The organism is Endozoicomonas sp. Mp262, from assembly GCF_025643335.1.
In the GTDB taxonomy this organism is placed as follows: domain Bacteria; phylum Pseudomonadota; class Gammaproteobacteria; order Pseudomonadales; family Endozoicomonadaceae; genus Endonucleibacter.
The window spans coordinates 2,357,843-2,415,513 of the sequence record NZ_CP092489.1; the positions used below are offsets into that span (position 1 = coordinate 2,357,843).

Below are 57,671 nucleotides of genomic sequence, written 5' to 3' on the forward strand. Positions count from 1 at the left end.
ACAGCGCCTCCTGCTGGTGACCAGGCTTCCAGTGCCCTGCAAACATTGCCTATTTATGGTCATTTCTTTGAAACTATTGGTCTGATTGCAGTGGGTATCGCCTTGGTGATGCTCATCACGGCACCCTGGTTGAATCGAATGATTGAGGCAAAAGATGAAATAGAAATAGGTGGTGAGCTGGCAAAGGCTTAAGACTACTTTTTATTCAAATGGCAGCTTTTAAAGCTGCCATTATTTATTTCTCAGCAATAATACAAGCCAAGTGAGATATGTATAAATGGTGGCGGAAATTCTAAATCAGTAAACGGATACTATTCTAAATGAAGGATTCCTGCTATATGATCAATGGGGAAAAAATAATAATTAGCAGGATAATGCCGTGAAAGAAGTGGTCATCAGTGGTACCGGACTCTATACCCCTCCAAATGCAATCAGCAATGATCAGTTGGTTGACTCATTTAACACCTGGGTTCAGTTAGAAAACCAGCGACGTGTGATTGAGGCTGCTGAAAGTAATTCTGAGCCAGTACTGTTACAGGAAAGCAGTAGTGCATTTATTGAAAAAGCATCGGGTATTAGAAGCCGTTACGTGGTGGATACAGACGGTATTCTTGACCCTTTGAATATGTGTCCTCGACTCTCTGAACGACCTGATGACAAACCTTCTATCCAGTGTGAAATGGCGCTGCAAGCGGCAAAGGGGGCATTATCACAGGCAAAGCTTGAACCCGAACAGCTTGATGGGGTCATTGTTGCCTGCTCCAACTTTCAGCGGCCCTATCCTGCCATTGCGGTAGAAGTACAGCATTATCTTGGGGCTGGCGGTTTTGCCTATGATATGAATGTGGCCTGCTCATCAGCCACTTTTGGTATTCAGGCTGCCTGTGATGCCATTCGCAGTGGCAGTGCCCGTCGAATACTAATGGTTAACCCTGAAATTTGCTCCGGACACCTGAATTTCAGGGACAGGGACAGCCATTTTATTTTTGGTGATGCCTGTACTGCCGTGATTATCGAAGCCGGAAAGCTGGCGGCAGCCCGGGTAAATAATAAAAATAGTTTCAGAGTTCTGGGGAGTAAGCTCTGGACGGGATTTTCCAATAATATACGGAATAACTTTGGCTTTATGAACCGTACTGAGCCTGATGGAGAAGGTAAGCCGGATAAATTATTTGTACAGAATGGCCGCAAAGTGTTTAAAGATGTATGCCCGAAGGTGGCAGAACATATTACTGAACATCTGTCTTCTCTGGACTTATCCACATCAGACCTTAAACGTTTATGGCTGCATCAGGCAAATCTGAATATGAACCTGCTGGTTGCCCGAAAGGTACTTGGGCATGAGCCTTCTTTGGCAGAGGCTCCGGTTATTCTTGATGAATATGCCAATACCAGTTCGGCAGGCTCTATTATTGCGTTTCATAAGCACTCAATGGATTTTAATACCGGTGATAAAGGTGTGATTTGCTCTTTTGGAGCCGGTTATTCGGTGGGAAGTGTAGTGGTGGAAAAAACTTAATCAACTGGAGGTCACTGATGTTCCATTGCATAGCTCAGTATTTTTGCAAGTAGCTATGGTGCTATTTTAGTGCTTTTAGACATCAGTAGACCTCTAATTTAAAATGCTGTAGGGAGGGAATAGTACCTGCTCAAATAGGAGTACATATGGGCAGGTGCTTATGACTAAAACCTGAATCCGTGATTTCTTGATTTGCCCGGCAGTTTTGAAAATGTGCTGATTAATTTTTTCCTTTGAAAATAACTCGGGTTATTGATTGAAGTGTTTTTATGTCGTTTTTAAGCATAAATGCTGATCAAAATATCATCAAACTTGAAGACAGGTTGAAAGAAGCCCTACCGTTATCAATACAGTACTTTCTCATTTATGGCATTTTTTTCTATCTCGCTATTCAATCAACAAAGTGCATGCTGGCTTATTAATTGATGGAAAGACCTGAAACCAGGACAGTAACGACCAAAGCGTAGCCGGTATTGATGTCCTTTTTTCAGAAGACGGGCAGCCAGGTAGATGAGTTCCTGTATCACGGTTTTTAACCGGCGTCGTTTGGCTTTATGACGTACCGGCGCATCTGGCCCGAGCAAGCAACTCTGCCCCATGTAGCGCAGAATGTTATAGACCAGTGCACCCAAACACATCACCAGGTCGTTGGTGTCAAACTTGCCTGAAGGCAGGCGCTCTAAATCCATATCAGTCTTCAACTCACTGTGAAACTGCTCGCTGGTCGCATGATCCTCATAAAGATTAATGATCTGATCATCGCTGTAGTCAGCTTCGCTGAGTGTTGTCCACCATCCTTCCAGCTCATAATCGGGTGTCAGAAATCTCTGCCCTACAGTATCAGTGGTACGCTTGATAATGCGAATAATCAGACGCTGGTTACCATAGTTGGTTTCATAGACGGTTGAGAGTGTCGCATAACTCTTTCCTGGACGCGACTCCTCCCATTTGACTTGCTTTTCTTCAAAAATGGGGAGCCAGTGTTCCTTGGTGTGATACTTTCTTGGGTTGAGCTTGATAATGTGATTCACACCTTTGAACCCGGCGATTTCCCGGCGCGATTCCTCAGCATCGTGGCCACTATCAAGGCGAACCAGAATAGGCGCTCGGGTCAAACGTCGGCTGCGGTGCAGCACTGCTTGTAAAAAGCCAATAAAATCATTCTGGGAGTGCTGAGAGCCTGGGCGTAATTCACATCCCAGGCACCAGCCTTCGCAGCCAAAGTAAGCGGCAATAGGGGCATAACCAAAGAATTTTTTATACGTGTACTCGACCCCCTCCTTTTTGGTATTGCTGTTATCCATAGGGAATACGTCGATATCCAGTGGTATGTGCTGCTTCTTATCGAGTTTTTTCGGAAGGGGTGTGACGGGCACCTGAAGATTAACCAGGACATCGGTAAGGCTGTCCTCGATGAAAGGAATCAGTTGGGCGGCATCTTCATTGAAACGCTGTCTTAAGCGGCTGGCTGAAGGCATTTGTTTAATGCCCATTGCCAACCGGAACCAGTCGTTATCCCGGTTATTATCAACATTATCAAAATCACTTTTACCCTGAGCCAGTTGGCCGCAGTAAGCTCTGATCAGGTCGATATGAGTGATACGGTGCCTTTTTTTTATTTTGCGCAGGGATTTGCTTAACGCTGTCTTTTTGTTGAGTGCATGACCAACGAAATAAAGCCCTGCGACCGGTGTATAAAATTCCGTCTGTGATTGTTCAATTTTCAGTTTCACAAAAATGCACCCAGGTGGTGAAAATTAGAGTGGGTGCATTTTAACTTGGAACTTACGTTTTGTGGTTGATCCAGAGGAGTTGGGCTACAGTGAACTCACGGATTCAGGTAAAACTGCGTGAAAGTGGTGAGGGTGTATACTTGTCTATTGGAAGGATGGGGAATACTTATTCTTGTAAGGCGTTTTCTATCAAGTTAATTTTTCCATATGAAAAGTTGTTGGTGTGTTCGTGTGAAAGCTGTACTTTTTTTGTTTTTTACTTCATTTATTATGAAATCATACTCTTTTATTTGGGAGGATTTTTCTGAAAAAGCTATTGAGATAGAGGCTAAGAAGCTTATTTCAAAAATTGACGAAAACTATGCTATTAACACTGTGCAAATCGTTTCAATGAGTGCTTATGGAGTTGTTTTAAGAGTTTGGGAAATTGACCAGTCTGTTTTCCATATAATTAAAGTACATTACACTGAAAGGCGTAGCTACTATTGTAAAAAATATGGGGGGGGGGATTTTTATTTTGTAGAGCCATATGAAATTCTTGCAATAAAAAAAATAAAAAGAAGAGGTTTGATATGTGAGAATTTACCTGCTTGGTTTAGATGGGGGCGTATTGATGATGTTTGGGTTCATATTATGCCGGAATATCCCTCTTCCCTAAGGGAACTTATAAATCTTGCTAGAGAAAGAAAGATTTTATTTAATGAAGGATTTATTAAATATATTGTTAGGCAGATTCTTGTTGCTTTAGATTATATGCATAAGTCAGAATTTATACACAGGGATTTAAAACCAGAAAATATTATGCTTTCTGAGTCTGCTGAAAATATTCTTAAAAATATGAAGAATCCTTTCAAGGTCATTGTTATTGACTTCGGGTTAGCAAAAGGGTGTGTTGCAGGAAAAAGCGGTTGTTGTGCTATGGCATCAAGGACTGTAAATAGCTATTTTAATGCAGAAGTTGGATGTTGTGATAAAGAGAACAATGTAACTCGTCCAGAAACGCCAGATATGGTCACGTCAACTTATCGCGCACGGGAAGCGTGTTTAGATCCAAAACGTCAGTTTTATTCCTATGCAACGGATATATGGTCTCTAGGGGTTATTTTTCAGGAGTTATACGTTGGTCAAAACTATTTTTATAATAGCTGGAAGTATCGTTATGATAAAACACTTGACGAAAGAAGGAACTTGCTGATCTTTATTGATCAGCTACTTAGCCAGGCTGACGATTGGCGTTGTAGCTACAAGCTATATTGGCAGAGTCTTTTTGGTCGATTAGCTGAAGAAGTCTTTTCTGGTTTATATAAATATATATATGATGATGATTATAAATTTTTAATTCAACAGAATTTCCCACCGGGGTATTTGTCTTCAGAAGGGTTTATGATGTTGTGTAGCATGCTGCATCCAGACCCTTATCAAAGACCTTGTCCATCCTGCTTATTACAGAAATCATATTGGCTAAATCAGCCGGAACAGGAACTTTGTCATCAATGGAGTGTTTCGATAGATCATAAATTACATGATAAGGTTCCACTGTCAATTGATATTTTGCCTGGGTATATCTATTCATTTTTGGTGCAGCTAAATGAAGGCTCTAATGGTGGAAGATTCCAGTTCGAGTGGCGTTGAACTGGATGGAGCGTGGATAGCCATTTAATGAAGCTATCGCCAAAGATAAACCGCTTTATCCCAGGGGCAATGGTAAACCCGTACCCAGGTTTCCCGCTCGTTTTCAATGCTGATTTGGTAGCGCAGAAAATTGTTCTTGGGTGAACTGGTGACGAAAATAGTGGCGGGTACTTTAATCAATATAGGAGTTCCATCTATTACTTCGCTGCTATTCATCACCATATCGACGACGGATGTGATTATTTTGGATTGCAGGTTGAAGGAAAAATGATCTTTAAAAGAAAGCCGGTAAGTTTGTTTGTCCTCGGGAAGACTGCCAATGGAGGCTGCCGTTGAGCAACGGTTGAGGTCGATATAGCCAGAGGGGGGCTGGTTTTCTTTCAGGGCTTCCTGCAGCTGATCATGGTGGGTGATTTTTTCAGAATTAGCCCCTGCGGTAAAAGCGGTGAATCCCAGCAGGACAATTCCCAACAGTGTGAATGGTTTTTTCATAGAGATAATTCATTGTTAATAACCATAAACAATGCTATCGGCAGTTCCGGTGGTTTCTTGGAGGTTGTTATCCCGCTTGTCACAAAGGGGCGGGCTGTATATGCTTTGGTGTTTTTTACTGCCCTGTTATTCAGGAAGCAGTATCGAAGTATTCGATTTTAAAGGCAGTGTGGTTACAGCGTACTGCCAGTGACAGGAGCATAGATTCATGCGAGTGATTCTGTTGGGAGCGCCAGGCGCCGGTAAAGGTACTCAGGCCCAGTTTATTATGGAAGAGTTTGGTATTCCCCAGATTTCTACCGGAGACATGTTGCGTGCGGCTATCAAGGCCGGCACTGAGTTGGGGCAGAAGGTCAAAGCTGTGATGGAGTCTGGCTCCCTGGTTTCTGATGAGATTATCATCGCTCTGGTAAAAGAACGGATTCAGCAGGATGACTGCGCCAAGGGGTTCCTGTTTGATGGTTTTCCGAGAACTATCCCTCAGGCTGAAGCCCTGCGTGATGCCGGTGTTGAGATTGATCATGTTGTGGAAATCGCGGTAGAAGACGAAGAAATTGTTAAGCGTATGGGTGGTCGTCGTGTCCATATGGACAGTGGTCGCACCTATCACGTGGTTTACAACCCGCCTAAAGAAGAAGGTAAGGATGACGTAACCGGTGAACCCCTGGTTCAGCGTGATGATGATCAGGAAGAAACTGTACGTAAGCGCCTGGCTGTATACCATGAGCAGACTGCGCCCCTGGTTGATTTTTACCGCGCTGATGATGTGAAAGCCTGCTACTCAAGAATTGAAGGTATCGGCAGTGTCGACGAAATTCGTGGCAAAGTGCTTGAAGCCTTAAAATAATCCTTTATAGCCATGCCTATGGGACGCTTTGCGTCCCTTCTTTTTTTCAGGATTTTTTTATGAAGCTTCTTGCTATTGATACAGCCACTGAAGCCTGCTCTGTAGCCTTGAATATTAATGGTGAAGTAACAGAGCATTTTGAGTTGTTGCCCCGTCGCCATAGCCGGGAACTACTGCCAATGATAGAGCAGATACTTGGTGATGCGGGGCTGGCAATCGGCCAGATTGATGCCCTGGTATTTGGTCGGGGGCCTGGTGCATTTACTGGTTTAAGGGTGGCCACAGCCATGGCTCAGGGGCTGGCTTTTGCTGCGGATATCCCGGTTATTCCGGTGTCTACCCTGGCTGCCTTGGCTCAGCAAGGTTATCGGTTATACGGTGCCAGTCAGGTACTTTCTGCCATTGATGCCAGAATGGATGAGGTCTACTGGGGGGCTTTCTCGGAAAAAGCGGGATTGATGGCGCTTCTGGATGATGAACAAGTGCTGGCTCCGGAGGCGGTTACCTTGCCAAATGGATTGAATGATCAGTGGTTGGGTATGGGAACAGGCTGGCTTTATCAGGACCGGTTAGCGGTAACAGTGACTGACAGCCATAAAGAGGCACTGCCTCATGCTCTTGATATGGCACTGCTGGCTGCGGCTGATTTCCGGGAAGGAAGGATGTTGCCGGCAGAGGAGGCGATGCCAGTCTATCTCAGGGATAAAGTGGCTTTGACAAAACGCGAGCGCCAGGGACAATGAAGGCGCCGTTATTTATTGATGCCAGAGACTGGCCTTTGGGCAAAGATCGGTTGCACTCATTGGTTGAGGCCACAGGAGCGGAGCCAGTACCATCAGGTAAACCAGCCTTTCCTGAAGGGGCGATGATTCTGGGCTATACATCAGTAGGGCTGGGATTATGGCGGTCAGGTACCAGGGAATCACCAGTCATAGTGGATTTTGTGGGTGGCAAGGCAGGTCATCGCCGTCGGTTTGGTGGTGGCAAAGGCCAGGACATTGCCAAGGCGGTGGGGCTTAATAAAGGCGTAAAACCTTCTGTTCTGGATGCAACCGGAGGTCTTGGCCGTGATGCATTTGTTCTGGCCAGTCTTGGTTGTCAGGTTACGTTGATAGAGCGCTCTCCGGTGATTGCTGCCCTGTTGGATGATGGCCTACAGAGAGCTGCGCTGAATGCTGAGGTGGGAGAAATTGCTGATCGAATCCATTTGCAGCATGCAGATTCTGTTGAAACCATGGAATCTATGAAAAACCGGCGGCAAACGGTGGATGTAGTCTATCTTGATCCGATGTTCCCCCATCGGGATAAGTCAGCCCTGGTGAAAAAAGAGATGAGGCTGTTTCAGGATTTGGTGGGAGCTGATATGGACTCGGATGGTCTGCTCCAGCCGGCCCTGGATCTTGCTGAGTATAGGGTTGTGGTCAAGCGTCCGCGCAAGGCTCCTGACCTTGGTGATCAAGAACCCACCTATCGTCTGGAAGGTAAATCCTGCCGGTATGACATTCATGCGCTGAAGGGTTTTGCCTGAAATTCAGGATGTAGGGAATGGTGAATGGGGACCAGGGAATGGTTATTCGCTAAAAGCCCATCTCATTTCTGCTAACTGAACCATTCCCCATTCCCAATCACTAATTAAACCAATGTCGTGTTCTATTGGCAAAAGCCACCAGGGAGAGCATTACAGGAACTTCCACCAGTACGCCAACCACTGTTGCCAGAGCTGCTCCTGAGTGTAATCCAAATAAAGAAATTGCCACGGCTACGGCTAGCTCAAAGAAGTTTGACGTGCCAATCATTGAAGCAGGTGCGGCCACATTATGGGGAAGTTTCATAAACTTTGCAGCACTGTAGGTCAGGGCAAATATACCATAGGTTTGAATCAGTAATGGTATTGCTATCAGGGCGATGGTTTGGGGTTGCTCCAGGATTACTTCAGCCTGTAATCCAAACAGGATAACCACCGTTGCCAGCAGGCCCAGGATTGACCAGGGTTTTAGACGGTGGAGAAGTTGCTGAAGCTTCTCTTTATTGCCACTTTTTTCCATATGCCTTCGGGTCAGGGCTCCGGCAATAAGAGGGAGTAACACATAAAGCACGACAGATGTCAGTAGTGTTTCCCAGGGAACCTGAATGTCACTCACTCCCAGCAGAAAGGCTGTGATAGGTGCAAAGGCAAAAATCATGATGATGTCATTAACAGATACCTGAACCAGCGTGTAATTGGCATCCCCCTTGGTTAACTGGCTCCAGACAAATACCATGGCTGTACAGGGCGCAACACCCAGCAAGATCATACCGGCAATATATTCAGCGGCAGACTCGGCTGATACCCAGTGGGCGAAGAAAACACGGAAGAACAGCCATCCCAGAAAAGCCATGGAAAAAGGCTTGATCAGCCAATTGATAACCAGTGTAAGAACCAGGCCTTTTGGCTTCTTGCCAATATCTTTAATGGCTGAGAAATCAATCTGTACCATCATTGGATAGATCATAATCCAGATCAGCAGAGCCACCACCAGATTAACATGGGCCCACTCCAGGCTGGCAATAAAGTAGAAGAGGCCCGGGAAAATATTTCCTGCAATGACGCCTGCAATTATGCAGAGAGCAACCCATATACTTAAGTAGCGTTCAAAAATCCCCATCATGATAACTCCAGAAAGAATTGTGATTTGAGTATTAGATGTTTTGTAAAGCTTGAAGCTCTGCTTTTAAGGCATCTATCGATTTTGTCGTATCAAGAGACAGCAAGGCTTTGACTCGTGCTTCAATGGTTGAAATAACAAGATCAAATGCTGCATCCACAGTCAGTTCCGGGTTATCAAGATGGGTTGGGTCAGGCAAGCCCCAGTGCAATTTCAAAAGAGGACCAAGCCAGATTGGACAGCTTTCTCCAGCTGCCTGATCACAGACAGTAATGACAATATCAGGGTGATAATCTTTGAGATCATCCCAGCTCTTGCTGGTTAAGGACTGGGTGTTGTAGCCTCGTGTTTCGAGCTGTTCCAGGGTTAAAGGATGAACCTTGCCTGTCGGTGCGCTGCCAGCGCTAGCAACAGTCAGTTGTCCCTCAGCAAGTCTGTAAGTGATAGCTTCTGCAAGAATACTCCGGCAAGCATTGTGGGTGCAGAGAAATAGCAGCTTCATGGAATAGTCTCTGTTTTGGTTCACATTAATATATGGAAAAACATATATATTGGGGTAAAATTTTTAGCAACACACCAGCATTCGGGTAGGTCTGTCACCCATTTGATTCAAGTTTTTCAGATTGTCTCGAATAAAAACCGGGTTGTTTTGGGTTGTAGCGCCTAAGACTTGCCTGCTCCATTCAGGCAGCGATGGGTTAATGCGGTAAAAAACCCACTGTCCTTGCCGTCTATCAATCAGCAGATCGCATTTTCTTAGCTGAGCAAGGTGCCTTGATATCTTGGGCTGGATCTCTTCAAGGGCTGCTGTGAGCTCACAAACACAGAGCTCTTTTTCCTGCTCGATAAGCATCAGGCACTTCAGGCGAGTCTCATCGGCAAGGCACTTATAAAAGGTTACTGGGTTCATACACTGATACTGAACAGTCAGTTTATCGATGCGGGTAGTATATATGGAAAAACGTATATAACAACAGGGAATGGGAAATAGTGAATGGGGAATGGTATAACGAAGCCCTTTCCTATTCCCTATTCCCTATTCCCTAAGGAGTAATAGCTGCCGTACTATAGGTTGTCTGATGGATACTATGGCGGATTTCTGTACTCAGAACTTTAAATGCCTGTTCTGCAACCTGTGCAATTTCATCCCCAAAGGTGAGTTTGTTGGTCTGGGCTATGGTAATGACGTTGTTTTTCCGAAGCTGCTCGATAAATCCCCGGAACAGGGATTTGTCAAAAAACTCCGGCGCATTCAGTCCATGGATAATGCTGAGTCGCTGGGCCAGGTCTTTGGCCTGGTTTTCCAGGGCTTGCTGTTCAATGGCATCACTACCATTACTGATCAGCAGGCTAATGGTCATATAGAATCTTTCCAGGGTTTGGACAATGGCTCTGGACAGCACTGTCAGCATAATAAAGTGGGTTGATGCTGTATCCGGACGATAGTAAGTGGCCTCCTGATCCTTTTCAATGAGGCCCTCATCCACCATTGCTTGTAGCCACTGGCTGACAACCTTCAAGAACTCCCTGGGACTCCATTCAATAAAGAGCTCTGCCTTCAGATAAGGGTAGAGTATTGAGCAGATGCGCATGACCTCTTTACGTGAGATGGCACTGTTGTTAACAAACAGACAGCTGATCAATGAAGGGATAGCAAAAATATGCAGGATATTATTACGGTAATAGGTCATTTGAACCGCAGTGCTGTCTTCCAGCCTGAAAATATCGCCGAGGGAGTCTGTTTGACGTGTTACCAGCTTAAGGTCTTCTACATAGTTGATCATACTGCGGCCATCAAGCTCGGTCATCACCGTCTTTTGGCTATAGGGCATTCTGGCTAGTAGTTTTGCATAGGTGTCCAGCTGTAATAATAGCTCCTGTTCTCCCAGGGCATGGCGTGGTGTTGACAGGAGTGCCATGGCAACCAGGTTCACTGGATTGATGGTTGCTGCCGAGTTGATTCGACCTGCAATTTTTTGAGCCAGGCTATTGGTTGCTCCCTTTAGCCAGTCAGGTTTAAGGTCGGGACCATTGAGAGTGGATTTCCAGTGAGGCACTTCATTGTTCAGAAACTCCCCAAGATGGATGGGCTCACCGAAGTTAATCCAGGCTTTACCAAAGTGGTTTTTCAGGGCAGCAACGGTTTTGAATATATCCAGTGGAGATTCTTTCTTTTTGCTCTTGCCTCTTAGCTCTCCCAGGTAGGTGCCCACTTCAAGCAGTTTTTCATAGCCGATATACACCGGGACAAAGCTCACAGGCTTTCTGTGATCCCTTAGATAACTACGCAGTGAGATGGAGAGCATTCCGGTTTTGGGCGACAGGGTTCGTCCGGTTCTTGAGCGACCACCTTCAATGAAATACTCCATGGGAAACCCACGGCTGGCAAGGGTATACATGTATTCATGGAAGACACTGCTATAAAGAGGGTTGCCCCTGAATGTCCTGCGCATAAAAAATGCACCGGATTTACGGAGAATCGTTCCCACAAAAGGCATATTCAGGTTAATGCCGGCAGCAATGTGTGGTGGGGTTAATCCTTCGTAATAGAGAACATAAGACAGTAGCAGATAGTCTATATGGCTCCGGTGACAGGGGACATAAACGATGGTGTTTGTTTTGGACAGGTCTTTTAACGGTTCAATGTTATTTATTTTGACGCCGTTATAAAGCTTGTTCCAAAACCAGGTAAGAACAATATCCAGGAACCGGATAGCAGAGAATGAAAAGTCCGAAGCGATTTCATTGGCATATTTACTGGCTTTATGCTCAGCCTCTTCCAGGCTAATGGCTCGAGCGGCGGCTTCTGCCTCAATGGCCTTTTTTATTTGAGGACTGTGGATCAGACCATGAACAAGCATCCGGCGGTGGGAAAGGTCTGGACCAATGACAGAAGTTCTCTGCTGCCGGAAGTGAACCCGCAGAATTCGTCCGATTTTACGCAGGGTGTGGGCATGGGTTTGCTCTTTATTGGTCATTGCCCGCAGGGACATGGCCGGGTTTAAATGCACCAGGGTATTTCTGCCATGAAGCAGGGTGGCAAAGAATTTTCTGAATCGCCCCCCAAGATTGAAGTTCCAGTCAAACAGAAGTTTCAGGGCAGACTGTTCTTTATCCGGCGTACGTCCCCAGAATATGGAAACAGGAACGATCTGGATGTCCCGCTCCGGGTCTGCTTCCACATATTGAAGCAGATGCTCAAGGGTGGTGGATGTTTCGGGTCGTTCCCGCTGGAAGATAAGCCCTTCCTGCTGGCTCAGGTAGAAGAAGGCGTAGTCGCCATTGGGGTCGCTGGTGGTAATAGACTGGGAAGGGCGGGGCAAGCCCGCGTTTATACACTCATTTTCCAGTACCAGAAGATCGGATAGCGACCGGTTGCGAAATACATAGCAAACGGGTTTGTCAGGATCGATCCCCAGGCTTTCTACGCTGTTGTTTTGTACTATTGTACGTACCCAACTGGTCAGTATCTTTCGAAGGGTATGAAAAATGACGCGGTTCATGGTGATTGACTTTTGCATGAAACTGGCTTCTAGCCTACATCCTTTCTTATGGTGACGATTGTAAACCGGCTAATTCTAGCCTGATAGCAATAATCAGCGCAAAAGGCTTTTTTGAACCACGAAGGACACGAAGAGTACGAAGAATTTTAAGAAAAGCCCCAGTGTCCTGCGTGGTTCTAAAAAAACAGGGCGTTGTGCTGGGGCTTTTGCGATACTCTCGGGGCGCTGGGAGCGAGAGTAACGAGAGGGTCTATTATAGGCTCCTGTTTATCAATGGTTATTTCTTACTGGTTTGGCCACTCAATCAGGCTTTCTTTGCCCTGTTCGTCCAGTTGGCACCATTCATCCATATTTTCTCCCTGCTGCCAGGGGCTGGCATTAAAGCGAACCCGGCACTGGCAATATTGATTGATATCTTGGGCGCAGGCCTTATCGCTGGACCATGATTCAGGCTTGATTTTAAACCAGATACTTGCCCAGGCTTTGCCAAAGGCCTTTTCTGTCACCATGACCGGGATTTTGCATCCATTACTGTAGACCTCAAGGTCATGTACCACTTTGCCCTGGTTAATAATATCGACTTGTTCAAATCGGTCTGAGAGCCACTTGAGCATATCGTTAAAATTCAGGTTTTTGGTATAAATTTCTATATCTTCAATGGTGTTCATGGGGGTGTTCATTTAAGTAGGGTTATCAGACAGTTTTCGTAAATGGTACTCAGGGTATCCAGGTCAGCGGCGCGAACACATTCATTGACTTTGTGAATCGTGGCATTGACCGGTCCAAGCTCGATCACCTCTGCCCCGGTAGGTGCGATAAACCGGCCATCTGACGTTCCACCTGATGTTGAGAGTTTAGGTTTTTTACCAGTGATTCGTTGGATCCCTTGAATCGCTGCATTCACCAGAGTTCCGGGACGGGTTAAAAACGGCAGTCCGCTAAGTTGCCAGTCCAGCTGATAATCCAATTCCCATTTGTTCAAGATCTCTGGAACCCACTGTTTTAGTTGGGAGACGGTGACCTCCGGAGAAAAACGGAAGTTGAAATTAACCTGGCATTCTCCTGGAATTACATTATTGGCGCCACTGCCTGCCATAATCTGCCAGATTTGAAGGCTGGTGGGCTGAAAAAAGTCATTACCTTTGCACCACTGGCGGGAGGTGAGTTCAGCAAGGGCAGGAGCCAGTAGATGAATTGGGTTGGCGGCGCGTTGGGGATAGGCCACATGACCCTGAATACCATGAATGGTCAGATGACCATGCAGGGAACCTCTTCGGCCATTTTTAATGGTATCAGCCAGGGTCTCTGTGCTGGAAGGCTCTCCAACAATACACCAGTCTATTTTTTCCCTTCGGGCTTCCAGGTGCTCAATGACTTTTCGAGTACCATCCCTGCATGCACCTTCTTCATCACTGGTAATTAAAAAAGCAATGGAGCCTTTGTGGTCAGCATGGCTATGAAGAAAATTCTGACAGGCTATGACCATGGCCGCCAGGCTGCCTTTCATATCCGCAGCGCCCCGGCCATAAAGCAGGCCGTTTTCTTCTATCACGGGCTCGAAGGGTGGTGTTTTCCAGAGGCTTTCTTTGCCGGGAGGAACCACGTCAGTATGGCCGGCAAAAGCGAGAACGGGGGATTCGGTGCCTTTTCGGAGCCAAAGGTTATCCACGTCACCAAATCTAAGTTTTTCGATATGAAAACCCAGGGGTTCAAGCAGTTCAACCAGAATATCCTGACAACCCGCATCATTGGGCGTTATTGATGGACGCTGGATTAGTTTCATGGCCAGCTCAAGGGTTGGGGAATATGTATCTGACATAAGAATGGGCTTGGTTTAAGGGGGAACAAATTCTAGCATATCTGTTCATGGAGAATGGCTTCCAATGACGCTTGTCATTGAGGTGAGCACGCAAGCCTCTCTATAATGCCAGCCCCCGGGTTTTATTGGCATAAAAACCGAGTTTCGTAAGCTTATGTCAATAGTACCTGGCCCACAATCCAGGTAGTTTTGGTGATTGTAATGTCTAAAAGTGTGATTTGTGATATTGATGGCGTAATTCTTCACGACAATGCGCTGATTCCCGGAGCTGATAAGTTTATCCATGGCTTATTGGAACAGGGAACACCTTTGGTTATGTTGACTAATTTCCCATCCCAGACCCCAAAGGATTTGCAAAACCGGTTTGCGTCCGCAGGGATTGAGATTCCAGAAGAGTGCTTTTTTACCTCAGCCATGGCAACAGCGGAGTTTTTAAAGAGGCAGGAAGGCCAGAAGGCGTTTGTTATTGGTGAAGGTGCTTTGGTGCACGAACTCTATAATGCAGGCTTTACCATTACCGATATCAACCCGGATTTTGTAGTGGTGGGAGAAACCCGTCACTACAACTGGAATATGATTCATACGGCTGCCCGCTTTGTGTCAGAGGGTGCCCGGTTTATTGCCACCAACCCGGATACCCATGGCCCGAATATGTCACCAGCCTGTGGCGCTTTGTGTGCCCCTATCGAACGTATCACGGGTAAACAGCCATTTTATGTGGGTAAGCCCAGTGCCTGGATTATCCGGGCAGCGCTAAACAGAATGGGCTGTCATTCAGATAACACTGTTATTGTGGGTGATAACCTCCGCACCGATATCCTGGCGGGCTTCCAGGCAGGGCTGGAGACAGTACTGGTGCTTTCCGGCGTCAGTCAGAAGTCAGATATTGAACGGGTGCCTTTTAAGCCAAACCATATTTTTAACTCTGTGGCAGATATCGATATTATATAAAACGCGCATAGCGCGTTTTAATAAGGGCTCCTAAGAAAGCTTGTCCTTATATTCACAGAGATCTTCAATGATACAGCTGCCACACTGGGGTTTTCTGGCTTTGCAGACATAGCGGCCATGAAGGATCAGCCAGTGGTGGGCATCCATCAGAAACTCTTTTGGTATTAACCGTACTAGTTTTTTTTCCACCTCCAGTACGTTTTTGCCCGGGGCAATACCTGTGCGGTTGGATACCCTGAAGATATGGGTGTCCACAGCCATGGTCGGTTGGCCGAATGCCGTATTCAATACGACATTGGCTGTTTTTCGACCGACGCCGGGAAGGGCTTCCAGCTCTTCTCGGGTTTGGGGGACTTCTCCGGCATGTTTTTCGATGAGTAGTTTGCATGTCTTAATAATATTGTCGGCCTTGCCGTTAAATAGGCCGATGGTCTTGATATAACCCTTTAATCCTTCAGCACCAAGATCCAGAATGCCCTGTGGTGTATTGGCTATGGGATAGAGTTTATCTGTTGCCTTGTTAACGCCCACATCCGTTGCCTGGGCAGATAAAATCACCGCCACTAATAATTCAAAGGCACTGGAGTAATTCAGTTCTGTGGTGGGATGAGGGTTCTGGCTCTGTAAACGCTGGAAGATTTGAGTGCGTTTGTCCTTGTTCATTATATCGGTAGTCTGGCTAAATAAGTATAAGATGGCAAAATCTTAGCACTAATTATCATGTCGGGCGCATTAGCAGAAATAATTAGTGCTCCGAGGCTATATGGCTCATACAGAGGGTACGTAGATAGCTTAATCCTTTATTCTGAATAGCCAAATACAGATTCTTTGCGGAGCTGAGTCCAAATAATCGTTTGACGCTGTCATTTAGAGATTGACAGAGTTTATCAATATCTTTCCCCGGAGCAGTGAGTAAAGTGAGCAAGATTTTTGCCTTGGTTTTATCTTCGCTTTTCCCCAGAAACTTGTCAGGAACCACCAGTTTTTCAAAGCCCTCAGGTGTGAAGTTTTCCAGTTTCTCGGCAGAGTCTTCCAGCATGAGCGCGGTCATGGTTTCAGGAGGCACAGGAATCCCCAAGGCTACCATTAATTTGGCAAAACGTTTTGGTTTTTTTAGAAAATAGAGAAAGGCGCTATCAACTTCGTTTTTCAGCCAGCAAGTGGGCTCCCGGATATAGGCACAGTGGCTACGCATCATCATTCCCACAGGGTTGTAATGGGCATTCAGATAAGCCAGTGATTGAATGCTATAGTCTGACAGACCCCGAATAGCTGATCCTGCCTTTATTGCAGTGTCCACAAGCATAGGCTTACATGCTGTGATGATGCCTACGGTTTGATTCCGACACATTGCCGGGATGCCTCTTACTGTTGAAGCAGCATCCGGTGTTGCTACAACATTGTGGGTAACCTGTTTTAGTGTGTGGGGCGAGTACATCATCCTTGACTCCTCATCCATGTCCATTTGATTTATTTCCGATTTTAGGGGGATAAGGACTGGAAATGCATAACAAGCCTGTTAGCTGTTCTGATAAGTAATAGAGACTTAAGTCGTAGACCTATGCCGATCAAACACTTCCTGTAACCCGAACACGTTTGCTGCCAGTGGTTGATGCAGGATTCTTGGCCAGTTTTTTCTGTTCTGCTTTCTGGTCAATAATGTTTTTCAGGGCAATAAGAAAGCCCATAAAGACAAAAGCACCGGGAGGCAGTATGGCAAACAGAAACTGCTTGTAATCAGGGATAATGATGAGAGTCCAATCTTGAGCAACAGGGCCCAACAGAAGATCCATATTGGCAAAAAGGGTTCCCTGCCCGATAAACTCGCGCATGCCACCAAGAACAACGAGTACCGCGGCAAAACCCGCTCCCATCATAAAGCCATCAAGGGCAGAAAGAAAAACAGGGTTTTTGGAGGCAAAGGCATCGGCACGGCCAAGAATGATACAGTTGGTGACAATCAGGGGAATAAAGATACCCAGTATCCGGTATAGCTCGTAAGTATAGGCTTGCATGAGTAGCTCTATACAGGTGGTGAAGGAGGCAATGATCATCACGAAAACCGGTAGCCGGATAGCATCACTCACCTGGTGCCTGATCAGGGAAACGGCAATATTGGAACCCATTACAACCAGCATGGTGGCAATGCCCAGACCAAGGGCATTTACCACACTGTTTGAGACCCCCAGTAGAGGACAGAGGCCGAGCAGTTGCACTAAAGCCGGGTTGTTTTTCCAAAGGCCCTGTAAGGCGATCTGCGACGCCTTTACCGTAGGTTGGGTTGTATCAGTCATAGTGACGATCCTTCCAAATTATCAGGACTCAGTAAGAAATCTTTGTTGGCTTTAAAATACTTAAGGGTTCTATAGACCGCAGCCACAACCGCTCTTGGCGTAATGGTGGCTCCAGTGAACTGGTCAAACTGGCCTCCATCTTTTTTGACGGCCCAGCCAGAACTGCCCGGACTAGTGAGGGACTTGCCGGTAAAGCCAAGAATCCAGTGGGTTATTTTGGTATCAATCTTGTCACCCAGGCCCGGTGTCTCTTTATGGGTCACCACCCGGACACCTGCCAGAGTACCATCCCTGTTGACGCCAACCAGTAACTCAATGCGTCCATTATAGCCGTCGGGAGCTACAGCTGGCAGAATCACGGCAGTGGGGACTCCCCGGTTCAGGGCAATGTAAGCTTTTTTCTCCCGTTGTGTGGCCAGTAGCTTAGAAGGCTTCAATAAAATGGCTGTATCAAGCAGCACATTGTCGTGGGTCTCAGCTGGCAGTATTTCGATTAAGGCCTTTGCCTCGTAGTTACGTACCTGCTCTTCTATCTTGTCTCCGGTCAGCACATAGGTCAGTGAAATAAGGCCCACTGTCAGGATGGAGAACAGACCCAGGCCCAGACTGTTTCGAACCATGCTCTGAAACAGTGTAGCCATAGTGCCGGGTTGATTTTCGCTAGTATTCTCGCTCATGGTTTATCGTTTACCTGGCTGGTCATTCTTTTTTTGGTAACCCTTTGTTGGGCCTCTTATGGCCATAGGTTCTTGGCTGGGTGTAGTAGTCAATGGTGGGGGCTGCCATATTCATCAGTACGATTGCAAAGGCGACACCGTCCGGGTATCCGCCCCAGGCTCTGATAACGTAAACCAGAATACCAACACCGATACCAAATAACAGACGGCCCCGGTTGCTTGTGGCGCCGCTGACAGGGTCTGTGACAATAAAGAACGCACCCAGCATGGTAGCGCCACTTAGCAGATGAAACAGGGGCGAGCCATGGCTTTCCGGACCACTGCCTCCCCAGAATAGGGTAGCCATAATGGTTAGTGCTGCCAGCATGCCCACAGGGGCGTGCCAGATAAATACTCTTTTATAGAGCAGGAACAGGCCGCCAGCCAGGTAGCCAAGGTTAACCCAGAACCAGCCTAGTCCTCCGAGTCCATCAAGAACCGGCTTTTGTTCCCAGAGCTGTGGCATGGTCAGGCTACTGTTTTCCCGCACAACATCCAGGGGGGTTGCCATACTGACGGCATCAATAACCGGTGTTGACTGACCCAAAGAGAAAATGGCGGAGAAGGCTGAGAAAAGGCTATCTCCCGGGGATAGACTGGCAAGGCTTCCCTCTATTCCCAGGGGGGCAAGCCAGCGGGTCATTTCCTGGGGGAAGGATATCAGTAACAGCACATAGCCCAGCATGGCCGGGTTAAATGGATTTTGGCCAAGACCACCATACAACTGTTTACCAATAATAATGGCAAAGGCGGTGCCCACCAGAGTCAGCCACCAGGGCGCCAGTGGTGGAATAGCTACTGCCAGCAGCAAGGCGGTGACCACTGCACTGCCATCTTTAAGATAAAAGTCGATGGGGCGACGTCTTAATTTCAGTACAAAGGCCTCGCAGCCTAAAGCCACCAATGAGGCCCAGATAATATTGATGGCTGTGCCCCAGCCAAAGAAAAAGGTTTGGGCGGCCAGTCCGGGCAGGGCAGCCAGTAATACCAGTGTCATGATGCGCTGGGTACTGTTGCTACCTAACGCATGTGGGGATGTCTGTCTAACCAGGGTCATAATTTCTTGGCCTCGTCACTGAGAGAGGGCTTGCTTGCCTGAGGGCGAGGGGATGTGGAAGCTGAAGGTAACTGCTTTTCCAGTTTTTCAAGTTTGTTGCGGCACTCATCCGCTTTATCCTTTAGAGCATCCCTGTCAGCACTGTTTTTTTCCAGAGCTTCAGCATAGGCTCGTTCTGCTTTCCTTAATTCTGCCTTGGCCAGGGCGTGCTCAATTTTCAATTTTTTGTTGTCAGCAGGGGGCGGTGGTGTTTTTGCCGTACCTGAGGGCAGATGATCAAAATCTTTCTGTAGTTTATCCACCTGATTTTGCAGCATGCCGAGATTAGCATGAAGTTTTTCAATATGTGCGTTACCGGAAGCCTCTGCCTGCGCCAAAGCCCTTTGGGTTTTTTTCAGTTGGGCCCGAGCCATGGATAACTGAATTTTCAATTCTTTTTGCTCAGGAGACAATGCGGGTTTGGTGGTGCCAGCATTACCAGCGGCTGCCGCTTTACGGGCCTTGGCTCTTTCGATGGCCGCCTTGACCGGATCATCCTCTGTCTTACCATTGGTCTGGGCTGCGTTTGCTTTGGCGGCTTTTAGCTTGGCTGCCCGCTCGGCATTGGCTTTTCGCTTAGCCTCTTTTTCCGCCTTTTCCTGTTCCTGGCGTTCCTGTCTGAACTCAAAACGTTGTTTTGACCGTTCAGACTTGGCATGTTTCGCCTCAAGAATACGAATGGTGTCTTTTGATGCCCGGTAGTACTGCACCAGAGGGATGTTGCTGGGGCAAACATAAGAGCAGGCACCGCACTCAATACAGTCAAACAGATTGTGATGGATTAATTGCTCATTATTTTGAGCCTGGGCGTGCCAAAGCAGTTGTTGAGGCAAGAGCGAGCAAGGGCAGGCTTCGGCACAAATGCCACAGCGTATACAGGCCTGTGCCGGTGGTGCTGGGGGGAACTCCTGTGATGTGGCCGCAATCAGGCAGTTGGTGGTTTTTATAATGGGAGCGTCTGTGCTATCCAGGCTGAACCCCATCATGGGGCCACCTAATACCAGATTATGGAGTTTTTTCCGGTTAATACCGGCAACAGTCAGCAGGTTATTAATGGGTGTGCCAATTAATGCCTCGACATTTTGAGGTTGTGACAGCGCTTGCCCTGTTAACGTGGTAATTCGGGATATCAGGGGTTTGCCTTCTATCACGGCATCGTGGATAGCTGCCAGCGTACCTACGTTATAGCAGAGCATACCAATATCCACAGATCGGGCATCGTTGGGCACTTCCTTGCCAGTCAACATATAGATGAGTCGCTGGGCATCTCCTGAAGGGTATTTGGTGGGCACAGTGATTACATCATAACAGCGGTCAGCACAGGCGGCTTTCATGGCTGCAATGGCTTCTGGCTTATTATCCTCGATACCAATCAGCACCTGTTTAAGGTTTAGCAAGTGCTTGAGGATATCAATACCGCCTATGATCTGATTCGCCCGTTCCCGCATGAGCATGTCGTCAGCCGTAATGTAGGGTTCACACTCAGCGCCATTGACGATGAGGGTATGAATTTTACCATCCTTACGGGATGCCATTTTCACGGCAGCGGGAAAACCGGCCCCTCCCAGTCCTACAACACCTGCGTCGTATATTTGATCGACCAGCTGTTGCGCTTCTATTTGCTGGTAGTCCGGGGTTGGTGAGAGCTCACACCACTGATCCATACCATCACTTTGCAGAATGATGCAATCCTCGCTGAGACCGGAGGGATGAGGTACAGTGTGGGCACTGATTGACAGGATTGTCCCGGATGTGGGGGCATGAACCGGAGCGCTGACAAAACTGGCGGCTCTTGCCAGTATCTGTCCTTTCAGCACTTTATCCCCGGGCTTTACCCGTGGTTTACCCGGGGTTCCTGAATGCTGGTTAAGGGGCAGTATGTACTGGTTAAACAGGGGTACTGATGCTATGGCTGTGGTTGTGGACTGGGTTTTGTTTTCCGGTGGGTGCACGCCCCCGGGAAAGGTTTTTATACTAATATCATTCACGCAGCTTGCCCTCCGGATTCATTGTGAGGGCGGCGATCTGTGGCAATAACCTGCTCAGGGGCAACCGGCAGGCTCCAGCTCCAGCTTTTAGTAGTAACTTCCAGGGGCACCATATCTATACAATCTACAGGACAAGGCTCAACACAGAGATCACATCCTGTGCACTCATCAGAAATAACAGTATGCATTTGTTTGGCCGCCCCAAGAATGGCATCCACTGGACAGGCCTGAATACACTTGGTGCAGCCAATACACTCCTGTTCACGAATAAAGGCAACCATCGGGACTTTTTCAGCACCGTGCTCTGCGTCCAGAGGCTCTGGCTCCATATCAAGCAGGTCGGCAAGGGCGTTAATTGTTGCCTGTCCTCCCGGAGGACATTTATTGATGGCCTCACCACTGGCAATGGCCTCGGCATAGGGCCTGCAACCGGGGTGTCCACACTGCCCGCATTGGGTCTGGGGTAGCAGGTCATTGATCTGGTCGACAATGGGATTACCCTGCACCCGGAATTTAACGCTGGCGAATCCCAGCAGGGCACCAAAAATAAGGGATAGGGCAAGTAGCGCGGCAATGGCGTAAAAAATAAGTTCCATACCACCCCTACAGCTTTATCAGGCCAGTGAAGCCCATAAATGCCAGTGACATCAAACCGGCACTGATCATACCTATGGCGGCACCCCTGAACGGTGCTGGAACATCAGCAACGGCAATACGTTCCCTCATGGCTGAAAACAGCACCAGAACCAGCGAGAAGCCTGCGGCAGCACCAAAACCGTAGGTGGCAGAGTCCACCAGTGAGCTATCGAGCCGGTTACTATTCAGCAAGGCAACGCCAAGCACTGCGCAATTACTGGTGATGAGTGGCAAGAAGACACCCAGCACCCGATGGAGCAGAGGGCTGACCTTGCGAACCACCATTTCGGTGAACTGAACCACAACTGCAATCACCAGGATAAAGGAAAGGGTTTTCAGAAACTCCAGTCCCAGGGGGAGAAGAATATATTGATAGGTTAAGTAACTACAGATCGAGGCCAGAGTTAACACGAAGGTGGTTGCCAGCGACATGCCCATGGCCGATTCCAGCTTGTTGGAGACACCCATAAACGGGCATAACCCCAGGAATTGAACCAGGACAAAGTTATTGACCAATATGGCACTGACCATGATCAGCACCAGTTCATTTATCTGTTCCATTGTTAACTTAAGGGCTCGGTAATTGGCGTAATTTGCATCAAGTAGCCTGAAGAAACGGTACCTTATACTTGATAAGGGCAGTCAAGTATATATCCCCGTGCAGCCAGTTAATACGCTTTTAAAGATATAAATGAAATATCCATAAAACAGGTTTCAAGGCATGGCTTATTAGGGGCTGTTGAGGTTTTATCATGTGCTCAGCCAAAGCCAGCGGTTTCGTGGCTAGGCGCAGCAGCGCAGGAATAACCTAAAGGTCACACGTACTGATGTCTTTCAAGCTGCTGTAACGACGGCACGGAAGCGCTGGCTTTGGCCCTTCGGGTGATTCGTAAAGCGGCCTTCCGGCTGTGTTGAACTGGCTTGACGTAGAATAACTACGCGCTGCACCAGTTCGCCTTGCGTAAGGCCGCTTTACGAACCACTGAGCTCATGATAAAACCTCAACAGCCCCTAGGGGTTATCCAAAACGGCGAGATTATAGCCTGACTGGTTTGGCAATGCATTGTGGAAATCCATAGTCCAGCTTGTAGCTATTGAGCTAGTGCCGCTAAGCGTTAATATCCATACAAGATAAGCATCTCGTTCCCAGTGTCCCCGCTGGGAATGCATACGGGTGTTCAACTTATTCAATAGATGTATGGATATTCACGCTTTCCTGCACTAGTGAACCTTCTTTAAAGGCACTTAATAACCGGTTCAGTACTGGACTGGGGACAGTTGCACTGGGCCAGGCCAACCCCACCTGGCGATAATCAGACATACCCTGAAATGGGCGCATTACCAGTTCCGGCCACTCGGCAACCATTCCTTCAGGAAGAAAGGAGACACCGGTTTCCGCCATAATCAGCATGGCCACCTGATGTTTGGTTTCCACTCTGGCAACAATATTTACCGCCATTCCCTGTTGTCCCAGTAAACCAAGGGTTCGCTGATGAGCCTCGCAGGGAGGGCAGATAATAAAGGGTTGATTGTTAAGGTGGGATAGAGTGATCAGCTCATGTGAAGACAGGGGGTGATTTTTATGGACACAGAATACATAGTTTTCATGCCACAAAGGTAAAAATAACTCATCCTGTTCTTTCATATTCTCCAGCAGGATTCTGGCATGGGCATCGGTAGATTGCGTGGTCAGATCCAGCTCAATCTCTGGCAGGATTTGATGAATTTTTTTGAAAACCCGGGCCAGATAACGTTGAGGGAGTTCTGGCATAACGGTTAGCCTTAATGCTTCTGTACTTTGCCTGCCCTGAAACAGGTTGGGAATACTATTCAGCTCACTAATCATATGCAGGGCCATGGGGTAGAGTTGCTCTGCCTGGGCTGTGGGTATAACGCCCTGCTTACTTCGGTTAAATAGCAGACAACCCAGTTCTTCTTCAAGCTGTCGCAGGCTGTTTGACAATGCGGGCTGGGAAATAAAACTTCGAACTGCCGCACCGGAAATGCTTCGCTCTTCATACACTGCTACAAACTGTTTCAGTAGTCTGATATCCACTCGGAAACTCCTATCCATAACCTGAGATTATGGATCTTCTAACTAAAAGGTATTTTATCCAGGGAGGCTGGAGGCTGTACATTTCATCGCCTGATCACTTTATTGGAATTGGAGGATGATTGTAATGGCTAAATCATTGGTGGTTGTAACAGGAGCAAGCTCAGGCATTGGTGAATCTATTGCCAGGCATTTTAGTGAACAGGGTCATGCACTTTTGCTGCTGGCCCGCAGGGTAGAAAAGCTGGAAGCACTGGGATTACCTGATACCTTATGCCGAAAGGTTGATGTAACAGACCGGCAGGCGCTGATTGATGCCATTGATGAAGCTGAACGTCAATATGGTCCTGTAGATTGTATGGTGAATAATGCCGGGGTGATGTTGTTAGGGCAAGCCCATGAACAGGCGCCGGATGAGTGGCAGAAAATGCTGGATGTGAACGTCATGGGAATGCTGAATGGCATTTATGGTGTCCTGGCAAAAATGAAAAGCCGCAAGCAGGGAACCATCATTAATATCAGCTCTATTGCAGGCATTAAAGGCTTCGCAAATCATATGGCCTATTGTGGTACCAAGTTTGCTGTTCACGGCTTAACAGAAACCCTGAGGGAAGAAGTGGCCATGGATGATGTTCGGGTAATCACCATCGCTCCCGGTGCTGTGGAGACAGAGCTGCTAAGTCATACCACCTCCGATGAAATCAAGGCGGGCTATGATAACTGGAAGGAAAGCATGGGCGGTGTGATCCGGGCAGAGGATATTGCCGGTTGTGTATTATTTGCCTATAACCAGCCACAGAATGTTTGTGTTCGGGAGATTGTGGTAGCAGCTACCAGGCAGCAGCCTTAATTTCTGTCTTTCTGGTAGATCAAACCCACTGGAATGATGTGTACCGGATTGAATCCTCCCCGCTATAGCTGTTGTTTAGTGGCTTGGTGGGGTGATTTTCTGCCCCCTTCCCTCTCCTGATACATTATCAGCACCTCACAGCCAAAATACACCAATTAAAATCAATATTGTGTTAGTCTCGCCTGTTGATCGTCATAAAGCGTTTATTATGTGATTTTATGAAGGAAGACATAGCAGTTTTAAAAGCCAAACTTAATATGGAAACCTCAGTAATTGCCTGGAAGGAGTTACAGCGCTTTTTTGCTTCGGGTATGGTTTTGAGGGTGGATGGGCAGCTCGATCTGGTTGAAGTGGGTTGCCAGATATCGCTTGATAATAAACAACAGGTTGAACAGTGGCTGATGGAAGGCAGTCTCAGGCAGGTACAAGACCAGGAGGCTCGCAAGTGGTTTGAGGAGGATACCGCACTTTGGGCTTTAGTGGTAAGACCATGGGTGCTGGTGCAGGATCGCACATGATAAAAATATCCAACAATGTAGAGATTGCTGACTCCGAAGTTGAAATTTCATTTATCAGGGCACAAGGGGCTGGCGGACAGAATGTAAACAAAGTATCCAGCGCCGTTCATTTGCGCTTTGATATCAACACCTCCTCACTGCCTGATTTTTACAAAGAGCGCCTATTAAAGCTAAGTGATCAGCGCATTACCTCTGATGGCGTTATCGTGATTAAGGCGCAGCGCTTTCGTACCCAGGATAAAAACCGTGAAGATGCCCTGGAGCGGCTGGTGGCTTTAATCCGCAGTGTATCTTTTGTGCCTAAAAAAAGGCGACCAACGAAACCCAGCCGTGCTGCTAAAAAGAAACGACTGGATCAAAAAAAGCAACGTGGGCAAATCAAGTCTATGAGGGGAAGGGTGAGTGAATAACATGATAGCCCGGAGACCGTTGTGATACCGGTAATAAATATAGTCAAAAAGCACAGGGGGATTGAAAGCCCTGTGCTTTTTTTCTGATTAGAGGGTTAGTTTTCGGAACAGGATGAAAAGTGCTCCGGGTTCACTTCCAGCAGCCTGGGTCTGCTGGAAGTACAGCTGTCTCCTACGAAAGGACACCGCGTTCTGAATACACAGCCACTGGGTGGCTTGATAGGAGAGGGCAGATCCCCTTCCAGCAATTGAATCTCCTTGTTCTTTTCCAGATCCGGGTCAGGGATGGGGACAGCGGAAAGCAACGCCTTGGTGTACGGATGGCGAGGGTTGTCGTACAATGGCTCGGCTTTGGCCATTTCCATTTCATTGCCAAGGTACATCACCAGCACTCTGTCGCTGATATGTTTGACCACACTGAGATCATGGGCAATAAAAACCAGGGACAGGCCCATTTCTTTTTGCAGTGTCTTCAGCAGGTTCACCACCTGAGCCTGGATAGAAACATCCAGGGCACTGACCGGTTCATCGCAGATTACCAGTTTGGGTTTCAGGATCAGCGCTCGGGCAATCCCGATTCGCTGACACTGGCCGCCGGAGAATTCGTGAGGATAGCGGTTGATCACATTGGATAGCAGACCCACTTTTGCCATCATCGCTCGCACTTGATTCAGCACTTCTTTCTTCGACAGTTCTGGCCGGTAGTTGCGCAATGGTTCGGCAATAATATCCCCGACTGTCATCCGGGGGTTCAACGAGGCCAGTGGGTCCTGAAAGATCATCTGGATATCCTGGCGAATGGCTCGCAGGTCATTGCTGGTGGCACCGGCAATATTATGGCCCCGCCAGAGGATTTCACCTTCTTTGACGGGTGCCAGGCCAATAATGGCCCGTGCCAGGGTAGACTTGCCACAGCCGGACTCACCCACAACCCCAAGGGTTTCCCTTTCATAGAGATCAAAGCTGACTCCATCCACCGCTTTTAAGGTGGGTATGGGTTCCCAGGGCCAGTTGCGGGCCTTGGGAATGGCAAAGTGAACCTTCAGGCTTTTAACAGACAGTATGGGTTGTTTACTCATGCAGCGCCCTCCCTGATAATATGGCCGATGGGTGGCTGGTTGAGGAAGCAAGCCTTTTTCCGGCCGTTATCGAAGGTTTCCAGCGGTGGCGTTTGCTGACGGCAGTGTGTCATCACATAGTCACAGCGATCCTGGAACGGGCAGCCCGTGGGCAGACTCAGTGGGTTGGGTGGATCGCCGGGAATAGTGGCCAATATTTCCCCTTCGGTATCCAGTCTTGGGATTGCTTTGAGCAGCCCTGCTGAGTAAGGGTGGCACGGGTCATAAAAGACGTCATTGGTGGTACCGTACTCCATGGTCCGGCCGGCATACATCACCAGCACCTTGTCACAGATACCTGCCACCACGCCGAGATCATGGGTGATCATAATAATGGCAGTATTAAATGGGTGAAAGTCTCATATTGACCACAACTAAACACTGCCACCTTTCTCAGGGAATGGTATGACATTGCTTGTAGCAGCCTTGGTGACTTTCTCGCAATAAGTTGCAGCAAATAACTTCCAGCCATTTTCAAACCAGTGGCTCTGAACTAATGACCGAAGCGTCAATATGCCCTGACCACCCGGATTTCTCCAGCGCATACCTGAGCACTTCATCCGCTGGGTAACCAAGGTTTTACAGGCTGCCTCTACCACACCAGAGCCGATCGGAAGGTTATTCGACAAGTGTTCAGCATAGCGCATACGCTGGCGATTTTTTCTGAAATACTCCAGCTCGGTCTTTAATTTTGAGCGGCGCGGATGCTTTTTATGCTGATAAGCCAGGGCTTTAATAATGCGCTCAACCCCATCAAGTTCCTCTTTGAGGACGTGTCGGTAAGTGACAAACTTTTCTTTGGACTTGATGCTGTTTTCTCCATAAGCCTGGTCAAATGCTTTCTTCAGGTGATCGGCTGCGTGGTAGTAATCAATAACCTCAACACCCGCTGGTAGTTCCCGGGAAAGGTATGACCAGTTGTCCTTGGCGCCATCAGCGACTTTGACCAGTGACAGCTGTGGCTTTTGTCGCAACGCTTCTTGCAATAGTGCTGACAAAGACTGCTTGAGTGTGAGTTTTTTAGTTTCTGGCATTCGTCCTATGCGGACTGTTGATAAACGCTCCCCCTGTTGATCGTAAAACGACAAAGTTCCGCAACTGGCCTCCTTGCAACCTGTTGGCCCTTGAGTCCGTTTGCCTTCAGAAGCGCTCCTGGCTCGCTTTTCTACTCGTTTGCCATCTTTCATGGGCAGCATAACGCCATCCAGGGAGGCGGCTACTGTGACCGCATTGGTGGGCACGTTAAGTTTCTCAATAAGCATCTCTTCAAAAGGCTCACGGTGCTGTTCCCACTGAGTATTAAATTGCCTGGGGAAACGAGCAAGACTGCTTTCTGAGGGAGACATACCTCCCATGAGATCAAGGAGGCTTTTTGCTTCACCGGGAGACATTTGAGCAACAACCCAGGCAGCTTGCTTTGCAGCCCGAGGCGTCCAGAAGCCTTCCACGATCCCGGCTTTCAACTCCATGGGCACGATACACGGCTCTTTGCCGTTACGGTAAAGTGTTCGCATAACCCGGACTGAACCAACCGCTGTCTGGTAGGTTTTATAACTGCGCAACACCTGCTTATAAGTGATCCCGCTGACCTCAATAGCTGGGGTATCAATATCAAGCTCAGCCAGCGCCTCTGCTAAAAAATCTTGCTGAGCTTGATTAAAGAGAGCATTAACGGTCTGCTCAAACTCTTCAAAGTGCCTGATAGGATTGCCAGACTCTCGCAGAGCCTGCAATTGGTGGCCTAACCGTTGAATCGCATCACAAGAAATGGTGGCGGCTTCAGTCCGTAGCTGACATACTTCCATGGGGCGGCCTCTCACTGGCAAGGTGTTGTGTGCTATCAACATCATACCTGTGATTGGCTGCCTTCTGTTTAAGCATTGAAAAAATAGCTGCCTACTACTTTCCCCGGTTGGCAAGCTGAAGAAGCTCGGTCAATTTGAGACTTTCACCCTATTAAATTCGCTCTTTAGTTCGTTCAGCAGTTCCATAATCTGGGCTTGAACGGTCACATCAAGGGCGGTGGTGGGTTCGTCGGCAATCAATAGTTTGGGATTGCAGAGTAATGCCATGGCGATCATCACACGCTGGCGCATGCCCCCGGAAAACTCATGGGGATACATGGCCATACGTTTGCGGGCTTCCGGCATTTTTACCGCATCGAGCATGCGTACCGACTCTTCAAAAGCAGCCTGTTTACCCATACCCTTATGGAGTTGCAGTACTTCCATAAGTTGAGAACCCACCTTCATATAAGGATTCAGGGAGGTCATGGGGTCCTGAAAGATCATGGCGATTTTTTCCGCACGGATGCAGTTCAGCTCCGCTTCCGGCAGGTTCAGAATCTCCTGCCCTTCAAACTTTGCGGAGCCTTCTATACGACCATTTTTGGCTAGTAGCCCTATCAGGGCAAAGGCGGTCTGGCTTTTGCCGGAACCGGATTCGCCCACAAGCCCCATTGTTTCCCCGGCAGCCAGGGAGAAGCTCAGGTTATTAACGGCAGTGACTTCACCATCAGGGGTACTGAATTTAATCTGCAGATTTTGAATATCCAGTAAATTCATAGGTTAGCGATCCTTGGGGTCCAGGGCATCCCGCAGCCCGTCACCGATAAAGTTAAAGCAGAACAGGGTGATTACGAGAAAGGAGGTGGGAAACACCAGTTGCCAGAGAGCCACTTCCATGGACATGGCACCTTCATTCACCAGGGCGCCCCAGCTGGTCATGGGTTCCTGTACTCCCAGACCCAGAAAGCTCAGGAAGGACTCAAACAGAATCATGCCGGGTACCAGCAGGGAAGCGTAAACCACCACAATACCCAGCAGGTTAGGGATCAAATGGCGCAGGATAATCTGCCGGGAGCTGGCACCGCAGATAATAGCAGCTTCCACAAATTCCTTGCTCTTCAGGCTCAGGGTCTGGCCCCGGACAATCCTTGCCATATCCAACCAGGACACCGCCCCAATGGCCACAAAGATCAGCAGGATAGAACGGCCAAAGAAGGTGATCATCAGAATCACCAGAAACATAAAGGGAAAGGATTGCAGGATTTCCAGGGTACGCATCATGATATTATCAGTTCGACCACCGAGAAATCCGGCCATGGCTCCATAAAGCGTACCGATAATGACGGCAACCAGCGCTCCCATGGCTCCCACCATAAAGGAGATACGGCCCCCTTCCAGGGTACGGACAAACAGGTCCCGCCCCAGGTGATCCGTACCGAAGAAATGGCCGGTTTCAAAAGACGGCGGTGCTGCCATATTGGCCCAGTCAATTTCATCGTAGGTAAACTGGCTTAGCCAGGAACCAAATACAATCAGCAGCAGGACTGCAAGCAGAACCCACAGGCTGACGACGGCTGCCTTATTGCTAAAAAAGCGGCGACGGGCATCAGCCCAGAGGCTGCGGCCTTCCACATCCAGTTCGTTGGAAAAGGCCTCCAGTGCATCTGCTTTCTCCTGACTGACCATGGAAGGGTTGATAGCAGAACTGTGTTTCATAATGGCTGTCATGAGCCCCCCAGACGAATTTTTGGATCAATCAGGCCATAGAGAATATCAACGATGGCCGTAAACAGAATGGTTAGTGCTCCGATAATGATGGTCAGCCCCAGTACCAGGGAATAGTCGCGGTTCAGTGCCCCATTAACAAAATGCTGGCCAATACCAGGCAGGCCAAACACAGCAATTCCCGCAGACTTGATTAAAGCCCTTAATAACAAGGGCTGTAGCTTGGTAGCCTCTTGCTAAAATCGCAGACTATCCGGTAGAATTTCACCACAATAATAATAACGATGCTCATGTTGTGCCGCTAACGAAACCAAGAACCATTGCTGAAAAACTGCTCAAAATAGTCTCTGATGAAGCGGGTCAAATTCCAGACTTTCGCAAGAAAAGCCAACATGACAAAATTGTCCTTCATGATGCGGTCATGAGTGGCCTGGCAGTCATGCACCTGAAATACCCTTCATTACTGGCTTTTGATCAGGATTGTGTCAATAACCCAGATAGGCTCAAGAACTTAAAGTCGATGTACAATGTCAGCTGTGTCCCCAGTGATACCTATCTGAGGGATCTGATTGACCCTATCGAAACACGCTATTTAAGGAAGTTCTTTACCCGCCTGTTTGCCTTTGTGCAACGATCTGGGCGGCTTAAGCAGTTCACTTATTTTGAGGAAGGGTATCTTGCGCCTATCGATGGTACGGGGCACTTTTGCTCAGGGAAGATTAGTTGTCCTGAGTGTTGTGTAAAAAAGCCAGGCAGCAAAAATCCGCAATACTACCATCAGTTACTGGCCTGCTGTCTGGTAAAGCCGGGCAAGAAAGAAGTATTACCTTTAATGCCTGAACCCATCATCAAACAAGTTGATGCGTCAAAGAATGATTGTGAGAAGGTAGCGCTCAAGCGGCTATTGGCGAATTTATCCAGAGAGCATCCGCACCTGCCACTGGTTCTGACTTTTGATGACCTGTACTCAGATGGACCGACCATCAAGTTGGTAAAGTCCTTTGGCTATAGCTTCATTATGGTGGCAAAGGATTCAACCCATGAGTCGTTATACCAGGCCGTCGATGAGCTGGATTGTGCAGACAAAGTGGTGCGCTATGAATATACCGATGATAAAGGGTTTACGCACTGGTTCCGGTTTGTGAATGGTGCCCCCATTAACAAGTCACACCCGGATGTGCTGGTTAACTTTCTCGAATATATAGAAATTGATCCAGAGGGCAACAAGAAGTACGTCAACACCTGGGTCACGGACATTGAGCTTTCAGCCGAGAACGTGAATAAATTCATGCGAGGAGCACGCGCTAAATGGAAAATTGAAAACGAAACGTTCAATACACTGAAAACACAGGGCTACCATCTCGAACACAATTACGGGCACGGAAAGCAGCATCTGGCCAGCAATCTGGCATGCCTGACTTTTACGGCCTTCCTCATCAACCAGATAGAACAACTGTCTTGCAAGCTCTTCCAGGAAGCGCTCAAGATAAAAAAGTCTAAAAAGGCATTCTGGCATGCCATACGAGGGCTGTTTGACTGGTTCTGCATTGATAACTGGACAGACGTATTTACAGCTATCATTGAAGGGCGAAGTGTGAGCTTGAAGTTGCTGACTGTCGATACGACATAGAGCGTTGATGTTAGCCCTGTGACCTGTGTTACCTGTCATTAAAACCGACTGCCGATATAGCAGCAGTCTGGCTCTGTTCATCCGCGATAAAATCATTTTTAATTAACTGAAAATGTGCCAGCCGGAATCTGGTTTGCGGGAATTGCTGGGCCAAACACTGTCTCAATCACCACCGAGCCGGTAATAATACCCACAAAGGCAGGCCCGAGATAAGAAACAATAGGCAGCATGGAGGGCTTCAGGGCATGTTTCAGGATAATGTAATGAGTGGGCAAGCCCTTGGCTTTAGCGGTTCGGATAAAGTTACTGTTCAGGGTTTCGATCATACTGGAGCGCATAATCCGGGCAATGGCTGCCATATACAGAATTGCCATGGCTGATACAGGCAGTACCATATTTTGCCAGCTGCCATCATTCCAGCCTCCGGCCGGTAACCAGTGCAAAGAAACCGAAAATGCCAGAACCAGCAGTGGAGCAATAACAAAAGAAGGCAGTACCACGCCAACCATAGAAAAAATCATGATGATGTAATCAAGCCAGGAGTTCTGTTTCAGTGCGGCAATGGTTCCGAGGGTGACACCACTGATAACTGTGACAATAAAGGCAGCGATACCAATGGTCATTGAAACTGGAAAGCTTTGTGCCACCAGTTCATTAACCGTGTAGTCCTTGTATTTGAAGGAAGGACCCAGATCACCGTGAACCAGATCCCACAGGTAGAAGGCGTATTGCTTCCACAGGGGTTCATTCAGGTGATACTTGGCTTCCAGGTTGGCCAGGATCTCCGGTGGCATATTAAAGTCCCCGGTAAAGGGACTGCCTGGCGCGGCCTGCATCAGGAAAAACGACAGAGTAACCTGAATCAACAATGTGGGAATGGCTATGGCCAGTCTTTTAACAACAAATTTGAGCATATATTGTTCTCTATTATGTTGACAGCCGGACTGTTGGAATTCTTAAGAGAGGCGTGACAGTCCGCTGGCATAATATCATTTTGACCTACAGCTTGATGTTGTCTGTAGCTATATCAGGCGGCAGGCGTGATTTTGCGCCCAATTTTTCATGATATATAGATCCCCTGTAAAGACATTTAAAATTATTTGTGAATATCTATATGGTTCTCGACTTTAGAGTTACCAAAGAACAATAGTACGATTTTCATCTGAAATCGGTTAATAGCAACCATCTCCAAACAAAATACAAAGATGGTTGCTATGCTCACTTCAGATCATAAAGAGATCCTCCGGGAGCTTGCCTTATATACAACGTTTCTTGCTTCAGCGCTATCCCCAACAGCAGTACCTACGTTCTGCGAACTTCTTTTTGGCTGCATGCTATCCGGGCAAGGCTTTGTCACTCAGGCGCTGTTATCTATTAATAACTTTCAATGCGTATGGAGCAGTTACCACCATTGGCTCTCTCAAGGCAAGTGGCGGTGGAGGAGCCTCGCATGCCGGCTCATTCAGCTGGTATGCTCAAAAGTACCACGGGGTGAACTTATCAACATTGGTCTTGATGATTGGGTGGTGGAGCGTTTTTCTGACAAGGCTCCCGCTTGCCGAACCCATCACCAGCACAGTAAAAAAAGGAACCGGCCAACGTATATCTGGGGACAATGCTGGGTATCCCTGGCTGTTGTATTTGAGCGGGCTAAAGATGAAGTATTTACTGCCATCCCTGTGCTTTCCTTTCCATCTCCTGCTTCAGGCAATGCCAGTAAGCTAAAAATCGCTGTTGCCATGCTAAAAGTAGTGAGGCAAGAGGTGAAGGTGCAAGGACTGCGCTTGCTGACAGACTGTTGGTATATGAACTGGACGCTAATGCAACCCGTTCTGGAAATGGGCTATGAAGTAGTAGGGCAAATCCCGTTAAACCGGGCATTGTATGCCTTACCGTTGGAGTCCACTGCAAAAAAACGTGGGCGACCCAAAAAGTATGGCATCAAAATGACGCCCCCGGAAGTGGAGAAGCTACCGGAATATCAAACAACCGTAAGAATATACGGCAGATTTCGAAAGATACGTTATCGCACCCGGGTATGTCGGGCTCGCTTCCTGAAAGGCCGCAAGGTTCGGGTTGTCTGGGGTCGGTTTGAAAATGATAAAGGACTGACAGAAAGCCGTATATTCATTGCAACCAATACTGGACTTGAAGGTATAGACATCCTTCGTATTTATGCGAAAAGATGGCCGGTTGAACCCATGTTTCAGCAAATTAAACATTCATTTGGTTGCCGCCAGTTATGGCAGCAAAAGCTGAGAACTCTGTTGCGGTGGATGCATCTGAAGATGGCTGGATACGCATTATTGCAACTGTTGACCGTCTGTAAAAATCAAGCAAGCGTGGGCATTTCAAGGATTCCTTGGCGGGATCAGGATACAACCACCGCTGGCATGCTAAGATTTGCACTCGCAGGAATTATCCCCAGATTACCTATTCGTGAGGGCTGGAACCGATATAGCCAAAAATATGAGTTCAATTTTAATAGTTTGACTGACGGAATAGTCAAAGAAAAGAAAAAAGCGGCATAAATAGCGGCAACAACGCAATAATCAAGAATAATACCGAATCTGAAAAAACGTTTGGATGTATTTTTGCACACAATTTTTAAAATATAACCAAACGTTCATGTCATACTAACTCTAAAGTTAAGCTTTTATCTTTACTGGCAAGATAAACATTGGAAACAACTTTAAACGAAACTCTACCATTATCCCCATCACAAACACATACCATCCCCTCTCTTAAAAAGCGTTGATTTAAAGCAGAGGAGCCATTAGCCATACTTAGCAGATCCTTAATCGTGTCCGGAATTGTAATACTTTCATAAAGTACTGGACAAGTCTTAAGCTCTAATTCCATCGCTCTGGCCATCATATCGCTCTTACTTATATACCGCTGAAGATCAATATCAAATATATTATAAATGTATAATTCATGCTCCATTAACTTATAAATATTACCCTCTATATTAGGGCCAACAATTTCTCCCTGAATAGCAATATTCTTCCCGCTTTCTTTAAGTTTATCCTCAAGTGAGTATTTTTCAGCGATCTTCCAATACCAGTTATGGTGATCTTGTGCAGGTCTTTCTAATTTCTTTGTTCTTGAACAAATACCAAACTCTCCATCCTTTATAAAATAGGTAACGCTTGTACCATTCAATTTTTCAGAAACAAAAAACATTAACCCTTTATAAGTATCAAAGCATTCTCCCAGATTCTGTACTCGCTCTTCACTTGCTGCACGAATAAAACCAGGAACTTTTGTTCCTTGACAATCCCCATCCAATGGTGTCTCGTATTTAGTCACCTTTAATATATCAGTGACATCATCTCCATGCTTGTAATCACAAACCTTTTCACCAAGCACAGCAATAGATAATATTGCTCCTTGCGTAAGGATTCCATTAATATTTTTAGTAGACACCCAATAACCATACCTCCCATCATCCAGGGTTTTTTCCTTATGTATGTTCGATTTTTTCAAAGATTCACCCAGATATGAAATTATATCTTTCGGTAAAAAAGAGTCTATTTCACAAAAAACAACAAGGTCACCCTTATTAAATTCACCTTCCTCCACAAGAGTTGTCCAGCCACCTATTCTTGCCAAACACTTTCCATTTAAAGGATAACCAGGAATATCTTTTTTCTTTAAAGTTTCATCAATAGAGGAAATTTCCTCAACCCGTCTAACAGAAGCAAGCTTTCTTTTTACCTGAATCCGTGAGTTCACTGTAGCCCAACTCCTCTGGATCAACCACAAAACGTAAGTTCCAAGTTAAAATGCACCCACTCTAATTTTCACCACCTGGGTGCATTTTTGTGAAACTGAAAATTGAACAATCACAGACGGAATTTTATACACCGGTCGCAGGGCTTTATTTCGTTGGTCATGCACTCAACAAAAAGACAGCGTTAAGCAAATCCCTGCGCAAAATAAAAAAAAGGCACCGTATCACTCATATCGACCTGATCAGAGCTTACTGCGGCCAACTGGCTCAGGGTAAAAGTGATTTTGATAATGTTGATAATAACCGGGATAACGACTGGTTCCGGTTGGCAATGGGCATTAAACAAATGCCTTCAGCCAGCCGCTTAAGACAGCGTTTCAATGAAGATGCCGCCCAACTGATTCCTTTCATCGAGGACAGCCTTACCGATGTCCTGGTTAATCTTCAGGTGCCCGTCACACCCCTTCCGAAAAAACTCGATAAGAAGCAGCACATACCACTGGATATCGACGTATTCCCTATGGATAACAGCAATACCAAAAAGGAGGGGGTCGAGTACACGTATAAAAAATTCTTTGGTTATGCCCCTATTGCCGCTTACTTTGGCTGCGAAGGCTGGTGCCTGGGATGTGAATTACGCCCAGGCTCTCAGCACTCCCAGAATGATTTTATTGGCTTTTTACAAGCAGTGCTGCACCGCAGCCGACGTTTGACCCGAGCGCCTATTCTGGTTCGCCTTGATAGTGGCCACGATGCTGAGGAATCGCGCCGGGAAATCGCCGGGTTCAAAGGTGTGAATCACATTATCAAGCTCAACCCAAGAAAGTATCACACCAAGGAACACTGGCTCCCCATTTTTGAAGAAAAGCAAGTCAAATGGGAGGAGTCGCGTCCAGGAAAGAGTTATGCGACACTCTCAACCGTCTATGAAACCAACTATGGTAACCAGCGTCTGATTATTCGCATTATCAAGCGTACCACTGATACTGTAGGGCAGAGATTTCTGACACCCGATTATGAGCTGGAAGGATGGTGGACAACACTCAGCGAAGCTGACTACAGCGATGATCAGATCATTAATCTTTATGAGGATCATGCGACCAGCGAGCAGTTTCACAGTGAGTTGAAGACTGATATGGATTTAGAGCGCCTGCCTTCAGGCAAGTTTGACACCAACGACCTGGTGATGTGTTTGGGTGCACTGGTCTATAACATTCTGCGCTACATGGGGCAGAGTTGCTTGCTCGGGCCAGATGCGCCGGTACGTCATAAAGCCAAACGACGCCGGTTAAAAACCGTGATACAGGAACTCATCTACCTGGCTGCCCGTCTTCTGAAAAAAGGACATCAATACCGGCTACGCTTTGGTCGTTACTGTCCTGGTTTCAGGTCTTTCCATCAATTAATAAGCCAGCATGCACTTTGTTGATTGAATAGCGAGATAGAAAAAAATGCCATAAATGAGAAAGTACTGTATTGATAACGGTAGGGCTTCTTTCAACCTGTCTTCAAGTTTGATGATATTTTGATCAGCATTTATGCTTAAAAACGACATAAAAACACTTCAATCAATAACCCGAGTTATTTTCAAAGGAAAAAATTAATCAGCACATTTTCAAAACTGCCGGGCAAATCAAGAAATCACGGATTCAGGTTTTTAGCAACCCAGTATCGACTGCTTTTCCAGCTCCACATTCAATCTCTGACCCATCACTTTCAAACATTGCATTGCCATGTATGGAAAAAGCCAGTATAACAATAATAAAATAACAATAAAAAGCTGATCGTTTCATAGTGGTAACCTATGGTTGTTTATCAATACCTATTCCTTCATTATGCAGCCCTCACTCCAGCCACAGCTTTTTTACTGGCTATTAACCCCTTCTCGACTTTAGAGTTACCAAAGAACAATAGTACGATTTTCATCTGAAATCGGTTAATAGCAACCATCTCCAAACAAAATACAAAGATGGTTGCTATGCTCACTTCAGATCATAAAGAGATCCTCCGGGAGCTTGCCTTATATACAACGTTTCTTGCTTCAGCGCTATCCCCAACAGCAGTACCTACGTTCTGCGAACTTCTTTTTGGCTGCATGCTATCCGGGCAAGGCTTTGTCACTCAGGCGCTGTTATCTATTAATAACTTTCAATGCGTATGGAGCAGTTACCACCATTGGCTCTCTCAAGGCAAGTGGCGGTGGAGGAGCCTCGCATGCCGGCTCATTCAGCTGGTATGCTCAAAAGTACCACGGGGTGAACTTATCAACATTGGTCTTGATGATTGGGTGGTGGAGCGTTTTTCTGACAAGGCTCCCGCTTGCCGAACCCATCACCAGCACAGTAAAAAAAGGAACCGGCCAACGTATATCTGGGGACAATGCTGGGTATCCCTGGCTGTTGTATTTGAGCGGGCTAAAGATGAAGTATTTACTGCCATCCCTGTGCTTTCCTTTCCATCTCCTGCTTCAGGCAATGCCAGTAAGCTAAAAATCGCTGTTGCCATGCTAAAAGTAGTGAGGCAAGAGGTGAAGGTGCAAGGACTGCGCTTGCTGACAGACTGTTGGTATATGAACTGGACGCTAATGCAACCCGTTCTGGAAATGGGCTATGAAGTAGTAGGGCAAATCCCGTTAAACCGGGCATTGTATGCCTTACCGTTGGAGTCCACTGCAAAAAAACGTGGGCGACCCAAAAAGTATGGCATCAAAATGACGCCCCCGGAAGTGGAGAAGCTACCGGAATATCAAACAACCGTAAGAATATACGGCAGATTTCGAAAGATACGTTATCGCACCCGGGTATGTCGGGCTCGCTTCCTGAAAGGCCGCAAGGTTCGGGTTGTCTGGGGTCGGTTTGAAAATGATAAAGGACTGACAGAAAGCCGTATATTCATTGCAACCAATACTGGACTTGAAGGTATAGACATCCTTCGTATTTATGCGAAAAGATGGCCGGTTGAACCCATGTTTCAGCAAATTAAACATTCATTTGGTTGCCGCCAGTTATGGCAGCAAAAGCTGAGAACTCTGTTGCGGTGGATGCATCTGAAGATGGCTGGATACGCATTATTGCAACTGTTGACCGTCTGTAAAAATCAAGCAAGCGTGGGCATTTCAAGGATTCCTTGGCGGGATCAGGATACAACCACCGCTGGCATGCTAAGATTTGCACTCGCAGGAATTATCCCCAGATTACCTATTCGTGAGGGCTGGAACCGATATAGCCAAAAATATGAGTTCAATTTTAATAGTTTGACTGACGGAATAGTCAAAGAAAAGAAAAAAGCGGCATAAATAGCGGCAACAACGCAATAATCAAGAATAATACCGAATCTGAAAAAACGTTTGGATGTATTTTTGCACACAATTTTTAAAATATAACCAAACGTTCATGTCATACTAACTCTAAAGTTAAGGATAAAAGAATCCCTCCAGATATGAGTCAGTAAAACCGGTCATACCCGGGTGGAATGACGAATAATAGCTTCTTGCTACGGTGTACCCACTGGGCATTGTGGAGAGTGTGTATCAGACAAGGCACAAGCTGATTTTTTCGATATCAAGTCCTGCGACTATATTGTGGACAGCTAATAAGGTGGTCATTCACTAGCCCCATGGCCTGCATATAGGCATAGCAGATGGTACTGCCAACAAAAGTAAATCCTTCCTTTTTTAATGCCTTGCTTAACTGGTCTGATTCTTTTGTTGTTGCCGGGACTTCCGAAACAGTGTGCCATGAGTTCTGAATAGGTTGCCCGTCAACAAACTGCCAGAGAAACTGGTGAAAACTTCCGAACTTGCCCTGAACCTTGATAAATGCCCTGGCGTTTTTGATGGCGCTCTGAATTTTCAGACGGTTGCGAATAATACCAGGATTCGCCATCAGTGATTCAATATCGGCCTGGTGGAAGGCTGCCACTTTATAGGGATCAAACTGGCAAAAGGCGTTTCGGTAGCCTTCCCGTTTTTTTAATACAGTAAGCCAGTTAAGGCCAGCCTGTGCACTTTCCAGTATAAGAAACTCAAATAGCTTGTGATCATCATGACAGGGTTTTCCCCACTCTTCGTCGTGATAGCGGATATAAAGGGGATCGCTTAAACACCAGGGACAGCGCGTGTCAGTCATGATTAAAAGTGTTCTCCATTATTTGTAGTAGCCTGTTTGCTTATAATATCAATTACTGCTCCCAATTGCGGATAATCCTGGCATAAATAGCTGGCGGTGCTGCGGCTGGCAGATTACTATGGCTGTTTACTAACCCGAGGCTTTATGCTGATGAAAATTGCTGATAAAAAAGTGGTTCTTATCCATTACACTCTGAAAAATAAGTCAGGTGAACTATTGGATAGCTCTGAAGGTCATGAGCCACTGGCTTATCTCCACGGTATGGGTAACATTGTGGAGGGGCTGGAGAATGCCCTGACCGGTAAGCAGGCGGGTGATAAGCTGGAAGTGAATGTTGAAGCCGCTGAAGCCTATGGTGAATATGATGAAAGCCTGGTGCAGCCCGTGCCTCGTAAAGAGTTTGGCGATCACCCGGTGGAGGTAGGCAGCCAGTTCCATGCGGATACGGCGATTGGTCCACGCATTGTCACTGTTACCGCAATTGAGGGTGATGATGTCGTCATTGATGCGAACCATGCCCTGGCGGGTGAAGACCTTAATTTTAATGTAGAAATTGTCGAAGTTCGCGATGCTTCTGAAGAAGAGCTGGATCATGGTCATGTTCATGGACCTGGTGGCCACGAGCATTGATTAACCAGGCTGGGTTTCCAGCCTTTTTTAAATCATGGTCCTCCCGATGCGCAGTGCTCCCTCTTGCGCCCTGATTCTATACTATCCCCGTCAAACATCGTCCTGAATTTAGGTGCTTTCCCTGTTTTTACTATGATACAACCTATGTTTTCCTCTTTATCACTGAATGATCGCCTGCTCCGGGTGCTTGATGAGCTTGGTTTTAAGACACCGACACCGGTGCAGGATCAGGCTATTCCTCCTGCCTTGAAGGGACTGGATTTACAGGTGGAGGCAGAGACTGGCAGTGGTAAGACTGCCGCTTTTATGTTACCGATTTTGCAGCGACTGTATGAGCAGCCAGCGCCGCAATCGGGTATCCGGGCTTTGGTATTGGTGCCTACCCGTGAGTTGGCCCAGCAGGTACTTAAGCATACGGAAGCCCTGGCGCGTTACACCTTTATCAAGGCTACCGTGATTACCGGAGGTGATAGTTTTAAATTCCAGGCGGCCTGTTTGCGCAAAAATCCAGAGATTACTGTGGCTACACCTGGTCGTTTACTGGAACATCTTGAGCGAGGTACCGCAGATTTAAGGGATCTGGAAGTCCTGGTTCTGGATGAAGCGGATCGCATGCTGGATATGGGCTTTAGCGAAGATGTTCTTAATATTGCAGGTTATTGCCGTCCGGAAAGGCAGACCTTGCTATTCTCGGCCACGATGGGGCAGCGCGGGTTGAAAACGGTTATTGATCAAGTACTCAATAATCCGCAAGTGATCACCCTGAATCCTGCCCGAAAACCCCATGATAATATCAAGCAGCAAATTGTTCTGGCTGATGACCTGGCCCATAAGGAGAAATTGCTGACCGCGCTGTTAACAACAGAAACCTATAATAAGGCAGTGGTCTTTACCAATACCCGTGTACAGGCTGATAAGCTGGGGGGGCTGTTGCGTTATCGCAAGCTGAAGGCCGGTGTGCTCCATGGTGATATGACCCAGGAAGAACGCAATCAGGTGGTGTCCTATTTCAGGGCAGGCCGGGTTAGTGTGCTGGTTGCCACCGATGTGGCTGCCAGAGGCCTGGATGTTAAAGGTATCGAGTTGGTTGTGAATCTGGATATGGCTCGTAGCGGCGATGATTATGTACACCGCATTGGCAGAACGGGCCGAGCCGGTGAACAGGGGCTGGCGATCACCTTTATCAGTGCACCGGAATGGAACCTGATGGCCAGTATTGAGCGTTATCTGAAAATCAGGTTTGAGCGGCGTAAGGTTAAAGGGCTGGAAGGAAGCTATAAAGGACCCAAGAAACTCAAGGCATCCGGCAAGGCAGCAAGTCGTAAAAAGAAACCGGCTGGTAAGAAGAAGGTAGCTGAGATTCAGGGTAAACAACGGCACCGGGATCGCAAGAACCTGGGTAAACGACGCGCTCCGGCTAAAAAGAATGGGCCGGTTCAAAGTATTGAAACCGGGTTTGAACCATTGCGGAAAAAGAAACCGGTAACTGAAGGTTAAAGCAGGATTGCCTGGCTTTTTAAAAGGCTTTGCTCTAAGGTGAGCAAGGCCTCTTTGTTATTCAGCAACAGTTAGTGAGTTTTCCCATTCTGTTAAGTCAGTTATTGTTTGTGAATTTATTAGTGGATGGTATTTCTCCTGGTTTTTGGAGAGTGTGGTTAAAATAAATTGAATAAAGTCTCTATAGGGCTTGTTAATCTCTGATCCATTTGGGAAAACTTGAGTAAATGAATGTATCGCATCCAAGAGGTCTGGTCCATTTATTCCTACCATCCAGTAAATCTCAGCTAATTTTTTCTGGGCTTCCATTTTTAGTGTTGATGACCAATCAGGTAAACAGGATTCATCAAGAAGTGGATTTTGTTCTGATGAGTTTATTACAGATCTGAAGGCACACTTTGCTGCTCTTAGATTTTCGTAAGTAGTGTATAGATTGCTTTCGAATAATTTAACCATCCAGTCGGACAGTATTAGAAAATGAGATCATATACTCCTCTCCAAATGAAAAAAGCACCCGTTCAACTTCTTTTTCAAATTCCGCAAAGCTCTTGATTGACAAGAGGTTGAGCCATTCATACTTTATTTTCCTCCACAGGATTTCAATCAGGTTGAGCTCAGGTGAATATGTTGGCAGAAAGCAGACCAGCAATTTCTTTTCAATCATCCAGTCATCAATTCTGGCACAAAACTTTTTGCTGGTGTGAATGCTGGCATTATCCACCATAACTACCGTGTAACGATCATTTGAGCTGTATTTTTCATCTGCCATTTTCTCTGCAAAGTCATCAAAGGCCGCAATCACCGTATCGCTATTCACTGAACCCACAACAGGATAATGAAATAGCTCACAGCTTCGGTTCATAAACCCCAGTACGTTGATGCGTTTACTTTTGACTGATGGTATTCTGAGCTGCTTTCCTTTTTCCTGCCAACCGTATGGCACACAAGGTTCCTGGGTAAAGCCGGACTCATCAAAATAAAATAAATTGATTAACCCTTTGCTCTCGGCTTCCTGGGCATCTTTCAGAGCAGTTTTACAGTCATGGAATTGCTCTTCGTCCCGTTTATGTTTGCATGATTTACGGAGTCTTTTGTAAACCAGCCCTGCTTTTTTACAATGTTTGCCAGAGTAATTTTTGATGAAGATTTACCGGTTTCATCCTCGATCTTGGATTTGACATACGATAAGCGACGAGGCTCTTCAGCCACTAATTCTTTTATGCGTTGCACTTCGGATTCGTCATATATGCACGGCCTACCGCCACCATGCCCCTTGTACAAGGCACGAATACCATATTCTTCCCAATCATCAATCCACTGAGAAGCAGTTTGATATCTAATTTCAAGTATTTCGGCAATTTGCTCAAGGGTAAAGCCACGATTGCTCAATAAAAGGCTATGGGCTCTTTCCCTTATACATCTCAGAGGTCCGTAGTGTTTGGCGAATTTCAAAGTTAATAAAACAGCTTCATCAGTGATTGTAGTGACGTACTTCATAGGGAGAGGGATTTAAAGACCAGTACTCTCTTTATAATAGAGTAAATGTATCATTCAATAGCTATCTGATCGTTAGATCAAGAAGTAGATTTCTCGTACTGGCCGAACATCCAGTTTATTTGAAACCAAACTATGACCTACTTAATAGCATTTCGGAGTGCCTCTACATTGTTCGGCTACTTTTAATAGGGACCATCCTGAGAAAAATGTAAAGCGCAGTGATTTTAATGATTCAGCAGGTATGCTTTTCTGACAGAATGTGAATAGTTTCTGCCAGTCACTTTGACTATTACTACTGTTGGCAGTTTGAAATAGGGTTTGTAGCCTGGATGTAAGGCTTTCTAGATCCTCTTGGATTAAATAGTTTGAATTTTGGTGTGTAGATACTAATGGTTCCTGACAGTGAGAGGGTATTTCAACTTTTACAGGATAGCTGGGATATATAAAAGGAAAGGCTGGGGGTCTATGAGGGTTATTTACTTGAGGAGGGTGAAGATATGGGCGATAAGGTTGTCTTATTTGATGTAAGTTTGGGAATTGAATATTTTCATGACATTTTGCACAATAAGTCTGACCATAACTTTCATTTTTGTTGCAAAGGCTGCATAAAGTGGCATAACTATTTTGATGGGTTAGCACCATAATAAGAAGGGTGGTTTTAGTGAACAGTTTTAATGTGTGCATAAAACAAGATACTTTTAGCTGGTCTAGTGGTAATAGTTTAATAGGATAGTATTTTGTGATCAGGGTATGTATTGTTTTTTCGAGATTATTTTTTGTCGGTTGTATTTTAAATCAATTTTAAGTTAGTAGAACTTGACACTAATGTAAGAGTAGCTGTCTTAAAAGAACTATTTGCAATACAGGGTGTCTACTGATTCGAAATTATTTTTCAATTGATATTACATTTAAAAATAGACATAAGAGGTAAAAAAATGGAAGGCAATAACCGTAGATCTAACACTCCCCCTCCACCCATGTCATTTCCAGTAACCACTACTAATACTGCCAGTACTAGCACAGTAAGCACAAGTTCAGGATCGGTGGTGACAGGTCTGAATCGCTCAGTTAGTACTGAATCAGATGTCCGGGTGCGTGTGGGTGAAAAGCGGCCTGGGGAAACTCAGCCAGCTGATCAGCCAATAGCTAAAAAACAAGTAACAGTAAAGGACCTTCAGACGGCGTTGGATGAGGTGATGCCTATGTGGCGTTTGCCTAAAGAGACTGAATTTTCGCAACAGTTAAATGGTTGTGAGAGGTATGAGGCGATACCTGCGTTTACAATGTATGCTGATAATCAAGGTAGTAAAGGTCAGGTGGTTAAGGATCTATTGGCAAGACAGCCTATGCATTTTGATGCTGAGGCAAATGAAAATAATCCTTTGTGTCAAATCATAAACGAATCAAGGGGGAATTTAAGAGCCAGTGGTTGGAAATACCTTGAAAAAGGCCAAGAACAATGTTTTATCGACCGCTCATCTCTAAAAGCAGTCTCTTTTATTACTAAGGATTGTAGCGAAGCAGGTCAGCAATCAGGGGTGGCTGCTCAAACAGTAGAATTAATTAATCGTTCAGCTAGAGAATTGTTGGATTCCCCGGAATATAGAGATCAACAAGGAGCAGAGCCGTTACTTTCTGCTCAACTGGTGGGAAGTAGTCGTGATAATGTAAAAGAACAAAGGACAATGGTTTTATATCCAACCAGGGATAAAGTGTATGCTACCTTTTCGGCATTGGATAATGAGGCAAGAGAAAAGTTAAGAATGGGTATTCAAGGTTTTTTAGAGCTTTTGAATAAACCGTTGATTGGTCCTGTCACGTTGGGAGGTGCGCTGCAACTTTCGGATACTAGCTCATTATCGAGCTTTATTGAGAAAGTAAATGGGGTGAGCAGTCTTATAAATATGTTGCCGGAGGATGATAGACAGGATTTGGGTCTAGGTCAGTTAATGCAAGTTAAGGAAGCTTTAGGGTTAATCTTCAATGAGCAAGAATTATCCTCGGTAACCATTGCCGGGCTTCCTGATGCAATCAATAAGAAGGCAGACTATCCTCTTCTTGAAATCCCCATGCAAGAACTTGAGAGCCGACTTGGTGAGATTTTCGGTGTGGCTGGTTTGGAATTTAGGAAAGTGGAAGGGCATCCTGATATTAATCAGATTAATGTGACAGGTTATATTTATCAGCGGGCTAATAACCAAAGTTAATCTGGCAGGGGTAAATAATCTTTTCCCGGATTCAGTTAACCCATAGACTAGTAAGGCCATCTATGATTATGGATGGCTTTACTAGTTAGTGCTTATATGGAAGAGTTACATCACCCGCATCCCTGGCTCTGCCCCTTCATGGGGCTCCAGAATCCAGAGGTCTTTACCACCGGGACCGGCAGCCAGAACCATGCCTTCACTCATGCCAAATTTCATTTTGCGAGGTTTCAGGTTGGCGACCATGACGGTGTGCTTGCCAATCAGGGCTTCCGGGCTGTAAGCAGACTTGATGCCGGCAAAAACATTACGGGTTTCGCCACCCAGATCCAGAGTCAGTCGTAATAGTTTGGCAGCGCCTTCAACCAGTTCGGCATTGGCTATCCTGGCAATCCGCAGATCGACTTTGGCAAAATCACCGAACTCGATTTCATCGGCAACAGGTTCTTGTGCCAGCCAGCTGTTTTCGGTCTGATTTTCTGGTTTTGCTGTACTCATTTGTGCCAATACCTCCTTGCTTGCTTCGATCATGGCGTTGACTTTATCGACTTCAACACGGGTCATCAATGGCTTGAATTTATTGATTTCATGATCCAGCAGCAGAGTTTGGCTATCCTGCCAGTTGAGAGGGGCGATATTCAGGAAAGCCTCTGCTTTTTCAGCCATAGCTGGCAGAACAGGCTTCAGATAAACCATCAGCAATCGGAAAAGGTTGATGCCGGCACTGCAAATATCATGCAGCTCCTGATCCTTGCCTTCTTCCTTAGCCACAACCCAGGGCTTGACTTCATCAATCCAGGCATTGGCCTGGTCGGCCAGCGCCATAATTTCCCGCATGGCCTTGCTGAATTCCCGTTCTTCGTAGAGATCGGCAATTTTTTCACCGGCCTTCTGAAAAGCAGTAGTGAGGTCTTCGGCTATGTTATGGGAGGATAATTGACCGTTGAAACGCTTTTTAATAAAGCCGGCACAACGGCTGGCAATATTAACCACCTTGCCCACGAGGTCAGAATTAACCCGCTGGATAAAGTCTTCTGTATTCAGGTCCAGGTCATCAATGCGGCTGGAGAGTTTCGCTGCATAGTAGTAACGCAGGTATTCAGGGTGCAGGTGATCCAGGTAGGTGCGGGCCGTAATAAAGGTGCCACGGGACTTGGACATCTTTTCGCCATTAACGGTGAGATAGCCATGAACGCTGACCTTGGTTGGGGTGCGGTAGTTGGCACCAGATAGCATGGCAGGCCAGAACAGGCAGTGGAAGTTAACGATATCCTTACCGATAAAGTGATGGACTTCACAGTCACTGCCTTTTTTCCAGTACTCGTCAAAATCCAGGTCATCCCGGCGCTGGCACAGGTTTTCAAAACTGGCCATATAGCCAATGGGGGCATCCAGCCAGACATAGAAGTATTTACCGGGTTCGCCTGGGATTTCAAAGCCGAAGTAAGGTGCATCCCGTGAGATGTCCCAGTCTTGCAGGCCCGCATCCAGCCACTCGGCCAGTTTGTTAGCAATTTCGTCTTGAATGGTGCCGGAACGGGTCCATTCTTTCAGGAAGTTATCAAAGTCGGACAGTTTGAAGAAAAAGTGTTCGCTGTCTTTTTCCACCGGAGTGGCACCGGAAATGGCAGAGCGGGCATTTTTCAGGTCAGCAGGAGAGTAAGTAGCACCACACTTTTCGCAGTTATCGCCGTATTGGTCATCGGCACCACACTTTGGACAGGTGCCTTTTATATAACGGTCAGCCAGGAACATCTGCTTTTCGGGGTCGTAAGCCTGGACAATAGTTCGGCTGGCAATATGACCCTTTTCTTTCAGGGCCAGATAGATAGCCTGGGACAGTTTACGGTTCTCATCCGAGTGGGTGGAGTGATAGTTATCAAACTCAACGTGGAAGTCGCCAAAGTCGCGAACGCGTTCTTTATTAATAAGGGCTACGGATTCCTCCGGGCTGATACCCTGCTTTTCTGCATGCAGGCTAATGGCGGTGCCGTGGGCATCGTCAGCGCAAACATAGGTGCATTTGTTGCCGAACAGTTTCTGAAAGCGCACCCAAATGTCTGTTTGGATGTATTCAACCAGATGACCCATATGGAGTGGCCCGTTGGCATAGGGCAGGGCACTGGTAACAAGGATCTTGCGTTGGCTCATTTGACGTCGTGTCTACCGGTAGAGTGAAAAAAAGCCTTATTATACTGAAAATGGAGTATGGACGTATGGCGAATAACCGCGTTGACGAATCATTTAGTCCGGAAATTTCATGAGCGACCCCGGACACAGCCATAAAATATCCGGTTTATTACGTTTGCTCATTTGGCTTTTCAAGTAGCTCATTCAAGAATGTTATAGACTGTGCTATAGCTTGCCAGTATTAGCTGATAGAATAACCCTTCGATTTTACCCCGGACCGGCATGGCATTGTTGAGACTCTTTGGATATTAATTATAATGCGGTGCCGGTTCTTTGGGGGGCTGGTCCCGATCGGGCTGTCAGCTCAGTGGAAGCTATAAAGGTCTGTCGGGACAGGGTATAGAGCTCCAGCCAGCGTCTGTGTCATACGGTTTTCACAACTCGGGTGAATGTCACGAAGGGGCCGATAATTGGGCATGGTGTAAAGGAGCCGTGCAGGATTACAATGGACCGCTATGTAAGCGTGTCCTTTACTCATTGTATTAGGCCCGGCTGGGCTGCAAACTCTCTCGCCCAGAATTATTGCAGGTTTGCTTCAGCAGGCAGGAGCTGGTTTCCTGTCTTAATTTAGTATGCAGTATGTAGACCGGAACCGGGAAGGCAGGTATTGTTGAGTTTATGACAGACGAGGATCAGAAGCGTTATATCCGTCGGCGTAATGCAGGTGCATTGCCCTGGGAGATTGAGCCGACGGAGCAACCGGGAGCGGAGCATCCCATTTTTAGTCAGGAGGAGCAGACCGTCAGTCATAGTAGTAATGGTGCCAGAGTGCAACCTTTGCCTGAAGACTTTGCTCCGGACCCAGTGTATGTAGAGTTTCTTGAACAGCATCATGGCATTCCTGGCGAGTTCACCCTGGGGCAACTGCCTGAATTCAAGCTTTACTGGCTTGAGACAGGTGAGGCCCGAAAGGCATGGCAAAACAAGTTTAAAAACCATGTAATTTACCAATGGAAGCGCAAGCAAAGTGAAGCAGGGCAAAGATCTAATCGCACAACGGCTGAAAAACTTACAGACACCAGCTGGGCAGATGACGACTGGTTCGAGCAGCTTGACGAGTGACCGCCAGCATTCCTCCGGAGGAACCAAGCCTCCGGCAGGGCGTGAGCTTGAGCAGGCCATTAACTCCCTGTTTACACTTTTGGAAGATGCCTATCCCCTGAAATTCAAGCGTGCCTACCCCACGGATGAGGATCAAATCCGAGCCAAGCGGGTGTGGAGAAGTGCGCTTAAGGAATTTAACCCCCGCCGTATATGGATGGCGGGGAAAAAGGCATTGGATACCTCCAAGTTTTTTCCTGACCTCAGTGAAATCCGGGAGCTTTGTAAGCTACGCTACGATGAGCTGGGTCTAAAGGAACCGCTTCAGGCTTACTATGAGGCTTGTCATGCGCCCAGCCAAACCCGTGATTATGGCTGGTCTCATCTGGCCGTGTATCTGGCGGCCAGAGAGACGGGCTGGTTGATGCTGCATAGTGAAGAGCAGCGAGTTGCCTTCCCTCTGTTTGAGCGAAACTATGAGATTATTTGCAACAGGGTGTTGGATGGAGAAGACCTGGAAGCAACCATTATGAAAGGTCTGGAAGACAGCCGGACAAAAGAGCTCACCAGGAGGGCAGAAGAGGCTGCCGATCAGGCACAGCGAAAGTTAATGATGGATCAGGGCATTGATCCTGATTGTGGAAAAGAAGCGCGCAAACGGCTGAAAGCCACATTGAAGACTTGAACCCTATAATAACTTCATTATCCTTACACTTTCCCTATTTTTCCCTATCCTTTCTGTTCTGGAGAAAGTCTGTATGAGCAACCCCAGCCGTGCTGATGTGGAAGCTGCCATCTGTTCTTATCAAGACCCTTACCTGCAAAAAGATTTACTGGTTGCCCAATGTGTGGACTCCCTGTCCATCGAAGGGGGACAAGTTCGGCTATCAGTCACATTGGGTTATCCTGCTGAAGGACTCTGTAGTGGCGTTGCCCAGCTATTAAAAAGCAAAATTGAGGATGTTGCCGGGGTTGAACAGGTTGATGTTAACGTGGGTTGGCAGGTAGCGGCGGGGCCGGTGCAGGGACAGCTGGAAGCCATGGCGGGCGTTAAAAATATTATTGCCGTGGCATCTGGCAAAGGGGGCGTTGGTAAATCCACAACCGCCGCCAATTTAGCGCTGGCCCTGGCGGCAGAAGGTGCCCGTGTAGGGATACTGGATGCTGATATTTATGGTCCCAGTATGGGACAAATGTTTGGTATCGCTGATGGTCAGCGTCCGGATGTAAAAAATGAGCAGTTTTTTGTACCCATTGAAGCCCACGGCATTCAGCTGATGTCCATGGCCTTCCTGGTAACGGAGGATACGCCGGTTGTCTGGCGGGGGCCGATGGTCAGTGGCGCCTTGCAGCAACTGTTGACCCAGACTATCTGGAATAAACTGGATTACCTGGTGATTGACATGCCTCCCGGGACTGGTGATATCCAATTAACCCTGGCTCAAAAAGTGCCGGTGACTGGCAGTGTTGTTGTCACAACACCCCAGGATTTGGCCTTGATTGATGCTAAAAAGGGAATTGAAATGTTCCGTAAGGTGGATATTCCAGTTCTGGGTATTATTGAAAATATGGCAGTGCATATTTGTTCCAGCTGTGGTCACACGGAGCACTTGTTTGGTGAGGGGGGAGGAAGTCGTATTGCTGAGCAATATGGTGCAGATTTGCTGGGTTCCCTGCCCCTATCCATGATGATTCGGGAACAGTCTGATGGAGGCAAGCCCACCGTGGTTGCCGAGCCTGAATCACAGATCGCCATGATCTACCGGGATATGGCCCGTCACCTGGCGGCTGAATTGTCTCTTGGAAATAGCCAACAGTCAGCGGCACCGGCCATTGCCATTAGTGATGATTAGTGCAGCTAAGCGTTAATATCTATACAAGACAAGTACCTCGTTCCCAGCGTCCCGAGGGGGTTGCGAAATCCAATTCTGTAGATAAAAAATTGGGTTTTTACTCTTTTTTTCACCACAAAGGCACAGAGAACACAGAGCTTTCATGCTCTTAAAAAATAACTCTCTGTGCCCTCTGTGGTGAATAAGGTGCCTTTTGCGACGGACTTTTCAGAAGGCAGCCATTTTTTTTCTGATCTTTTCCAGGAATCCGGTTAATTTTGGTGGGCTGATTTTATCCATGCTGTAAAGAGCCAGCCACTGAATATCTGATGCTTTAGTGCATGCCTTTAGTGCCAGCTTAAGCATGCGCTTTGGGGGATTACCTATTAGAAACATCCTTACCCAGGATGATCCCTGGGTTGTTATAACCATAATCTTACGGATATTGGTTAAACCGGGTTTAACCCCTTCAGGCCCAAACTCTGCTACAACACCGGGTAACCAAATCCGGTCAAACCAGCCCTTGAGAATGGCGGGCGGTCCCATCCACCAGGTGGGGTAAACGAGTACCAGTGCTTCTGCCCACTTTAACTGTTCCACATAGTGCTCAATTCCCCGGATATTCTCTGATGTCATATAGGCTTTGCGTTCCTGTATCGACATGCAGGCCTCAAAGTGCTCGTGATAGAGATCCAGGTTTTGTATTCTGTGACCTCCTTTTGCCAGTTCCGAGCAAACCAGCTGGTTGATACCCGACGAAAAGCTGGAAGGATCCGGATGAGCGTAAACAACCAGTACGTTCATTAAAGCACCAACCTGTGTTAATAACATTAGGTTCGTTTCATGGCGAGGCTTAGTGGCTTATGAAGCCTTCAGCCACGCGCAGGGTTTGTGGAAATCAGTGTTATTCTACACTGATCAGGCCATAACCGTAATTAATAACTGAAGATGGGGTAGGCGATGAGACTATGTGATCGCGATATTGAAAGCTGTCTGGAATCCGGAAAAATTGTGATTCATCCGAAGCCGGATAGTCACCGAATCAGTGGCATCAGTGTTGACCTTACGCTTGGCAACAGCTTTCGGGTTTTTAATGATCATGCTGCACCCTATGTTGACCTTAGTGGCTCCCGGGAAAGCATCAATACTGTTCTTGACTCCATCATGAGTAAGGAGATTGTGCTTGGCAAGGAGGATGCCTTTTTTTTACATCCTGGCGAGCTGGCCCTGGCGGTAACGCGGGAAAGCATTACCCTGCCAGATGATCTGGTGGGCTGGCTTGATGGTCGTTCTTCACTGGCCCGGCTGGGATTAATGGTTCATGTGACGGCTCACCGGATTGATCCCGGCTGGAGTGGACAAATAGTGCTTGAGTTTTTTAATGGCGGTAAGTTACCTGTGGCACTGCGTCCTGGCATGTGTATTGGTGCAATTAACTTTGAAACCATGAGTGGCCCTGCAATTCGCCCCTATAATAAAAGGTTAAATGCTAAGTACCGGGACCAGAGCAGTGCTGTGGCCAGTCGAATTGCTGAAGAGCATTGATTAGTCTAGGGGCTGTTGACGTTTGATCTGGGTCAGTATAAGTGTTTGCCGCAGTGGGTCATACTGTGACCATGAAACATTAATAACCACACGGAAGACTGGTGGAGGCTATAGCGATGAAAAATGGCAATTCTCTGTTGTCTATTACTGCTGAAGAGATTATGACACGGCAGGTTGTCACCGTTCCTTATGACTGGTCTGTGGACCGGCTCGCTCGCTTTCTTACGGATAAATCCATTTCTGGTGCGCCGGTAGTGGATGAGGCCGGGCAGGTTGTAGGGGTGGTTACACTGTCAGATATTGTCCGGCAAGCAGGCAGTGGTATGGTTGACCTCTCCCGGCGAGATGATGATTTTTACCAGACTTTACATGATGCCTGCCTGTCTGGAGAGGAACAGCGGGCATTTCATGAAAGCGTAGATCAGTCGGTACTGGTGAATGACATTATGACCCCCATTGTGTTTGAGGTTGCCAGGGACACGCCTTTATCCAAGGTTGCAGATGCCATGGTCACGGGTAGAATTCATCGGGTACTGGTCACGGAAAACCGACAGATGCAAGGAATTATTACAGCCCTGGATCTCCTGAAGGTATTCATTCGTTAAGTTCAGTGATATAAAAAAGCCGCTTTTCAGCGGCTTTCAACAGTCCCCAGGTTGATCAGTGCATCAGCCTGATCTCGACCCTGCGATTTTTCATACGATTTTCGTCAGAGCTATTTGGGTAAAGGGGTTCGGATTCACCCTTGCCCACTGTTTCAATTTTGCTGCCGCTGATGTTTTTTTGCATCAGGTAGTGCTTCACTGAGTTTGCTCTGCGTACAGAGAGACCCTGGTTGTATGTACTTGAACCAATATCGCAGGTGTGGCCGGTAACAGAGAAGGATGCGTCACTATGGCCTTCAAGGTATGCATCAAGCATATCTTTGCCTGCTTCGCTTAACGTTGCAGAGTCGAACTCAAATTGCACTCGCGCTGCATTGGCAGGAAGGTCAGGATCGCGCAGAACATCGTCGCTTGATGCCAGGGGCAGGGCTCCGGACTTGGTGTTTTGTTTGTGGTTGCTCACATAGTTAGGGTCTTCATTGGCACAGGCAAGGCCAGATATTAAAGCACCTGCGGCAAGACTTATGCCTCCGGTGGCCAGGCTATGGGCGGCACCAGGAATGCCCCAAACAGCACCTCCCAGAACAGAGCACTTGCCCCAGTTCTTGCCACTGCTGCTGGAACCGGTAGTGGAACAGCCAGAAATAAAAAGAATTGATAAAGCCAACAGGGGAAGGCTTAGGGTCCTTGCTATCATGGTACATCTCCATCCATGGAAAGGTTGTTACAGGCTTGCGATGAAATACAGGTGTTTGCTGAATTTCTCCACTTACAGTCACGAGTACTGCACAAGTTGCAAGCGGCTTTTTCCTGAGTATAGACAGAGATTTTTCTGCTTTGCCTAATAATTTTTTTCTGGCAATTTTTTGACGTGAAAGCCTCTCCTTTTCAGTTTTCTTTACACACTTCTATGAAATATTGGCAGATGCTGGCCGTTGCTTTAAATCTTGTTGTATAAGGCCGGCGACAACTAAAGCCAGAAATATATTAGACAGGGGCAGGGCTACCCATACGCCTGTAACACCAAGCCATTCAGGCAGGATGATCAGCAGCGGAACCTGAATAAGCATATTCCCCAGGGTGATCCAGGTTGCGATCTTTGCCCGTGCCAGCGCCTGAAAGTAAGCGGCAGCAACCACAATGAAACCGTCGAGATACATGGAGAAAAGGTGGAGCCTGAATCCCCGGGCTGTCTCATTGATGAGCTCATTGTTACTGGCGTTAAAAATAGAGGCGATCTGTTCCGGAAAAATGTTGATAACCAGAACGGTAAGCACCCCGCTTATCAGCGCAGTGGTAATAGCCAGTTTGATAGTGATATGAATGTTTTTATTGTTGTTCGCGCCATGATTAAAGCTGATAAGGGGTTGTGCACCACTGGCAACACCTTCGGCAACCATGTAATAAACCGCCTGGATATAACCGACGATGGTAAATGCTGCCAGGGACAGAACGGAACCATACTCAAGAAATAAACGGTTATGAACAGCTAACACAAAGCTTAAGTAAATAAACATGGTTAAGCTGGGGAAACCCGTGGCAAGGATTATTTTATAAAGGCCAGGACTTACCCCAAAGTGCCTGGTTTTGATGCGTAGTCTGGCCTTGGTACTAAAAAGATAGATCAGGCTCCAGATAGCCGTGACGGTTTGGGCGATGATAGTGGCGATGGCTGCACCGGCAATGCCAAGATCCAGTAGGATAATAAAAATATAATCCAGAACGATATTTGTAATAGCACCAGTGGCAATGATAACAGTGGCTAACCGGGGTCGTTCGTCGTTTCTGACCATCATGGGCAAAGCAGCCCCGGCTATCGCCGCAGCAGAACCAAAGCTGATCAGGTGGAGGTAATGGTTGGCCATATGGAGTAAAGAGCCGTTAGCCCCCATCAGTTTAAGGACGTATTCACCTCCCAGAAGTATTGCCACTGTCAGAAAGAGGCTGGCTCCTATCATCAGTACAGTGGCATTACCCAATACGAACCGGGCTTTTTCATCCTTCCCCTGCCCACGGCATATTGAGCAGTGGGCTGAAGCACCCATGCCTATCATCATGCCAATACCAATAATAAAACCAAATATTGGCCAGGCCAGGTTCATTGCCGCTAAACCTTCTGCGCCGACTGACCGGCCTATAAAAATGCCGTCAATTGTGGAATAAAGACCATTCACCAACATTCCGGCTACTGCCGGCAAAGTATATTGCCAGAACAAGCGTTTGACCGGACCTTTGGCCAGGGTGCTGTTGCTATCAGAAGGTACTTTCAAATCCATAGATTACTCATTAAGTTATTTGTTAGCATAACTAAATAAATAGTGAAAAAATTTATAACTGGTTGCAGACGCTGGTTAGCAGACGTTCCAGGGTTTTGAAATCCCCAGGGGATAGGGCATGCTCAACTTTTTCAGTCAGTTTGTTGAATAGCCTGTCATCCAGGGCCATCAGCTTTTTACCTTCCCGGGTCAGTTTGACCAGTACAGAACGGCGGTCTTGCGGACAGGGTATTCGCTCCAGTAGTCCTTTCTTTTCCAGCTTGCTGACCATATTACTGGCGGAGGGCTTGCTAACGCACAGGGTATCGGCCAAGTCTGACAGGCGGGGAGTTCCCAGCTCTTCAACGGCATGAACATAGTCATATTCATTGAATGAGGTTTGCTGGAAGGCCGTGGCCTCTTCATCTGCACGCCATAACTTGTTCAGATGGCGTTCGATTCTGGCCAGGGACTGGCCCAGGGATTGTGAGCTACTCATTAGAATTTTGTTAGTCTTACTAAATAGCTGGGAATGTTAGTGTGTTTACGTAATGTTTGCAATTATTCAGGCTTTAACTGTAAGAAAATTGTATGTGAAAATGTAAGGCTAAACCACGCCCTGTCAGAGAACCGTAATTTGATAGAGCTGTGATGGGCGTGCTTTAGTAATCGCTTCGCTTAATGAATAAGTCAGGAATATCCGGTTTTCAAACGAGTTTTGGTTTAGCTATTATCTTCATGAATAAAAAACATATGTCTGTTAATATAACTGACCATATAATCAGTTTTTATGGTGTTCGCAATAGATAGTTAACTAATTATTGATATAAAAAACTTTTTAGATCAGGAATTAATGGTTCCCATTTCCCACTGGATTTGTGGAAGTCTAAAAAATCTGTTTCATAAGTTAGTTGATATTCACCAGTAGTAGTATCGAGCTCTTTCACTGTATAGGATAACCTGACAGTTTTCCGGTCACTGCTGTTTTCTGGTATAAGTGTTTCAATTATTTGAAAATTGCTTATTGTTGGTGTTGGTAATCCTAACAAGGGGTTGCCATCATAAAATTGTTGAAAAATTATGGTTAGAAATTCATGCTCATCCATACCTGAATCCGTGAGTTCACTGTAGCCCAACTCCTCTGGATCAACCACAAAACGTAAGTTCCAAGTTAAAATGCACCCACTCTAATTTTCACCACCTGGGTGCATTTTTGTGAAACTGAAAATTGAACAATCACAGACGGAATTTTATACACCGGTCGCAGGGCTTTATTTCGTTGGTCATGCACTCAACAAAAAGACAGCGTTAAGCAAATCCCTGCGCAAAATAAAAAAAAGGCACCGTATCACTCATATCGACCTGATCAGAGCTTACTGCGGCCAACTGGCTCAGGGTAAAAGTGATTTTGATAATGTTGATAATAACCGGGATAACGACTGGTTCCGGTTGGCAATGGGCATTAAACAAATGCCTTCAGCCAGCCGCTTAAGACAGCGTTTCAATGAAGATGCCGCCCAACTGATTCCTTTCATCGAGGACAGCCTTACCGATGTCCTGGTTAATCTTCAGGTGCCCGTCACACCCCTTCCGAAAAAACTCGATAAGAAGCAGCACATACCACTGGATATCGACGTATTCCCTATGGATAACAGCAATACCAAAAAGGAGGGGGTCGAGTACACGTATAAAAAATTCTTTGGTTATGCCCCTATTGCCGCTTACTTTGGCTGCGAAGGCTGGTGCCTGGGATGTGAATTACGCCCAGGCTCTCAGCACTCCCAGAATGATTTTATTGGCTTTTTACAAGCAGTGCTGCACCGCAGCCGACGTTTGACCCGAGCGCCTATTCTGGTTCGCCTTGATAGTGGCCACGATGCTGAGGAATCGCGCCGGGAAATCGCCGGGTTCAAAGGTGTGAATCACATTATCAAGCTCAACCCAAGAAAGTATCACACCAAGGAACACTGGCTCCCCATTTTTGAAGAAAAGCAAGTCAAATGGGAGGAGTCGCGTCCAGGAAAGAGTTATGCGACACTCTCAACCGTCTATGAAACCAACTATGGTAACCAGCGTCTGATTATTCGCATTATCAAGCGTACCACTGATACTGTAGGGCAGAGATTTCTGACACCCGATTATGAGCTGGAAGGATGGTGGACAACACTCAGCGAAGCTGACTACAGCGATGATCAGATCATTAATCTTTATGAGGATCATGCGACCAGCGAGCAGTTTCACAGTGAGTTGAAGACTGATATGGATTTAGAGCGCCTGCCTTCAGGCAAGTTTGACACCAACGACCTGGTGATGTGTTTGGGTGCACTGGTCTATAACATTCTGCGCTACATGGGGCAGAGTTGCTTGCTCGGGCCAGATGCGCCGGTACGTCATAAAGCCAAACGACGCCGGTTAAAAACCGTGATACAGGAACTCATCTACCTGGCTGCCCGTCTTCTGAAAAAAGGACATCAATACCGGCTACGCTTTGGTCGTTACTGTCCTGGTTTCAGGTCTTTCCATCAATTAATAAGCCAGCATGCACTTTGT

The 57,671-nt window shown here is 46.8% G+C and carries 55 protein-coding genes and 3 pseudogenes (2 of these 58 running past the window's edge); 23 read left to right on the plus strand and 35 right to left on the minus strand.

The window, feature by feature from the left end; translation table 11 throughout:
- Positions 1 to 192 carry the 3' portion of an oligopeptide:H+ symporter gene (locus MJ595_RS10455; protein WP_263322250.1) on the plus strand. Its footprint begins 1,302 nt before the window's first position, so 192 of the gene's 1,494 nt are visible here — the last part of the coding sequence; the start codon falls outside the window, past its left edge; its stop codon occupies positions 190 to 192.
- A 187-nt stretch (positions 193 to 379) separates the two neighbouring features.
- The gene (locus MJ595_RS10460; RefSeq protein ID WP_263322251.1) at positions 380 to 1,519 is read left to right on the plus strand and encodes a beta-ketoacyl-ACP synthase III; all 1,140 of its coding nucleotides are present in this window, start codon (positions 380 to 382) and stop codon (positions 1,517 to 1,519) included.
- Between the two features lie 395 nt (positions 1,520 to 1,914).
- Here MJ595_RS10460 and MJ595_RS10465 read toward each other — a convergent pair whose 3' ends face one another.
- The gene (locus MJ595_RS10465) at positions 1,915 to 3,252 is read right to left on the minus strand and encodes an IS1380 family transposase (protein ID WP_263078015.1); all 1,338 of its coding nucleotides are present in this window, start codon (positions 3,250 to 3,252) and stop codon (positions 1,915 to 1,917) included.
- A 270-nt stretch (positions 3,253 to 3,522) separates the two neighbouring features.
- Between MJ595_RS10465 and MJ595_RS10470 the strand changes: the two genes are divergently transcribed.
- Entirely contained in the window at positions 3,523 to 4,884 is a 1,362-nt protein-coding gene (locus MJ595_RS10470; protein ID WP_263322252.1) for a protein kinase, read from the plus strand.
- 33 nt (positions 4,885 to 4,917) lie between these two features.
- On the opposite strand, the gene MJ595_RS10475 is transcribed toward MJ595_RS10470, so the two are convergent.
- Positions 4,918 to 5,376 carry a hypothetical protein gene (locus MJ595_RS10475; RefSeq protein WP_263322253.1) on the minus strand — a complete coding sequence of 153 codons (459 nt, stop codon included), beginning with the start codon at positions 5,374 to 5,376 and terminating at the stop codon, positions 4,918 to 4,920.
- A 208-nt stretch (positions 5,377 to 5,584) separates the two neighbouring features.
- On the opposite strand from MJ595_RS10475, the gene adk reads away from it, so the two are divergent.
- The 3 genes from adk to MJ595_RS10490 are packed head-to-tail and all read left to right on the plus strand — an operon-like array spanning position 5,585 to position 7,751.
- Complete coding sequence (gene adk, locus MJ595_RS10480) at positions 5,585 to 6,223, plus strand: adenylate kinase (RefSeq protein ID WP_263322254.1); 639 nt, start codon at positions 5,585 to 5,587, stop codon at positions 6,221 to 6,223.
- Positions 6,224 to 6,282: 59 nt separating this feature from the next.
- Positions 6,283 to 6,966, plus strand: coding sequence for a tRNA (adenosine(37)-N6)-threonylcarbamoyltransferase complex dimerization subunit type 1 TsaB (tsaB, locus tag MJ595_RS10485; RefSeq protein ID WP_263322255.1), 684 nt, complete (start codon positions 6,283 to 6,285; stop codon positions 6,964 to 6,966).
- Positions 6,963 to 7,751 carry a class I SAM-dependent methyltransferase gene (locus tag MJ595_RS10490; RefSeq protein ID WP_263322256.1) on the plus strand — a complete coding sequence of 263 codons (789 nt, stop codon included), beginning with the start codon at positions 6,963 to 6,965 and terminating at the stop codon, positions 7,749 to 7,751. The genes tsaB and MJ595_RS10490 overlap by 4 nt, the downstream gene beginning before the upstream one ends.
- Before the next feature lie 100 nt (positions 7,752 to 7,851).
- On the opposite strand, the gene arsB is transcribed toward MJ595_RS10490, so the two are convergent.
- The 6 genes from arsB to dapE all read right to left on the minus strand — a co-directional run bounded on the left by arsB (position 7,852) and on the right by dapE (position 14,190).
- The gene (gene arsB / locus MJ595_RS10495; protein ID WP_263322489.1) at positions 7,852 to 8,868 is read right to left on the minus strand and encodes an ACR3 family arsenite efflux transporter; all 1,017 of its coding nucleotides are present in this window, start codon (positions 8,866 to 8,868) and stop codon (positions 7,852 to 7,854) included.
- A gap of 34 nt (positions 8,869 to 8,902) precedes the next feature.
- Positions 8,903 to 9,370, minus strand: coding sequence for an arsenate reductase ArsC (locus MJ595_RS10500; protein WP_263322257.1), 468 nt, complete (start codon positions 9,368 to 9,370; stop codon positions 8,903 to 8,905).
- A gap of 63 nt (positions 9,371 to 9,433) precedes the next feature.
- Positions 9,434 to 9,778 carry a metalloregulator ArsR/SmtB family transcription factor gene (locus MJ595_RS10505; RefSeq protein WP_263322258.1) on the minus strand — a complete coding sequence of 115 codons (345 nt, stop codon included), beginning with the start codon at positions 9,776 to 9,778 and terminating at the stop codon, positions 9,434 to 9,436.
- 133 nt (positions 9,779 to 9,911) lie between these two features.
- A complete protein-coding gene (plsB, locus tag MJ595_RS10510) occupies positions 9,912 to 12,371 on the minus strand; it encodes a glycerol-3-phosphate 1-O-acyltransferase PlsB (protein ID WP_263322259.1) in 2,460 nt (819 codons plus the stop codon).
- Positions 12,372 to 12,655: 284 nt separating this feature from the next.
- Positions 12,656 to 13,051, minus strand: coding sequence for a hypothetical protein (locus MJ595_RS10515; protein WP_263322260.1), 396 nt, complete (start codon positions 13,049 to 13,051; stop codon positions 12,656 to 12,658).
- On the minus strand, positions 13,048 to 14,190 hold the full coding sequence (gene dapE, locus MJ595_RS10520; RefSeq protein ID WP_263322261.1) for a succinyl-diaminopimelate desuccinylase: 1,143 nt from the start codon (positions 14,188 to 14,190) through the stop codon (positions 13,048 to 13,050). Before dapE ends, MJ595_RS10515 begins: the two co-directional genes overlap by 4 nt.
- 201 nt (positions 14,191 to 14,391) lie before the next feature.
- Between dapE and MJ595_RS10525 the strand changes: the two genes are divergently transcribed.
- On the plus strand, positions 14,392 to 15,141 hold the full coding sequence (locus MJ595_RS10525; RefSeq protein WP_263322490.1) for an HAD-IIA family hydrolase: 750 nt from the start codon (positions 14,392 to 14,394) through the stop codon (positions 15,139 to 15,141).
- Between the two features lie 30 nt (positions 15,142 to 15,171).
- On the opposite strand, the gene nth is transcribed toward MJ595_RS10525, so the two are convergent.
- From nth to MJ595_RS10570, 9 genes are all read right to left on the minus strand, one after another.
- A complete protein-coding gene (nth, locus tag MJ595_RS10530; RefSeq protein WP_263322262.1) occupies positions 15,172 to 15,804 on the minus strand; it encodes an endonuclease III in 633 nt (210 codons plus the stop codon).
- An 82-nt stretch (positions 15,805 to 15,886) separates the two neighbouring features.
- The gene (locus MJ595_RS10535) at positions 15,887 to 16,582 is read right to left on the minus strand and encodes a hypothetical protein (protein WP_263322263.1); all 696 of its coding nucleotides are present in this window, start codon (positions 16,580 to 16,582) and stop codon (positions 15,887 to 15,889) included.
- A 127-nt stretch (positions 16,583 to 16,709) separates the two neighbouring features.
- Positions 16,710 to 17,435 carry an electron transport complex subunit E gene (locus MJ595_RS10540; protein WP_263322264.1) on the minus strand — a complete coding sequence of 242 codons (726 nt, stop codon included), beginning with the start codon at positions 17,433 to 17,435 and terminating at the stop codon, positions 16,710 to 16,712.
- Positions 17,432 to 18,112: an electron transport complex subunit RsxG gene (rsxG, locus tag MJ595_RS10545; RefSeq protein ID WP_263322265.1), complete on the minus strand. Its 681-nt coding sequence runs from the start codon at positions 18,110 to 18,112 to the stop codon at positions 17,432 to 17,434. Before rsxG ends, MJ595_RS10540 begins: the two co-directional genes overlap by 4 nt.
- 22 nt (positions 18,113 to 18,134) lie before the next feature.
- Positions 18,135 to 19,208, minus strand: a complete 1,074-nt coding sequence (gene rsxD, locus MJ595_RS10550; RefSeq protein ID WP_263322266.1) for an electron transport complex subunit RsxD — start codon at positions 19,206 to 19,208, stop codon at positions 18,135 to 18,137.
- Positions 19,205 to 21,235, minus strand: coding sequence for an electron transport complex subunit RsxC (rsxC, locus tag MJ595_RS10555; RefSeq protein WP_263322267.1), 2,031 nt, complete (start codon positions 21,233 to 21,235; stop codon positions 19,205 to 19,207). Before rsxC ends, rsxD begins: the two co-directional genes overlap by 4 nt.
- Positions 21,232 to 21,831: an electron transport complex subunit RsxB gene (gene rsxB, locus MJ595_RS10560; protein WP_263322268.1), complete on the minus strand. Its 600-nt coding sequence runs from the start codon at positions 21,829 to 21,831 to the stop codon at positions 21,232 to 21,234. Before rsxB ends, rsxC begins: the two co-directional genes overlap by 4 nt.
- Before the next feature lie 7 nt (positions 21,832 to 21,838).
- Entirely contained in the window at positions 21,839 to 22,423 is a 585-nt protein-coding gene (rsxA, locus tag MJ595_RS10565; RefSeq protein WP_263322491.1) for an electron transport complex subunit RsxA, read from the minus strand.
- 631 nt (positions 22,424 to 23,054) lie between these two features.
- Positions 23,055 to 23,927, minus strand: coding sequence for a LysR family transcriptional regulator (locus MJ595_RS10570; protein ID WP_263322269.1), 873 nt, complete (start codon positions 23,925 to 23,927; stop codon positions 23,055 to 23,057).
- 124 nt (positions 23,928 to 24,051) lie between these two features.
- On the opposite strand from MJ595_RS10570, the gene MJ595_RS10575 reads away from it, so the two are divergent.
- The 3 genes from MJ595_RS10575 (at position 24,052) to arfB (ending at position 25,702) form a co-directional block, all read left to right on the plus strand.
- Entirely contained in the window at positions 24,052 to 24,774 is a 723-nt protein-coding gene (locus MJ595_RS10575) for an SDR family oxidoreductase (RefSeq protein ID WP_263322270.1), read from the plus strand.
- A 218-nt stretch (positions 24,775 to 24,992) separates the two neighbouring features.
- Entirely contained in the window at positions 24,993 to 25,292 is a 300-nt protein-coding gene (locus MJ595_RS10580) for a DUF2288 domain-containing protein (protein WP_263322271.1), read from the plus strand.
- On the plus strand, positions 25,289 to 25,702 hold the full coding sequence (arfB, locus tag MJ595_RS10585; protein WP_263322272.1) for an alternative ribosome rescue aminoacyl-tRNA hydrolase ArfB: 414 nt from the start codon (positions 25,289 to 25,291) through the stop codon (positions 25,700 to 25,702). Before MJ595_RS10580 ends, arfB begins: the two co-directional genes overlap by 4 nt.
- A 95-nt stretch (positions 25,703 to 25,797) precedes the next feature.
- On the opposite strand, the gene oppF is transcribed toward arfB, so the two are convergent.
- From oppF to MJ595_RS10615, 6 genes and pseudogenes are all read right to left on the minus strand, one after another.
- A complete protein-coding gene (gene oppF / locus MJ595_RS10590) occupies positions 25,798 to 26,781 on the minus strand; it encodes a murein tripeptide/oligopeptide ABC transporter ATP binding protein OppF (RefSeq protein WP_263322273.1) in 984 nt (327 codons plus the stop codon).
- A pseudogene (oppD, locus tag MJ595_RS10595) lies at positions 26,778 to 27,167 on the minus strand (oligopeptide ABC transporter ATP-binding protein OppD); the annotation flags it as partial. The gene oppF and the pseudogene oppD, both read right to left, overlap by 4 nt.
- Positions 27,168 to 27,194: 27 nt before the next feature.
- Positions 27,195 to 28,670 carry a hypothetical protein gene (locus MJ595_RS10600; protein WP_263078329.1) on the minus strand — a complete coding sequence of 492 codons (1,476 nt, stop codon included), beginning with the start codon at positions 28,668 to 28,670 and terminating at the stop codon, positions 27,195 to 27,197.
- Positions 28,671 to 28,775: 105 nt separating this feature from the next.
- Positions 28,776 to 29,384, minus strand: a pseudogene (locus tag MJ595_RS10605) (ATP-binding cassette domain-containing protein); the annotation flags it as partial.
- Between the two features lie 3 nt (positions 29,385 to 29,387).
- A complete protein-coding gene (gene oppC / locus MJ595_RS10610) occupies positions 29,388 to 30,323 on the minus strand; it encodes an oligopeptide ABC transporter permease OppC (RefSeq protein WP_263322492.1) in 936 nt (311 codons plus the stop codon).
- An 8-nt stretch (positions 30,324 to 30,331) separates the two neighbouring features.
- A pseudogene (locus MJ595_RS10615) lies at positions 30,332 to 30,502 on the minus strand (ABC transporter permease subunit); the annotation flags it as partial.
- A 125-nt stretch (positions 30,503 to 30,627) separates the two neighbouring features.
- Here MJ595_RS10615 and MJ595_RS10620 point away from each other — a divergent pair.
- A complete protein-coding gene (locus tag MJ595_RS10620; RefSeq protein WP_263078000.1) occupies positions 30,628 to 31,962 on the plus strand; it encodes a transposase in 1,335 nt (444 codons plus the stop codon).
- A 98-nt stretch (positions 31,963 to 32,060) separates the two neighbouring features.
- Here the strand turns inward: MJ595_RS10620 and oppB are convergent, their stop codons facing one another.
- Positions 32,061 to 32,876: an oligopeptide ABC transporter permease OppB gene (gene oppB / locus MJ595_RS10625; RefSeq protein WP_263322274.1), complete on the minus strand. Its 816-nt coding sequence runs from the start codon at positions 32,874 to 32,876 to the stop codon at positions 32,061 to 32,063.
- A gap of 291 nt (positions 32,877 to 33,167) precedes the next feature.
- Here oppB and MJ595_RS10630 point away from each other — a divergent pair, with 291 nt between their 5' ends.
- Positions 33,168 to 34,493, plus strand: coding sequence for a transposase (locus MJ595_RS10630; RefSeq protein ID WP_263078492.1), 1,326 nt, complete (start codon positions 33,168 to 33,170; stop codon positions 34,491 to 34,493).
- Positions 34,494 to 34,593: 100 nt separating this feature from the next.
- Here MJ595_RS10630 and MJ595_RS10635 read toward each other — a convergent pair whose 3' ends face one another.
- The gene (locus tag MJ595_RS10635) at positions 34,594 to 35,700 is read right to left on the minus strand and encodes a hypothetical protein (protein WP_263322275.1); all 1,107 of its coding nucleotides are present in this window, start codon (positions 35,698 to 35,700) and stop codon (positions 34,594 to 34,596) included.
- 89 nt (positions 35,701 to 35,789) lie between these two features.
- On the opposite strand from MJ595_RS10635, the gene MJ595_RS10640 reads away from it, so the two are divergent.
- Positions 35,790 to 37,127, plus strand: a complete 1,338-nt coding sequence (locus MJ595_RS10640) for an IS1380 family transposase (protein WP_263078015.1) — start codon at positions 35,790 to 35,792, stop codon at positions 37,125 to 37,127.
- 540 nt (positions 37,128 to 37,667) lie between these two features.
- On the plus strand, positions 37,668 to 38,993 hold the full coding sequence (locus MJ595_RS10645) for a transposase (RefSeq protein WP_263078492.1): 1,326 nt from the start codon (positions 37,668 to 37,670) through the stop codon (positions 38,991 to 38,993).
- Positions 38,994 to 39,258: 265 nt separating this feature from the next.
- On the opposite strand, the gene MJ595_RS10650 is transcribed toward MJ595_RS10645, so the two are convergent.
- Positions 39,259 to 39,825 carry a DNA-3-methyladenine glycosylase I gene (locus MJ595_RS10650; RefSeq protein WP_263322276.1) on the minus strand — a complete coding sequence of 189 codons (567 nt, stop codon included), beginning with the start codon at positions 39,823 to 39,825 and terminating at the stop codon, positions 39,259 to 39,261.
- Between the two features lie 147 nt (positions 39,826 to 39,972).
- Between MJ595_RS10650 and MJ595_RS10655 the strand changes: the two genes are divergently transcribed.
- A complete protein-coding gene (locus MJ595_RS10655; RefSeq protein WP_263322493.1) occupies positions 39,973 to 40,455 on the plus strand; it encodes a peptidylprolyl isomerase in 483 nt (160 codons plus the stop codon).
- Positions 40,456 to 40,599: 144 nt separating this feature from the next.
- Entirely contained in the window at positions 40,600 to 41,952 is a 1,353-nt protein-coding gene (locus MJ595_RS10660; protein WP_263322278.1) for a DEAD/DEAH box helicase, read from the plus strand.
- 57 nt (positions 41,953 to 42,009) lie between these two features.
- Here MJ595_RS10660 and MJ595_RS10665 read toward each other — a convergent pair whose 3' ends face one another.
- The 3 genes from MJ595_RS10665 to MJ595_RS10675 are packed head-to-tail and all read right to left on the minus strand — an operon-like array spanning position 42,010 to position 43,449.
- Positions 42,010 to 42,408 carry a hypothetical protein gene (locus MJ595_RS10665; RefSeq protein ID WP_263322279.1) on the minus strand — a complete coding sequence of 133 codons (399 nt, stop codon included), beginning with the start codon at positions 42,406 to 42,408 and terminating at the stop codon, positions 42,010 to 42,012.
- A complete protein-coding gene (locus MJ595_RS10670) occupies positions 42,401 to 43,054 on the minus strand; it encodes an IS630 family transposase (protein ID WP_263322427.1) in 654 nt (217 codons plus the stop codon). The genes MJ595_RS10665 and MJ595_RS10670 overlap by 8 nt, the downstream gene beginning before the upstream one ends.
- Positions 42,976 to 43,449, minus strand: a complete 474-nt coding sequence (locus tag MJ595_RS10675; protein ID WP_263078037.1) for a helix-turn-helix domain-containing protein — start codon at positions 43,447 to 43,449, stop codon at positions 42,976 to 42,978. The genes MJ595_RS10670 and MJ595_RS10675 overlap by 79 nt, the downstream gene beginning before the upstream one ends.
- Positions 43,450 to 44,426: 977 nt before the next feature.
- On the opposite strand from MJ595_RS10675, the gene MJ595_RS10680 reads away from it, so the two are divergent.
- Positions 44,427 to 45,656: a hypothetical protein gene (locus MJ595_RS10680; protein ID WP_263322280.1), complete on the plus strand. Its 1,230-nt coding sequence runs from the start codon at positions 44,427 to 44,429 to the stop codon at positions 45,654 to 45,656.
- A 105-nt stretch (positions 45,657 to 45,761) separates the two neighbouring features.
- On the opposite strand, the gene metG is transcribed toward MJ595_RS10680, so the two are convergent.
- Positions 45,762 to 47,804 (minus strand): methionine--tRNA ligase, encoded by a 2,043-nt coding sequence (gene metG / locus MJ595_RS10685; protein WP_263322282.1) that lies wholly within the window; start codon positions 47,802 to 47,804, stop codon positions 45,762 to 45,764.
- Positions 47,805 to 48,461: 657 nt separating this feature from the next.
- Between metG and MJ595_RS10690 the strand changes: the two genes are divergently transcribed.
- The 3 genes from MJ595_RS10690 to apbC all read left to right on the plus strand — a co-directional run bounded on the left by MJ595_RS10690 (position 48,462) and on the right by apbC (position 50,737).
- Positions 48,462 to 48,905: a DnaT-like ssDNA-binding domain-containing protein gene (locus MJ595_RS10690; RefSeq protein WP_263322283.1), complete on the plus strand. Its 444-nt coding sequence runs from the start codon at positions 48,462 to 48,464 to the stop codon at positions 48,903 to 48,905.
- Positions 48,874 to 49,569: a replication protein P gene (locus MJ595_RS10695; protein ID WP_263322284.1), complete on the plus strand. Its 696-nt coding sequence runs from the start codon at positions 48,874 to 48,876 to the stop codon at positions 49,567 to 49,569. The genes MJ595_RS10690 and MJ595_RS10695 overlap by 32 nt, the downstream gene beginning before the upstream one ends.
- A 73-nt stretch (positions 49,570 to 49,642) precedes the next feature.
- Complete coding sequence (gene apbC / locus MJ595_RS10700; RefSeq protein WP_263322285.1) at positions 49,643 to 50,737, plus strand: iron-sulfur cluster carrier protein ApbC; 1,095 nt, start codon at positions 49,643 to 49,645, stop codon at positions 50,735 to 50,737.
- 207 nt (positions 50,738 to 50,944) lie between these two features.
- On the opposite strand, the gene MJ595_RS10705 is transcribed toward apbC, so the two are convergent.
- On the minus strand, positions 50,945 to 51,520 hold the full coding sequence (locus MJ595_RS10705; protein ID WP_263322286.1) for an NAD(P)H-dependent oxidoreductase: 576 nt from the start codon (positions 51,518 to 51,520) through the stop codon (positions 50,945 to 50,947).
- Between the two features lie 156 nt (positions 51,521 to 51,676).
- Between MJ595_RS10705 and dcd the strand changes: the two genes are divergently transcribed.
- Both dcd and MJ595_RS10715 read left to right on the plus strand, forming a co-directional pair.
- Positions 51,677 to 52,261, plus strand: coding sequence for a dCTP deaminase (gene dcd, locus MJ595_RS10710; protein ID WP_263322287.1), 585 nt, complete (start codon positions 51,677 to 51,679; stop codon positions 52,259 to 52,261).
- A gap of 116 nt (positions 52,262 to 52,377) precedes the next feature.
- Positions 52,378 to 52,866, plus strand: coding sequence for a CBS domain-containing protein (locus MJ595_RS10715; RefSeq protein WP_263322288.1), 489 nt, complete (start codon positions 52,378 to 52,380; stop codon positions 52,864 to 52,866).
- 55 nt (positions 52,867 to 52,921) lie between these two features.
- Here the strand turns inward: MJ595_RS10715 and MJ595_RS10720 are convergent, their stop codons facing one another.
- The 4 genes from MJ595_RS10720 to MJ595_RS10735 form a co-directional block, all read right to left on the minus strand.
- Positions 52,922 to 53,563, minus strand: coding sequence for an OmpA family protein (locus tag MJ595_RS10720; protein WP_263322289.1), 642 nt, complete (start codon positions 53,561 to 53,563; stop codon positions 52,922 to 52,924).
- A 211-nt stretch (positions 53,564 to 53,774) separates the two neighbouring features.
- A complete protein-coding gene (locus MJ595_RS10725; protein WP_263322290.1) occupies positions 53,775 to 55,142 on the minus strand; it encodes an MATE family efflux transporter in 1,368 nt (455 codons plus the stop codon).
- A gap of 52 nt (positions 55,143 to 55,194) precedes the next feature.
- The gene (locus MJ595_RS10730) at positions 55,195 to 55,620 is read right to left on the minus strand and encodes a MarR family transcriptional regulator (protein ID WP_263322291.1); all 426 of its coding nucleotides are present in this window, start codon (positions 55,618 to 55,620) and stop codon (positions 55,195 to 55,197) included.
- Positions 55,621 to 55,939: 319 nt separating this feature from the next.
- A complete protein-coding gene (locus MJ595_RS10735) occupies positions 55,940 to 56,275 on the minus strand; it encodes a hypothetical protein (protein WP_263322292.1) in 336 nt (111 codons plus the stop codon).
- A 61-nt stretch (positions 56,276 to 56,336) separates the two neighbouring features.
- On the opposite strand from MJ595_RS10735, the gene MJ595_RS10740 reads away from it, so the two are divergent.
- Positions 56,337 to 57,671 carry the 5' portion of an IS1380 family transposase gene (locus tag MJ595_RS10740; protein ID WP_263078015.1) on the plus strand. 3 nt of this gene lie beyond the right edge of the window, so only the first 1,335 of its 1,338 coding nucleotides appear in the window; its start codon is at positions 56,337 to 56,339; its stop codon lies beyond the right edge, outside the window.

Bases quoted from the DNA above. Each gene is read 5' to 3' on its own strand.
- MJ595_RS10470 (WP_263322252.1), top strand. From the start codon at position 3,523: ATGAAATCATACTCTTTTATTTGGGAGGATTTTTCTGAAAAAGCTATT.
- MJ595_RS10475 (WP_263322253.1), bottom strand. From the start codon at position 5,376: ATGAAAAAACCATTCACACTGTTGGGAATTGTCCTGCTGGGATTCACC.
- adk (WP_263322254.1), top strand. From the start codon at position 5,585: ATGCGAGTGATTCTGTTGGGAGCGCCAGGCGCCGGTAAAGGTACTCAG.
- tsaB (WP_263322255.1), top strand. From the start codon at position 6,283: ATGAAGCTTCTTGCTATTGATACAGCCACTGAAGCCTGCTCTGTAGCC.
- MJ595_RS10490 (WP_263322256.1), top strand. From the start codon at position 6,963: ATGAAGGCGCCGTTATTTATTGATGCCAGAGACTGGCCTTTGGGCAAA.
- arsB (WP_263322489.1), bottom strand. From the start codon at position 8,868: ATGGGGATTTTTGAACGCTACTTAAGTATATGGGTTGCTCTCTGCATA.
- MJ595_RS10500 (WP_263322257.1), bottom strand. From the start codon at position 9,370: ATGAAGCTGCTATTTCTCTGCACCCACAATGCTTGCCGGAGTATTCTT.
- MJ595_RS10505 (WP_263322258.1), bottom strand. From the start codon at position 9,778: ATGAACCCAGTAACCTTTTATAAGTGCCTTGCCGATGAGACTCGCCTG.
- plsB (WP_263322259.1), bottom strand. From the start codon at position 12,371: ATGAACCGCGTCATTTTTCATACCCTTCGAAAGATACTGACCAGTTGG.
- MJ595_RS10515 (WP_263322260.1), bottom strand. From the start codon at position 13,051: ATGAACACCCCCATGAACACCATTGAAGATATAGAAATTTATACCAAA.
- dapE (WP_263322261.1), bottom strand. From the start codon at position 14,190: ATGTCAGATACATATTCCCCAACCCTTGAGCTGGCCATGAAACTAATC.
- MJ595_RS10525 (WP_263322490.1), top strand. From the start codon at position 14,392: ATGTCTAAAAGTGTGATTTGTGATATTGATGGCGTAATTCTTCACGAC.
- nth (WP_263322262.1), bottom strand. From the start codon at position 15,804: ATGAACAAGGACAAACGCACTCAAATCTTCCAGCGTTTACAGAGCCAG.
- MJ595_RS10535 (WP_263322263.1), bottom strand. From the start codon at position 16,582: ATGATGTACTCGCCCCACACACTAAAACAGGTTACCCACAATGTTGTA.
- MJ595_RS10540 (WP_263322264.1), bottom strand. From the start codon at position 17,435: ATGACTGATACAACCCAACCTACGGTAAAGGCGTCGCAGATCGCCTTA.
- rsxG (WP_263322265.1), bottom strand. From the start codon at position 18,112: ATGAGCGAGAATACTAGCGAAAATCAACCCGGCACTATGGCTACACTG.
- rsxD (WP_263322266.1), bottom strand. From the start codon at position 19,208: ATGACCCTGGTTAGACAGACATCCCCACATGCGTTAGGTAGCAACAGT.
- rsxB (WP_263322268.1), bottom strand. From the start codon at position 21,831: ATGGAACTTATTTTTTACGCCATTGCCGCGCTACTTGCCCTATCCCTT.
- MJ595_RS10575 (WP_263322270.1), top strand. From the start codon at position 24,052: ATGGCTAAATCATTGGTGGTTGTAACAGGAGCAAGCTCAGGCATTGGT.
- MJ595_RS10580 (WP_263322271.1), top strand. From the start codon at position 24,993: ATGAAGGAAGACATAGCAGTTTTAAAAGCCAAACTTAATATGGAAACC.
- arfB (WP_263322272.1), top strand. From the start codon at position 25,289: ATGATAAAAATATCCAACAATGTAGAGATTGCTGACTCCGAAGTTGAA.
- oppF (WP_263322273.1), bottom strand. From the start codon at position 26,781: ATGAGTAAACAACCCATACTGTCTGTTAAAAGCCTGAAGGTTCACTTT.
- MJ595_RS10600 (WP_263078329.1), bottom strand. From the start codon at position 28,670: ATGATGTTGATAGCACACAACACCTTGCCAGTGAGAGGCCGCCCCATG.
- oppC (WP_263322492.1), bottom strand. From the start codon at position 30,323: ATGAAACACAGTTCTGCTATCAACCCTTCCATGGTCAGTCAGGAGAAA.
- oppB (WP_263322274.1), bottom strand. From the start codon at position 32,876: ATGCTCAAATTTGTTGTTAAAAGACTGGCCATAGCCATTCCCACATTG.
- MJ595_RS10630 (WP_263078492.1), top strand. From the start codon at position 33,168: ATGGTTGCTATGCTCACTTCAGATCATAAAGAGATCCTCCGGGAGCTT.
- MJ595_RS10645 (WP_263078492.1), top strand. From the start codon at position 37,668: ATGGTTGCTATGCTCACTTCAGATCATAAAGAGATCCTCCGGGAGCTT.
- MJ595_RS10650 (WP_263322276.1), bottom strand. From the start codon at position 39,825: ATGACTGACACGCGCTGTCCCTGGTGTTTAAGCGATCCCCTTTATATC.
- MJ595_RS10660 (WP_263322278.1), top strand. From the start codon at position 40,600: ATGTTTTCCTCTTTATCACTGAATGATCGCCTGCTCCGGGTGCTTGAT.
- MJ595_RS10665 (WP_263322279.1), bottom strand. From the start codon at position 42,408: ATGGTTAAATTATTCGAAAGCAATCTATACACTACTTACGAAAATCTA.
- MJ595_RS10675 (WP_263078037.1), bottom strand. From the start codon at position 43,449: ATGAAGTACGTCACTACAATCACTGATGAAGCTGTTTTATTAACTTTG.
- MJ595_RS10680 (WP_263322280.1), top strand. From the start codon at position 44,427: ATGTCATTTCCAGTAACCACTACTAATACTGCCAGTACTAGCACAGTA.
- metG (WP_263322282.1), bottom strand. From the start codon at position 47,804: ATGAGCCAACGCAAGATCCTTGTTACCAGTGCCCTGCCCTATGCCAAC.
- MJ595_RS10690 (WP_263322283.1), top strand. From the start codon at position 48,462: ATGACAGACGAGGATCAGAAGCGTTATATCCGTCGGCGTAATGCAGGT.
- MJ595_RS10695 (WP_263322284.1), top strand. From the start codon at position 48,874: ATGACGACTGGTTCGAGCAGCTTGACGAGTGACCGCCAGCATTCCTCC.
- apbC (WP_263322285.1), top strand. From the start codon at position 49,643: ATGAGCAACCCCAGCCGTGCTGATGTGGAAGCTGCCATCTGTTCTTAT.
- MJ595_RS10705 (WP_263322286.1), bottom strand. From the start codon at position 51,520: ATGAACGTACTGGTTGTTTACGCTCATCCGGATCCTTCCAGCTTTTCG.
- dcd (WP_263322287.1), top strand. From the start codon at position 51,677: ATGAGACTATGTGATCGCGATATTGAAAGCTGTCTGGAATCCGGAAAA.
- MJ595_RS10715 (WP_263322288.1), top strand. From the start codon at position 52,378: ATGAAAAATGGCAATTCTCTGTTGTCTATTACTGCTGAAGAGATTATG.
- MJ595_RS10720 (WP_263322289.1), bottom strand. From the start codon at position 53,563: ATGATAGCAAGGACCCTAAGCCTTCCCCTGTTGGCTTTATCAATTCTT.
- MJ595_RS10725 (WP_263322290.1), bottom strand. From the start codon at position 55,142: ATGGATTTGAAAGTACCTTCTGATAGCAACAGCACCCTGGCCAAAGGT.
- MJ595_RS10730 (WP_263322291.1), bottom strand. From the start codon at position 55,620: ATGAGTAGCTCACAATCCCTGGGCCAGTCCCTGGCCAGAATCGAACGC.